This is a genomic window from Pseudomonas sp. NFIX10 (assembly GCF_900111955.1).
GTDB lineage: Bacteria > Pseudomonadota > Gammaproteobacteria > Pseudomonadales > Pseudomonadaceae > Aquipseudomonas > Aquipseudomonas fluorescens_AA.
In genome coordinates this window covers 56,529-110,953 of record NZ_FOKH01000023.1, presented here as the reverse complement: position 1 = coordinate 110,953, position 54,425 = coordinate 56,529, and the positions used below count along the sequence as shown (strand labels likewise).

At 61.5% G+C, this 54,425-nt stretch carries 45 protein-coding genes and 2 pseudogenes (1 of these 47 only partly in view); 32 read left to right on the top strand and 15 right to left on the bottom strand.

The window, feature by feature from the left end; translation table 11 throughout:
* Positions 1-294 (top strand): transposase (locus tag BM321_RS20530; RefSeq protein WP_139230569.1); only part of this gene is annotated, 294 nt, incomplete at its 5' end.
* 88 nt (positions 295-382) lie between these two features.
* Here BM321_RS20530 and BM321_RS20525 read toward each other — a convergent pair.
* From BM321_RS20525 to BM321_RS20495, 7 genes are all read right to left on the bottom strand, one after another.
* Positions 383-1,342, bottom strand: a complete 960-nt coding sequence (locus BM321_RS20525) for a D-isomer specific 2-hydroxyacid dehydrogenase family protein (RefSeq protein ID WP_092444377.1) — start codon at positions 1,340-1,342, stop codon at positions 383-385.
* Positions 1,339-2,526: an acyl-CoA dehydrogenase family protein gene (locus BM321_RS20520; RefSeq protein ID WP_092444375.1), complete on the bottom strand. Its 1,188-nt coding sequence runs from the start codon at positions 2,524-2,526 to the stop codon at positions 1,339-1,341. Before BM321_RS20520 ends, BM321_RS20525 begins: the two co-directional genes overlap by 4 nt.
* Positions 2,527-2,605: 79 nt before the next feature.
* Positions 2,606-3,616, bottom strand: a complete 1,011-nt coding sequence (locus BM321_RS20515; protein WP_092444385.1) for an ABC transporter substrate-binding protein — start codon at positions 3,614-3,616, stop codon at positions 2,606-2,608.
* Between the two features lie 14 nt (positions 3,617-3,630).
* A complete protein-coding gene (locus BM321_RS20510; protein WP_092444373.1) occupies positions 3,631-4,980 on the bottom strand; it encodes an LLM class flavin-dependent oxidoreductase in 1,350 nt (449 codons plus the stop codon).
* Between the two features lie 12 nt (positions 4,981-4,992).
* Positions 4,993-5,946, bottom strand: a complete 954-nt coding sequence (locus BM321_RS20505; protein ID WP_092444371.1) for an ABC transporter substrate-binding protein — start codon at positions 5,944-5,946, stop codon at positions 4,993-4,995.
* Positions 5,947-6,041: 95 nt separating this feature from the next.
* Positions 6,042-7,625 (bottom strand): rhodanese-related sulfurtransferase, encoded by a 1,584-nt coding sequence (locus BM321_RS20500; RefSeq protein WP_092444369.1) that lies wholly within the window; start codon positions 7,623-7,625, stop codon positions 6,042-6,044.
* The gene (locus tag BM321_RS20495) at positions 7,622-8,230 is read right to left on the bottom strand and encodes a cysteine dioxygenase family protein (RefSeq protein WP_092444367.1); all 609 of its coding nucleotides are present in this window, start codon (positions 8,228-8,230) and stop codon (positions 7,622-7,624) included. Before BM321_RS20495 ends, BM321_RS20500 begins: the two co-directional genes overlap by 4 nt.
* A gap of 240 nt (positions 8,231-8,470) precedes the next feature.
* Here BM321_RS20495 and BM321_RS20490 point away from each other — a divergent pair, with 240 nt between their 5' ends.
* Positions 8,471-9,376, top strand: a complete 906-nt coding sequence (locus tag BM321_RS20490; RefSeq protein WP_175459432.1) for a LysR family transcriptional regulator — start codon at positions 8,471-8,473, stop codon at positions 9,374-9,376.
* A gap of 127 nt (positions 9,377-9,503) precedes the next feature.
* On the top strand, positions 9,504-10,298 hold the full coding sequence (locus tag BM321_RS20485; RefSeq protein ID WP_092444363.1) for a class II aldolase/adducin family protein: 795 nt from the start codon (positions 9,504-9,506) through the stop codon (positions 10,296-10,298).
* Between the two features lie 280 nt (positions 10,299-10,578).
* Here the strand turns inward: BM321_RS20485 and BM321_RS20480 are convergent, their stop codons facing one another.
* Complete coding sequence (locus tag BM321_RS20480; RefSeq protein WP_092444361.1) at positions 10,579-11,667, bottom strand: LLM class flavin-dependent oxidoreductase; 1,089 nt, start codon at positions 11,665-11,667, stop codon at positions 10,579-10,581.
* 363 nt (positions 11,668-12,030) lie between these two features.
* Between BM321_RS20480 and BM321_RS20475 the strand changes: the two genes are divergently transcribed.
* Genes BM321_RS20475 through BM321_RS20465 form a run of 3 tightly spaced genes read left to right on the top strand, consistent with a single transcriptional unit; the run spans position 12,031 to position 14,756 of the window.
* Positions 12,031-12,903, top strand: a complete 873-nt coding sequence (locus BM321_RS20475; protein ID WP_092444359.1) for an ABC transporter permease — start codon at positions 12,031-12,033, stop codon at positions 12,901-12,903.
* A gap of 1 nt (position 12,904) precedes the next feature.
* On the top strand, positions 12,905-13,693 hold the full coding sequence (locus BM321_RS20470; protein WP_092444357.1) for an ABC transporter ATP-binding protein: 789 nt from the start codon (positions 12,905-12,907) through the stop codon (positions 13,691-13,693).
* A gap of 37 nt (positions 13,694-13,730) precedes the next feature.
* Positions 13,731-14,756 (top strand): ABC transporter substrate-binding protein, encoded by a 1,026-nt coding sequence (locus BM321_RS20465; RefSeq protein WP_092444355.1) that lies wholly within the window; start codon positions 13,731-13,733, stop codon positions 14,754-14,756.
* Between the two features lie 175 nt (positions 14,757-14,931).
* On the opposite strand, the gene BM321_RS20460 is transcribed toward BM321_RS20465, so the two are convergent.
* Positions 14,932-16,182 (bottom strand): MFS transporter, encoded by a 1,251-nt coding sequence (locus BM321_RS20460; protein WP_092444353.1) that lies wholly within the window; start codon positions 16,180-16,182, stop codon positions 14,932-14,934.
* Positions 16,183-16,629: 447 nt separating this feature from the next.
* Between BM321_RS20460 and BM321_RS20455 the strand changes: the two genes are divergently transcribed.
* Entirely contained in the window at positions 16,630-17,649 is a 1,020-nt protein-coding gene (locus tag BM321_RS20455; RefSeq protein ID WP_092444383.1) for a substrate-binding domain-containing protein, read from the top strand.
* A gap of 290 nt (positions 17,650-17,939) precedes the next feature.
* On the top strand, positions 17,940-19,682 hold the full coding sequence (locus BM321_RS20450; protein WP_092444351.1) for an OPT family oligopeptide transporter: 1,743 nt from the start codon (positions 17,940-17,942) through the stop codon (positions 19,680-19,682).
* Positions 19,683-19,763: 81 nt separating this feature from the next.
* Here the strand turns inward: BM321_RS20450 and BM321_RS20445 are convergent, their stop codons facing one another.
* Positions 19,764-20,921, bottom strand: a complete 1,158-nt coding sequence (locus BM321_RS20445; RefSeq protein WP_092444349.1) for an alpha/beta hydrolase family protein — start codon at positions 20,919-20,921, stop codon at positions 19,764-19,766.
* Between the two features lie 429 nt (positions 20,922-21,350).
* On the opposite strand from BM321_RS20445, the pseudogene BM321_RS31365 reads away from it, so the two are divergent.
* Positions 21,351-22,424 (top strand): annotated as a pseudogene (locus tag BM321_RS31365) (HAMP domain-containing protein); the annotation flags it as partial.
* The gene (locus tag BM321_RS31360) at positions 22,419-23,282 is read left to right on the top strand and encodes a methyl-accepting chemotaxis protein (RefSeq protein ID WP_371856643.1); all 864 of its coding nucleotides are present in this window, start codon (positions 22,419-22,421) and stop codon (positions 23,280-23,282) included. The pseudogene BM321_RS31365 and the gene BM321_RS31360, both read left to right, overlap by 6 nt.
* Before the next feature lie 24 nt (positions 23,283-23,306).
* Here the strand turns inward: BM321_RS31360 and BM321_RS20435 are convergent, their stop codons facing one another.
* Complete coding sequence (locus BM321_RS20435; RefSeq protein WP_092444345.1) at positions 23,307-24,218, bottom strand: LysR family transcriptional regulator; 912 nt, start codon at positions 24,216-24,218, stop codon at positions 23,307-23,309.
* A 325-nt stretch (positions 24,219-24,543) separates the two neighbouring features.
* Between BM321_RS20435 and BM321_RS20430 the strand changes: the two genes are divergently transcribed.
* The 21 genes and pseudogenes from BM321_RS20430 (at position 24,544) to BM321_RS20330 (ending at position 47,793) form a co-directional block, all read left to right on the top strand.
* Positions 24,544-25,482 (top strand): VOC family protein, encoded by a 939-nt coding sequence (locus BM321_RS20430; RefSeq protein ID WP_092444343.1) that lies wholly within the window; start codon positions 24,544-24,546, stop codon positions 25,480-25,482.
* A gap of 15 nt (positions 25,483-25,497) precedes the next feature.
* Positions 25,498-25,860, top strand: a complete 363-nt coding sequence (locus BM321_RS20425) for a Rieske (2Fe-2S) protein (protein WP_092444341.1) — start codon at positions 25,498-25,500, stop codon at positions 25,858-25,860.
* Between the two features lie 178 nt (positions 25,861-26,038).
* Positions 26,039-26,872, top strand: a complete 834-nt coding sequence (locus BM321_RS20420; RefSeq protein ID WP_092444339.1) for an FAD-dependent monooxygenase — start codon at positions 26,039-26,041, stop codon at positions 26,870-26,872.
* A 129-nt stretch (positions 26,873-27,001) separates the two neighbouring features.
* Positions 27,002-28,681: a DUF1302 domain-containing protein gene (locus BM321_RS20415; protein ID WP_092444337.1), complete on the top strand. Its 1,680-nt coding sequence runs from the start codon at positions 27,002-27,004 to the stop codon at positions 28,679-28,681.
* Between the two features lie 12 nt (positions 28,682-28,693).
* Positions 28,694-30,058 (top strand): DUF1329 domain-containing protein, encoded by a 1,365-nt coding sequence (locus BM321_RS20410; protein ID WP_092444335.1) that lies wholly within the window; start codon positions 28,694-28,696, stop codon positions 30,056-30,058.
* Between the two features lie 69 nt (positions 30,059-30,127).
* Positions 30,128-31,231: a YCF48-related protein gene (locus BM321_RS20405; RefSeq protein ID WP_092444333.1), complete on the top strand. Its 1,104-nt coding sequence runs from the start codon at positions 30,128-30,130 to the stop codon at positions 31,229-31,231.
* Between the two features lie 4 nt (positions 31,232-31,235).
* Positions 31,236-33,767, top strand: coding sequence for an efflux RND transporter permease subunit (locus BM321_RS20400; RefSeq protein ID WP_092444331.1), 2,532 nt, complete (start codon positions 31,236-31,238; stop codon positions 33,765-33,767).
* A gap of 126 nt (positions 33,768-33,893) precedes the next feature.
* Positions 33,894-35,093, top strand: coding sequence for an MFS transporter (locus tag BM321_RS20395; protein WP_092444329.1), 1,200 nt, complete (start codon positions 33,894-33,896; stop codon positions 35,091-35,093).
* 48 nt (positions 35,094-35,141) lie between these two features.
* Positions 35,142-36,185, top strand: coding sequence for an aromatic ring-hydroxylating oxygenase subunit alpha (locus tag BM321_RS20390; protein ID WP_092444327.1), 1,044 nt, complete (start codon positions 35,142-35,144; stop codon positions 36,183-36,185).
* A 31-nt stretch (positions 36,186-36,216) separates the two neighbouring features.
* Positions 36,217-36,501: a Rieske 2Fe-2S domain-containing protein gene (locus BM321_RS20385; RefSeq protein WP_256573459.1), complete on the top strand. Its 285-nt coding sequence runs from the start codon at positions 36,217-36,219 to the stop codon at positions 36,499-36,501.
* A pseudogene (locus tag BM321_RS20380) lies at positions 36,501-37,453 on the top strand (2Fe-2S iron-sulfur cluster-binding protein). The gene BM321_RS20385 and the pseudogene BM321_RS20380 overlap by 1 nt, the downstream one beginning before the upstream one ends.
* Positions 37,454-37,515: 62 nt before the next feature.
* Entirely contained in the window at positions 37,516-38,088 is a 573-nt protein-coding gene (locus BM321_RS20375) for a cupin domain-containing protein (protein WP_092444325.1), read from the top strand.
* Positions 38,085-39,077 carry a fumarylacetoacetate hydrolase family protein gene (locus tag BM321_RS20370; RefSeq protein WP_092444323.1) on the top strand — a complete coding sequence of 331 codons (993 nt, stop codon included), beginning with the start codon at positions 38,085-38,087 and terminating at the stop codon, positions 39,075-39,077. The genes BM321_RS20375 and BM321_RS20370 overlap by 4 nt, the downstream gene beginning before the upstream one ends.
* Positions 39,068-40,075, top strand: a complete 1,008-nt coding sequence (locus BM321_RS20365; protein ID WP_092444321.1) for an NAD-dependent epimerase/dehydratase family protein — start codon at positions 39,068-39,070, stop codon at positions 40,073-40,075. Before BM321_RS20370 ends, BM321_RS20365 begins: the two co-directional genes overlap by 10 nt.
* Complete coding sequence (locus BM321_RS20360) at positions 40,062-40,847, top strand: cyclase family protein (protein ID WP_175534951.1); 786 nt, start codon at positions 40,062-40,064, stop codon at positions 40,845-40,847. The genes BM321_RS20365 and BM321_RS20360 overlap by 14 nt, the downstream gene beginning before the upstream one ends.
* Positions 40,844-41,575 (top strand): FadR/GntR family transcriptional regulator, encoded by a 732-nt coding sequence (locus BM321_RS20355; RefSeq protein ID WP_256573457.1) that lies wholly within the window; start codon positions 40,844-40,846, stop codon positions 41,573-41,575. The genes BM321_RS20360 and BM321_RS20355 overlap by 4 nt, the downstream gene beginning before the upstream one ends.
* Positions 41,572-42,522 (top strand): LysR family transcriptional regulator, encoded by a 951-nt coding sequence (locus tag BM321_RS20350; protein ID WP_256573456.1) that lies wholly within the window; start codon positions 41,572-41,574, stop codon positions 42,520-42,522. The genes BM321_RS20355 and BM321_RS20350 overlap by 4 nt, the downstream gene beginning before the upstream one ends.
* 99 nt (positions 42,523-42,621) lie before the next feature.
* Positions 42,622-43,632, top strand: a complete 1,011-nt coding sequence (locus tag BM321_RS20345) for an ornithine cyclodeaminase family protein (protein WP_092444316.1) — start codon at positions 42,622-42,624, stop codon at positions 43,630-43,632.
* Positions 43,633-43,659: 27 nt separating this feature from the next.
* Positions 43,660-44,676, top strand: coding sequence for a dihydrodipicolinate synthase family protein (locus tag BM321_RS20340; RefSeq protein WP_092444314.1), 1,017 nt, complete (start codon positions 43,660-43,662; stop codon positions 44,674-44,676).
* Positions 44,677-44,692: 16 nt separating this feature from the next.
* Complete coding sequence (locus BM321_RS20335; RefSeq protein ID WP_092444312.1) at positions 44,693-46,162, top strand: NAD-dependent succinate-semialdehyde dehydrogenase; 1,470 nt, start codon at positions 44,693-44,695, stop codon at positions 46,160-46,162.
* 497 nt (positions 46,163-46,659) lie between these two features.
* Positions 46,660-47,793, top strand: coding sequence for an FAD-dependent oxidoreductase (locus BM321_RS20330; protein ID WP_092444310.1), 1,134 nt, complete (start codon positions 46,660-46,662; stop codon positions 47,791-47,793).
* Positions 47,794-47,898: 105 nt separating this feature from the next.
* On the opposite strand, the gene BM321_RS20325 is transcribed toward BM321_RS20330, so the two are convergent.
* Positions 47,899-48,633: an EthD domain-containing protein gene (locus tag BM321_RS20325; RefSeq protein WP_092444308.1), complete on the bottom strand. Its 735-nt coding sequence runs from the start codon at positions 48,631-48,633 to the stop codon at positions 47,899-47,901.
* 254 nt (positions 48,634-48,887) lie between these two features.
* Entirely contained in the window at positions 48,888-49,790 is a 903-nt protein-coding gene (locus tag BM321_RS20320; RefSeq protein WP_092444306.1) for a LysR substrate-binding domain-containing protein, read from the bottom strand.
* Positions 49,791-49,947: 157 nt separating this feature from the next.
* Here BM321_RS20320 and BM321_RS20315 point away from each other — a divergent pair, with 157 nt between their 5' ends.
* Positions 49,948-53,016: a D-2-hydroxyglutarate dehydrogenase YdiJ gene (locus BM321_RS20315; protein ID WP_092444304.1), complete on the top strand. Its 3,069-nt coding sequence runs from the start codon at positions 49,948-49,950 to the stop codon at positions 53,014-53,016.
* Between the two features lie 187 nt (positions 53,017-53,203).
* Here BM321_RS20315 and BM321_RS20310 read toward each other — a convergent pair whose 3' ends face one another.
* Both BM321_RS20310 and BM321_RS20305 read right to left on the bottom strand, forming a co-directional pair.
* Complete coding sequence (locus tag BM321_RS20310; protein WP_092444302.1) at positions 53,204-53,692, bottom strand: hypothetical protein; 489 nt, start codon at positions 53,690-53,692, stop codon at positions 53,204-53,206.
* A 136-nt stretch (positions 53,693-53,828) separates the two neighbouring features.
* Positions 53,829-54,425, bottom strand: the 3' portion of a protein-coding gene (locus BM321_RS20305) for a helix-turn-helix transcriptional regulator (RefSeq protein WP_256573454.1). Its footprint extends 249 nt past the window's final position; the window shows 597 of its 846 coding nt (coding positions 250-846); its start codon lies off the right edge, out of view — the gene reads right to left on this strand; its stop codon occupies positions 53,829-53,831.

The window sequence follows — 54,425 nt, the reverse complement described above, 5'->3', positions numbered from 1 at the left end:
AGAAATGCCGATGCCTTCATCGCTTTTCTGGGCCTAGACCTGCGTATATCGGACTCAGGGAAAAAGAAGGGACGCCGCTGCCTGTCTAAGCGAGGTGACCCAGAGGCCCGTCGATTGATGCATAACGCCGCGATGTCGGCGAGGCGCACAGCGGCATGGAAGGGTTTTTATGAGGCACTAAGGGCCCGGGGACTCAGCACAACCGAAGCATTAGTAGCACTGGCCCGCAAGCTTGCCCGAGTGGTATTCGCCCTGCTGAAGAATCAGAGCGAATACTTACCGAAAGGCATTTAGGGGGTAGCCCTGCACCATAGAATCTCCCACATTCGTTTTGGATGACTTCAAAAATCTACCTGTTCCGCCAGATACCTGTGGGAGCGGTTCAGTAGCCGCGCTGTGGGTTCGCCAGATTTTCTGGCGCCAACCCGTTCAGGAAGCGCTCGAGATTGGCCAGGAAGCTATCGGCGATTTCATGGCGGCTGTTGCTGGAGATCGCCGAGGTGTGGGGCGACAGGCGCACCCTGGGGTGGGCGTAGAGCGGATGGCCGTCGGGCAGCGGTTCGGGGTCGGTGACGTCCAGTGAGGCCAGGCCGAGGGGGCCTTCGTCCAGGGCCGCGAGCAACGCCCCATGGTCCAGCAGGCCGCCGCGCGCGATGTTGATCAGGTGCAAGCCCGGCTTGGCGCTGGCGAGCACCGCGCGGTTGACGATGTGCCGCGTTGCATCGGTCAGCGGCGCGGCCAGTACCAGGTGATCGGAGCGCGAAAACAGCTGGTGAATGTCTTGCGCGGCTTCGACGCCTTCCACCTCGAACGGCGTCGAGCTTTGCCGCAACGCCAGCACATGGATGCCCAGGGCACGGGCCTTGGTCGCCAGGCTGCGGCCAATCGCACCGAAGCCGAGAAGGCCCAGTGTGCTGCCCTTGAGCGGCCTCAGGGCGCTGAACTGCCATTGCGAGTCGTGCACCCAGATGTCCGGCAGGCGTTTGGCCGCCGCGAAGATCGACGCCAGGGCGAACTCAGCAATGTTATCGGCGGCGCTGCCCCGGGAGGTACTCACCGGCGGGCCATCGAACAGCCACTTGGGGTAAAAGTCGATGCCGGAAGACACCACCTGGACCCATTTCAGGCCGTAGGGCCAGCCCGGCGGCGGCGTGTCCGGCGCCAGGTAGCCGCGCACGTTGATGGGCCGTGCCAGCAAGACACTGACTTCGGCCGGCAGGTCGCTTGGCACGCCGGCCGGCGCGTCGAGCACTTGCGCGCCGGGGTGCGTCTGTTCGAGGCGTTGGCGGATCACATCGTTGAAGTCTTTATCCAGCTGGCTGGCGATCACGAGCGTGCTCATGCAAGGTCCTTCTTTTGACGTTGGGCAAACGCCGCTTTGCCGACGCCTTGCAGCACGGCGTCGTTTTGCGGGGTGTGGACGCGACTGCACAGCACGTCGCGGTAATGCCGTTGCAACGGGCTGTGCCGCGACAGGCCGGGGTTGCCGGACGCTTCGATGGCCAGTTCGACAGCGCGGATGGCGTTACCGGTCACCAGGTATTTCAATTGCGCGGCATGGGCCGCCGGGGTGCGCCCTTCGGCGGCGGCATCCAGCAGGCTGCGATTGGCGAACAGCAAGGTGTCGATGTGCCCGACGGTTTCCTGGAAGCGTGGCAGGGTCGCCAATGCAGCGCCGAGGTTGGACGGTTTGCGCTGTTCCAGCCAATCCACGAACCAGTCCCGCGCGGCCTGGGCGACGCCGTCGTAGACCGCCGACAGCAACACCGACATCCACAGGAAGCCGTCACCGTCCAGTTCGGGCTGCGGCGCACTCCAGCGACTGACACTGACCGCGTGATCCAGTGGCACCAGCACGTTGTCGAACCGCACTTCATGGCTGCAGGTGGCACGCATGCCCAGGTGGTCCCAGTCGTCGACGATGCTGATCCCGGGTGTGTCCTTGTGGATCAGCCAGGCACCCACCAGCGGATCTTCATCGGTGCTGCGCGCCCAGACGCTGAACCAGGTCAGGCCGTGACTGCCGGTGGAATAGAGCTTGCGCCCGCTGATGCGCCAGCCTTCGGAGGTGCGCCTGGCGATGGTCGCCGGCAGCCCGCCACGGGCCGGGGTGCCCAGGTCGGGCTCGACACGCAAGGCATTGATCAGCGCGCCTTCGCCCACGGCATCCTCGGCCACTCGCAAGCGCAATGCCTCGGGCCAGTTCCGATTATCCTGCAGGCGCGAATGCTGGAGGTACTGCATCACCAGAATCAACGCCGTGGAAGGTTCGCCCTTGGCGACCGCACTGATCGCCTTGCGTGCCTGCACCAGGCTGGCGCCGCCACCGCCCAATGCCTTGGGCACCGTCAGGGCCAACAGACCATGCTCGTGCAGCAACGTGAAATTGTCCCGGGGAAAGGCGCCGCTCTCGTCATAGACGTGGGCCGTGGCTGCCAGTTGCCTGCCGATGCGTTCGAGCAACGTGTCGAAGTCGGCGACATCGACCGATTGCAGCGTGGGTGGGCGTGGAGAAGAAAGACTCATGGTGCGTTCACTCGATCAAAGAGGTAAGGCCCGGATGCGGCCCTTGTGGCGAGGGAACAAGCGCCCCCGTCACAGGCGTTCAAAGCGGCAGCAGGCGGAAGTTCCTGTCCCACAGCGGACCCACGTCGAGTCGTTCGTTCAACACGCCGGCGTTGAAGAACAGGTCGGCGACTTCTTGTTGCGAAGCAATGGCCTGGTCGCTGACTTCGACGACTTTCGACGGCTGGCTGCGGTTGTTGTACATGTCCAGGAACACGGCCTTATCGACGCCCAGCAACTGCGCCGACTTGGCGGCCCAGGGCTCGGGGTTGGTGTTGATCCATTCCAGGGTGCGCGCTTGCCGTTGGATATAGTCCTGGATCGCCTGCCTGCGCAGCGGGTCTTCCAGGGCAGCGGGGCGCGCGGCGACCAGGTAGTTGCCCGACAAGTAGCCCAGGGCGGTTTTCAACACCCGGGCACCGCTGCGGAACTTCGCCAACTGGATGAATACGCCATAGATCACCCAGGCATCGAGCTGGCCGCTCTGAAACGCCGTGAAGCCATCCTGGGGCGTGAGCGCCACCGCCGTGATGTCGTTCATGGTCAGGCCCTGTTCCTTCAAGGCCTTGATCAGGAAGTAGTGGGACGTGGTAGAGCGCACATAGCCGACCCGCTTGCCACGCAGTTGTCCGATCGATTCGAGGGCGGAGTCCTTGGGAATCAAAATCACCTGGTTGTTCACATCGCCTTGCAGCACCGCGATCAGGCGCGGCTGGCGGTGGCTCTGGATGGAAAAGATCGGCGGGATTTCGCTCATGCTGCCCACGTCCAGGCTGCCCGAGGCCAGCGCTTCGACGATCAGGTTGCCACCGGCGAACTCGGCGTATTCGACCTTGTAGGGTGTATTGCCGGTGCCGGCATCGTCGACGAAATAGGAATCCTGGCCCCGGTAGGTGGCGACACCCAACGTCAGGTCAGAAAGCCCTTTGCCTTGGGCGCAGGCACGTGGGGCAAACCCCAGGGCGGATAGCCCCATCGCACCCAGGGCGATGGAACTGGCCGTGAGGAAATCGCGACGATTGAATTGCCCTGGCGTGAGGTTTTTCATCATGGTCGGGCCCTTGCTCATGCTACGGCCTCGCGGGCCGCGTCTGTCGCCACGGGCCGTGCGTATCGGTTGGCGGGCACCGGCAGGCCCAGATTGTCCCGCAAGGTGTTGCCGCTGTATTCGCTGCGAAACAACCCGCGCTGCTGCAGGACCGGTACCACGCGTTCGGTGAAATATTGCAGGCCGTCCGGCAGCAGTGAATTGATGATGAAGCCATCGGCCGCGCCGTTTTCGAACCAGTGTTCAATGGCATCGGCCACCTGTTCGGGGGTGCCGACAAAGTCCCGCCGTGGCTGGGAGAAACGCAGGGCGACTTCGCGCAACGTCAGGCCTTCGTCCCGGGCCAATTGTTTGATCCGGTCCGAGCCGCCTTTCTGGCTATTGGCGCCCAGGTCGCCCAGTTCGGGGAAGGGCGCGTCCAGGGGGTACTGGCTGAAGTCATGGTCATTGAAGGGGCGGCCAAGGGCGACGATGGCATCTTCGATGCTCACCAGTGCCACGGCTTGCTGGTAGCGGTCTTCGACTTCCGCTGCGTCACGCCCGACAATCGGGCGGATGCCGGGCAGGATCGACAGTTCTCGAGCGTCGCGCCCGAAGCCCTGGGCGCGTTTTTTCAGGTCCTGATAATAGGCGCGCGCTTCGTCGAAGCCCTCGGCGCTGACGAAAATGGCGTCGGCATTGCCGGCGGCAAAGTTGCGCCCGTCCTCGGAGGTGCCGGCCTGGAAAATCACCGGCTGACCCTGGCGGGAGCGAGCGATATTGAGCGGGCCTTTCACCGAGAAGAATTCGCCCTTGTGCTCCAGGGCATGCAGCTTGCCAGGGGTGAAAAATTCGCCCGTTTGCTTGTTGTAGGCGAAGGCGTCGTCTTCCCAGGAATCCCACAGGCCCTTGACCACCGCCACATGCTCCTGGGCGATCCGATAACGCACGGCGTGCGGCGGGTGCTCGGCCTTGCCGAAGTTATCGGCGGTGCCACTGAGCCACGACGTCACCACGTTCCAGCCTGCTCGCCCATCGCTGATATGGTCCAGCGAAGCGAACTGGCGCGCCACCTGGTAGGGCTCGGTGTAGCTGACGGTCACCGTCGCCACCAGGCCGATGTTCGACGTCAGTGCCGCCAGCGCCGAAAGGATGGTCAGCGGCTCGAAGCGGTTGAGGTAATGCGGACTGGATTTTTCGTGAATGTGCAGGCTATCGGCGATGAACACGAAATCGAACTTGGCGCCTTCGGCCAGTTGCGTCTGTTGCGTGTAGAAACCGAAATCGGTGCTGGCATTGGGTCGCGCCTGCGGGTGGCGCCATTCGCCCCAGCCGTGGCCGACGCCATGGACCATTGCGCCGAGTTTGAGTTGGCGTTGTGTGCTCATGGTTCTGCTCCTTTAGCGCGAGGCCTGGGCGAGGGGGGCACGCAGAGTGTTGAAGCTCTTGTCGAAACCTTGGGAGACGTCGATGTGGCGGGTCAGCAAGCCTTCTTGCTGGTAGATGTCGGCGGTCGCCTGCAGGCCGCTGATTACGGCGTCATCAATCACCACTGGCTGCATGTGGGTGGCATTGGCCACGCTCAGGTGAACCGCCAGGGGCAGGCCGGTGATCCTGGCCTGGGCGGCGGCGTATTCATCGGGGTGCTCGTTGCTCCAGCGGTAGGCCCGGTCGACGCGGGCGACAAAGTCGTCCAGTTGCTGGCGCTTGTCAGCGATGGCCTGGCTGGTGGCGGCGAGGTAGAGGTGATTGCTCAACAGATTGCTGCCGCTGACCAGGACCCGCGCCTGGCTCTGAGCGGTCACGACCGTGGTGAAGGGATCCCAGGTGGACCAGGCGTCCGCGGTGCCGTTGTCCAGCACCAGCCGGGATTCACTGGGCAGCAGGAACACGAATTGCACGTCCTGGGTGCTCAGGCCCACGCTGCGCAGGGCCTTGATCGCCAGGTAATGCCCGATGGAGCCGCGCGTGGTGACGATGCGCTTGCCCTTGAGGTCGGCGACTTGCTTGATGGGGGAGTCCTTGGGAACCAGGATGGCCGTGGTGTTACGCCCCTCGGCATGAATGATGCTGACCACCTTGAGCGACGCACCCGCGCCCAGGGCGAATACGTAGGGTGCATCGCCCAGGGCGCCGATATCCACGGCGCCGGCATTCAGCGCCTCGCCCAGCGGCGCGGCGGCGGGGAACTCGGAAAACTGGATCTCGTAGGGCACCTCCTTGAGCTCGCCGGAAACCTCCAGCAAGGCCTTGATAGTGGATTTCTGATTGGCGACCCGCAGCGGCTGCAAGTCGGCGGCATGGACGGGGCCAAAGGCGAGGGCGATCAACAGCAGGGGTAGAGTCAGGCGCATCGGAGGCTCCAGGCTGAGTGTTGCGTTCAGCGCCTCCGCCTGGAGAAGGGGTCGGCTGGTGTGGGCAGGGGCCGGTCAACCGACCCCTTGTGGGTTCAGATCACGAAAAAACCATGGGTGCCGTCGCGGGCCAGTTGGTCCACCAGGCCGTATTCCCAATCCAGATAGGCCTGCATGGCCTCCCGTGGGTTGTCGGTGCCCTCGTATGGTCGGCGATAGCGGTCGATGCGCGACGAGGCCAGGCGGGTTTCGCCGTGCTCCAGTGGTCGTTGCTCGGCGATCCATGCTGCCGTGCCGCTGCGCAGCAGAAACACGTCCTTGCCGGTCAGCGCCTCGACTTCGGGGACCGCCAGCCGGGCCAATTGGCTGCTGCCGCACGTCAGCACATAGCGTTGGGCCGGCGGCACCTTGGCCAAGGCTTCGCTCAACCGAGCGCGCAGTACCCACCAGGCGCCGGGGATGTGGCGCTTGACGTAGTTGGCGCTACCGGTGAAATCCAGCACCACGGTGTCACCTTCGGCCAGCCATTGTTCAAGGGTTCCGGGGCTGATTTCCTCGGCTTGCGGCGGTACAGGCACCGGCGCTTTCCATGTGCCCTGTTCGCTGAAGTGCGCCGGCTGCAGGTCATCCAGTACGTGCACCTCCCAACCCAGTTGCGCGAGCCAGGAGGCTGACATATTGGCGCGTACGCCGTCGTCATCCACCAGCACCAGGCGCGCGCCGCGCACACTGGCGAAGTGATCGGTTTCCTGCACCAGTTGCCCGCCGGGGGTGGAGCGCGAGGCGGGCAGGTGGCCGGCTTCGAATTCTTCCGGAGTACGCACATCGAACAGGTAGGTGCTGCGTGTCGGTTCCTGCTGCCAGCGATGCAGGTCGGCGAGGGTAGCGCGCCCGACCAGTGCCTGGTCGGCGACACGGCGGGCATCGCGAGCGGCGACGTCTCGATGTTCTTCGCCGGTGACGGCAAAGCGGCGTGACTGGCCGTGCTCCAGGGTTTGACCGGCCAGGGTCCAGCCGATGGTGCCGTTGCGCAGGGCGGCCACCGGGTTCTCGATGCCCGCGTTGATCAGCGACTGGGTGCCGATGATGCTGCGGGTACGCCCGGCGCAATTGACGATGATGCGGGTCGTCGGGTCTGGCGCGAGTTCGCGAGCACGCAACACCAGTTCCGCCCCCGGCACGCTGATGCCACCGGGAATGCTCATGGTCTGGTATTCGTCGAAACGCCGGGCGTCGAGCACCACCACGTCGGCTTCGCTGTCGAGCAACGACTGGACCTCTTCGGCCGCCAGCGAAGGTGTGTGACGTTGGTTTTCCACCAGCTCACCAAAGGCCTTGCTCGGCACATTGACGTCGATGAACAACTCGCCGCCGGCCTTGCGCCACCCCTCAAGGCCACCCTCGAGCACGCTGACATTGCTGTAGCCCAAGTCCAGCAAACGCTGCACCGCGATGCTCGCCAGACCCTCGCCGTTGTCATAGACCGTCACCGAGGTATCGCGCCTCGGGATGCGCGAATACACCTCCAGCTCAAGCTTGGACAGCGAAATATTGGCGGCGAACAGCGGATGCCCTTCGGCGAAAGGGGCCTCTTCGCGGACATCGATAAGGGCCAGTTCTTCACGGTTCAGCAACGCCTGGCGAATCTCGGCGTAGGAGCGGGTAGGTACGGTGCTCATAGGGCTTGGCTCTCTTTGGACAGGTCCCAGATATTGGGGAGGAAGGCGTTGGAATAACCGGAAATGAACAACTTCTCGCTGCCGTCGGGCTGATACACCGCACGGCGAACGGCGCCGATGTTGGCGCCGTACACGTGAATGCTGATGGACACTTGGTTATCGAAGGCGTTGCTGACTTGGTGGATGTCGCCGATCTTGGGAGACACCGCTTCGACCTGGCCCGGTACCAGCCGTGTGAGCGCGCCCTCGGGCACCAGGGTGCCGTCGGGATGGCGGGCGAAGCCTTGGGAATGCTCGGCGCCACGCAGCATGCCAATCAGCCCCCAGACCCGATGATCGTGGATCGGCGTACGTTGCCCCGGTCCCCAGACAAAACTGACCACGCTGAAACGTTGCCGCGAATCGGCATGCAGCAAGTACTGCTGATAGCGCTCGGGGTCCGCCCGGGCAAAATCCTCGGGCAGCCAATCGTCATGGTTGACCAACTGAGCGAGCAGCTTGCCACCGCGATGCAGCAGGTCGCCTTCGCGAGGATTGCCATCGATCAGCTCCGCCAGGGCGCCGATGAATGCTCTGAGTCTCTCCGGGTGTCGGGCCTGGGTCATGGCGATTCCGTCGTTGTGTTGAATGTCTGTTTTCATGATTTAAGCATAATGATTTTTCTTAATATGCTATTTTTTAATGATTAGGTTATAGCTGAAAAGAATTTAGAACAGTTGTGAATAGATTTAGAGGTTATCGATCGGTGCGCCGGGCTATCCAGGCATGCGCAATGGCACTATGCTTTTTTGCAGTGCATTATGTTTTTCAAACATCTTATTGACTGTTCTCTATGTGCGGGCCAAATGAAAATTGACGATATTGACGCCTTTGTCGAAGTGATTCGTTGCCAGTCCATCAGCCATGCCGCCGAGACCTTGCAACTGACGCAGCCGGCGATCACACGACGCGTGCAGAACTTCGAGCAAGCGTTGGGCGTGGAGTTGTTCGACCGCAACACCAAGCCGCTCAAGCCCACGTTGATCGGTACGCGAGTCTATGAGCAGTGTCGTCTGATCCTGCGGGAGATGGACGCCCTGCGCGAGCTGGTTGCCACCGATGCGCCGCCTACCGGCCTGTTGCGCCTGGGCGTTCCGCAAACGATCGGGGATGTGGTGCTGCTCGATGCGCTCAAGCATTTGCGCGTGGAGTACCCCGAGCTACGTGCCCAGGTGGTCACCGGCTGGGGCAGTCAGTTGGTCGGCAAGATTGAGCGTGGCGAATTGGATGCAGCGGCGGCGTTGTTTCCCGCAGGCAAGATTTTTCCAGACAACATTGTCGGTGAGTCGATCGGCAAGATGGAGCTGGTGGTGGTATGCGCCAATGCGCAGTTGCCCAAGCGTCCCTGCAAACTGGCCGACGTCTACCAGAATGGTTGGATCCTCAATCCGGACGGCTGCGGTTTCCGTGCCGGGTTGCAGCGAACCCTGTCGGACCAGGGCCTGGCTTTGCGGGTCAACCTGGAAACCTTCGGTACCGAATTGCAACTGGGCCTGGTCGCCGATGGCCTGGGCCTCGGCCTGGTGCCGCGTCCGCTGCTGGAACGCAGTGTTCATCGCGAACACCTGGCGGTCATGCCACTGAAGGATTTCAAGCCGGTGATGGACCTATGGCTGATCTACCCACACTTCCTGGGCAACCTGCAAGGGCCGGTGGATGCCTTCGGCAAACGGGTGGCTGGATCGCTGCAGAAGGTCAAGGATGCCGCATGAGTGGAAGTGAGGCCGGTCTATCATAAAAAATAATAATAATTAGCTTAGATTAAAATGTGATTTTTATTATTTTTTGCCTTCCCCTAGGCTTCCTGCAGATCCTTAAGGCCATCCAGGAAGTTTTGCCATGAGCAGCGTCAGTCCGTTATCCAGCGTTTCGAAAAATGTTCGTCAGCGTGTCAGTCCCGAGGAGTGGGAGGTGCGGGTGAAGCTGGCCGCCGCCTATCGGCTGGCGGCCCTGTTCAAGTGGACCGATCACATCTACACGCACTTTTCCGCGCGGGTGCCGGGGCCTGAGGAGCATTTCCTGATCAATGCCTTCGGGCTGTTGTTCGATGAAATTACCGCGTCCAACCTGGTCAAGGTCGACATTGACGGAACCCTCGTCGACGACCCGACCGGCCTAGGCATCAACTACGCCGGGTACGTGATCCACAGCGCTATCCACGGTGCGCGTCCCGACCTGCAAGCAGTCCTGCATACCCATACCCGCGATGGCATCGCGGTATCGGCCCAGCGCGATGGGCTGTTACCGATCTCGCAGCACGCCATCGGTTTTTCCGGGCGGGTGGCTTACCACGGTTACGAAGGTATCGCCCTGGATCTGGATGAGCGTGAACGGTTGGTGGCGGACCTGGGGGACAAGAGTGTGTTGATTCTGCGTAACCACGGTTTGCTGACGGCGGGGATCAGCGTCGAGCACGCATTCCAGCAACTGCACGGGCTGGAGCGCGCCTGCAATATCCAGATCGCGGCACAGGCTGGTGGCAATGCCGATTTGATCTTTCCTCCGACCGAGGTGGTGGCCAAGGTCGAGAAACAGGCCGAAGTGTTAAAAAATGGTGACGGGCCGGGTGTTGCGCGGCATTGGGATGCGCTGATCCGGCAGTTGGAACGGACCGACATCGACTACAAGAACTGAGCCTTCAAGCGGTGTGCCAGGCGGCTCTGTCTTTGCCTGACTCACCGCTTTCGCGAGCAAGCTCGCTCCCACAGTGATGAGTGGACGGGACACGAATCTCTCATCCCACCACAACCAATGTGGGAGCAAGCTCGCTCCCACATGATGAGTGGACAGGACACGAATCTCCCATCCAACCAAAACCTAATGTGGGAGCGAGCTTGCTCGCGAAGACGTCGGCACATTCGCCATGGACGTAAGCAGACCCACCGCTGTCGCAAGCAGGCCCGCTCGTGTTATTTCAAGCCACTTTTTCAGCGGCCTGGCGTTCGCGTTCGGCGACGAGTTGACGGGTCAGCGGGATCAGACGCTTGCCATAATCGATGGCGTCATCAAGTGGGTCAAAACCGCGGATCAGGAACGTGGTGATGCCCAGGTCGTAATAGTCGAGCAGGGCTTCGGCCACTTGTTCCGCGGTGCCGACCAGCGAAGTCGAATTGCCTTGTGCGCCGAGCAGGCCGGCGATCCCGGTCCACAGGCGCTTGTCCAGACGCGAGCCCTGAGCAGCGGCCGCCAGCAAGCGTCGGGACCCTTCGTTCGGTGGTTCGCGACGCACAAAGCCGTTCTGTTCGGCCAGCGCTGTGGCCTGTTGCAGGATGCGCTCGGCACGGTCCCAGGCTTGCGTTTCGGTGTCGGCCAGGATCGGTCGCAACGACAGGCTGAAACGAATGCTGCGCCCGTGCCTGGCCGCCTCGGCGCGCACCTGATTCACCACTTCGCGCACCTGTTCGTAGGTTTCACCCCACAACGCGTAAACGTCTGCATGCTTGCCCGCCACAGCGATGGCGGCCGCCGATGAGCCACCAAAATACAGCGGTATGTGTGGCTGTTGCGGCGACTTCACTTGCGAGTGCGCCCCCTCGACCTGGTAGTACTTGCCCTGATAGTCGAAGGGCTTTTCGCGGGTCCATTCCTGACGCAGCACATCAAGGTATTCATCGGTACGGGCGTAGCGCTCGTCTTTGCCGATGTAGCTTCCATCGGCGCGCAATTCGCGATCATCGCCGCCGGTGATGATGTGCACGGCGGTGCGCCCACCATTGAACACATCGAGGGTGGCGAACTGTCGTGCGGCCAGGGTCGGTGCGACGAATCCCGGTCGATGGGCAATCAGGAACTTCAGCTTTTTCGTCACGCTGGCGGCATGGGAAGCAATCAGCGTGCTGTCCGGACTGTTGGAGTGGAACGCGACCAGGGCGCGGTCGAAACCGGCTTCCTCATGGGCGCGGGCGACGGTCTCCACATATTCAGGCTGCAACACCGGGCCGCTGCGTGGCTGGGTTTCCGAGGATTGGTGGCCGCCGATGTAACCGATGAATTCGATGCTCATGCTGGGTTCCTTGTCTTTGGATAGGCGTGATTTCAAAGCCTCCACCGGGCAGGGGGTCGGTCTGTGACGTCGAAAGTAGGCGCAGCGGGCAAGGCTGTGAAATGCCGTTTTGTTCTAAGTTAATTATTAATTAAATGAATCATATAAAATCTTAAATATCAGCAATGTGCATTTTAAGGTGCGTCAGGGACGCATCCGCCGCAGGACGTGGGGTGCGGGATTTTATTATGCAAATAATTTATCTGGATTATTTTATATCTGATTTTTAATCATATTAGGTTATTCCCAAAAAGAATTTCACTGACGTTTTTTATGCGAATAGCATGAATTCGAAGCCGTATTCTTGATGAGGAAGGAAGCCTGATGACCGAAAAGACCTTCGATACACAGCGCACGAGTAGCTCGTTTTCTGTCAGCAAGGCTGTTGAAAGCCGGGGGGCATGGAAGCTGATTCCCGGCTGGCTACACACCTGGCGAACCCCGGAAGTCCTCCTGCGCCTGCTCAGTCCGGTCGCGTTGCTGCTCTTGTGGGAACTGGCGTCGCAGCTCGGCCTGATCCCTCAACGGATTATCGCCGCACCCTCGCAAATAGGCGGCACCCTCTGGGCGATGATTGTGTCAGGGGAGCTGGGCAAGCATTTGCTGGTGTCGCTGCAGCGCGCGTTGCTGGGGTTGAGCATCGGGGTCAGCGTCGGCGTCATTGCGGCGCTGATCACTGGTTTGTCCAAGCGCGGTGAGGTCATCCTCGACTCGCCGATGCAGATGCTGCGCACCATTCCTTCCCTGGCGCTGGTGCCGTTGTTCATCCTCTGGTTCGGCATCGGCGAGTTCACCAAGATCGCGCTGATCGTCACCGGTACGACCTTCCCGGTGTACCTGAACCTGTTCGCCGGGATTCGCAACATCGACCCCAAACTGATCGAGGCCGCCAACACCCTGGGCCTGAATCGTCGTGAGTTGATCTGGCATGTGATCTTGCCAGGTTCCTTGCCTTCGTTTTTTGTCGGCTTGCGCTATTCCCTGGGGATTTCCTGGCTGGCCCTGGTGTTCGTCGAACAGATCAACACCACCGCCGGCATCGGTTTTCTGGCCAGTGATGCGCGGGATTTCATGCGCACCGACGTGATCGTGATCTGCCTGCTTATCTACAGCGTCCTCGGCTTGTTGATCGACGGCCTGATCCGCACGCTCGAGCGTTTTGCCCTGGCCTGGCGCCCATCTTTTGTGAGGAACTGACATGTCGACTATCGCGGCAAAAAACCTGCAGCCAGAAGCACCGGTACAACTGCGTAATGTGGTGCGCCAATTCGGCCAGCAACGGGTCATCGATGGCTTGGACCTGGACATCGCACCGGGCGAATTCGTCGCGCTGCTCGGGGCCAGCGGTTCGGGCAAGACCACCTTGCTGCGCAGCCTGGCCGGCCTGGACAGTATCGACAGCGGTCAGTTGCGGGTGCCCAAGGCACGGGCCGCGGTGTTTCAGGAGCCGCGGTTGATGCCGTGGAAGCGCGCCTGGAAGAATGTGGTTCTCGGCCTGCACACCCCGGACGCCAAGGCGCGAGCGGTGCAAGCGCTGACGGAGGTCGGCTTGGCCCATCGTCTGGAGGCCTATCCGGCGACGCTCTCCGGCGGGGAAGCGCAACGCGTGGCGCTGGCCCGTGGCCTGGTGCGCGAACCCAAGCTGTTGCTGCTCGACGAACCCTTCGCCGCGCTCGATGCACTGACCCGGATTCGCATGCATCGGCTGATCATCGAGTTGTGGCGCAAGCACACCCCGGCGGTATTGCTGGTCACCCATGACGTGGATGAAGCCATTCTGCTGGCCGATCGGGTGATCGTGTTGGCCAATGGCAAGATCGCCGAGCAATTGTCGATCGATCTGCCGCGGGCCAGGGATACCGGGCAGGAGGGTTTCCAAGCGATCCGTGCGCGCTTGCTGGGGTTGTTGGGGGTTGAGGTGGAGACCGTTGCCGTGGCTGAACGTCCGCTCACGAACAGCACTGTCCGGCGTTTTGCCCATGGTTGACGCTGCTTTCAATTCATTGATACAGGGATGTGCTGTCATGCCGATACACGTTCGCAAATCCACGCTGGTGTTGTTGTCCTGCGTCGCGTTGCTACTCAGCGGCTGCGGTGACACGGTCGAGTCCCAATCGCCATCTGCTGCCAAGTCAGACTTGTCCGGCGTCAAGTTGATTCTGGGCGATCAAGCCAAAGGCTTGCGCACGGTGGTCGAGGCGGCACATGCATTGGAAGGGATCGACTACACAATTGAATGGGCGAACTTCCAGGGGGCCGCGCCCTTGTTCGAAGCCTTGCGCGCTGGTGCCGTCGATTTGGCGCCGGCTGGCGATACGCCGGTGCTCGCCGCCGCGACCGGTGGCACGCCACTGCGCATTGTCGCGGTACGACGTAGTCAATCCAGGGGCATTGCGATCCTGGTTCCAGCTGATTCGCAGATCCGCACCGTTGCCGACTTGAAAGGCCGCAACGTCGTGGTGTCTTCGGCTCGCGGCAGCATTTCCCAATACCTGTTGATTCGGGCACTGGCCAATGCCGGTGTCGAGGACAAGGAGGTCAATGTCGGATTTGTCCTGCCGACCGATGCCTTGTCCGCATTCAACGCCGGCAAGATCGAAGCCTGGGCCACCTTCGGGATTTATCAGGCGTTTGCCGAGCAGCAGGGCGCGCGCGTGCTGATCAGCGGCGAGGGCATCAATACCGGCCTGACCTTTATCACCGCCTCCGATGACGTCCTGGCCGATCCTCTCAAGCGCAAGGCACTTAGCGACGTATTGCAACGCTTTGCCAAGGCCTTCGAATGGGCTCGGCAAAATCCTGACGAGTACGCACGGGTCTTTGCCAAGGTCAACGATATTCCCCTGGAAGTCTCGCAACGACTACGCAGTTGGGGGGATGAGGCGCTGTTGCCGCTCGAACCACAGGATGTTCAGGCGCTGCAGCAAGTCGATGACTTATTCGTGGAAAAAAATATTTTCCCCCATCGTGTCGATGTGCAAAAACTGACGGATGACCAAGTGTTTTCCCTGAAGCCTTTGACATTGACGCAGTCGGAGACGGCACGTTAGTCCGGGTCCCGGCACGTGTTCGTTTTGAATGTGTCGCGTGGCGGGCTGTACAACAAAATGAGTCGATTTGGGCGCAAGGTTGATGCGCTTCGTTCTTAGCGGTTGGCGCAGCGCTGATGGTGAAACGGGCGGTCAGTTTGCCGCCCGATCAACGCATTGACTGGCCAAGTGAAGGTCAGAAAACGCTTTTCTTGAAGGGGCGAGCGGGGACGCCCCGAGAGAACGACAAAATGGCCAGAGCCTGCACGATGACTGCCGCTGTCACGACAGCGGCGATGGCGTGATTCGGATCGGTGAAGGCGGCGCGCAACAGGCCAAAAAAGGCCGGGGCGAAGGCGTAGGTGGCCTGGCTGATCGCAACCATCAGGGCGACCACCCTGGCGGTGTGTTCACGGCTGAACTCGGCCTGTGCTATCAGCGGCGGCAAGGAGGTGGCATTGCCAATGCCCGAACCGATCAGCACCACGGCTATCCAGGCCACTGTCGGGTGAAGGTCCAGGCCCATAAGCATCAGCGTGCCCAGCATCTGGACGGTATAACCGAGGCAAGCCAGCTGTCGGCGATTCATACCCTGGGTCATCAGGCGTGCAGCGACGTATCGCCCGCCTATCGCACTGGCGGTGGCCAGACCCATGGCGAATGAGGCGTCATGCGCCCCCATGCGTCCCACCAGGATCGAGTACAGGTGCGCGATCAAGCCGATCTGGGCGAACAGCCCCAAGGACATGCCGGTTGCCAGGGTGCGGAAACTGGCCGACCTGAGCGTCTGCATGACAGTCCACGGCACGGCGCTGGCGCTGACCGGCACGGGAGCCGGCGGGGCTGCATTGTCGGGATGTTGTCCCAGGCTCCGTGGATTCTTGTTGAAAACCAGGAAGGCGAAAGCGCCTATGACCAGCACAGCGATGACGCTGATCAGCGCCGCCGCCGGGGCAAAGCCGAAACGCTCGATCAGCCACACCCACAGCGGCGAAAAGATTACGCCTCCCAGGCTGGCGCCGTTATAGGCTTTGCCCAAGGCCTTGGGTCTTTCCTTGACGTACCACGGCGCGATGAGGGTGTTGACGGCCGCGGCCCCCAATGTCACCCAGCCGATACCCGAGCAGACGGCACCGGCATACAGCACCCAGGGCTGGTTGGCCTGAGCCCAGAGGTTCACGCCAATGCCCAGGACGATGCTGCCAAGCAAGGTAATGGCGGGGATGCCGAAGCGTGCATAAAGTCGTGGCAGGTTGGCGATGACAATCGTGCCGCTGAGAAAGTGCAAGGTCACGGCGGCCGAGACCTGGGCGATTGGCCAACCCGTGCGCTCAATGACCGCCTGCATATAAATCGGCGGGCCATAGAAGCCGATTCCCCAACCGATCATCGCCAGGATGAACGTGCAGGCCAGTACGGTTTTTCCAAAAAAGCGGGTGTGTGTCATCGCCATCTCCTCCAGGGTGGCTCGCAGACTATGGGCTCGACGGGTTCCTCACTTCGAGGTGCATCGAACAATGGATGTCGAGGACGATTGCTTGTCCAGATCCGGCCGGGCCGGGCGCGCCAAGGGTGGGCCTCCAGCGCTCCAGAACTGATCAGAGGGCCGGGACAGGTAGGATGTTACAAACTTGCTATTTCCCTTTCGGGTCGATGACAGCAGAGCCGACTATCCTTGCGGGCACCGAACGTAAACGCTGCATCCATAAAAAGAGACGCCATGTCACATTATGATCGCGCCATCGGCTCCAGACCCGGCATCTCACGCGGTGATCGAACCTGTTTGACCAGGTCTCGGTTGCTCCGGATAGTTTCAACGACGATGTTCTGTCTTTTCACGGCAACGCCTGGGTATGGCCAGGACCTGCCAGCCGCGACGGACACTACGGTGACGGTGCCTCAAGCGCAGGAAATGGTGGCCAAGGCCACCCTCGGCGCCGTTCCCTGGAGTGGCCCTGAATCCGGCCCGCCCGCCCAGCGTGGCAAGAGCATCGCCATCGTCGCAGAAGATATGCGCAACGGCGGCATTGTCGGCGTCGCCCAGGGCGCTCGCGAGGCCGCCAAGGCCATGGGCTGGACGCTGAGGGTATTCGATGGCGCTGGATCCGCGGCCGGGCGTGCAAAGGCCTTTGCCGATGCCCTGGCGGCGAACCCCGATGGGCTCATTCTGTGTGGCGCCGATGCCCTTGAAAACAAGGCAGCGCTGGCCGTCTTCGCCGACAAGGGCGTGCCGGTGGTGGGCTGGCACGCCGGGGAGCGCCCCGGGCCGATCGTTGGCACGCCGATGGCCATGAACGTCACGACCGACCCGCTGGAAGTGGCTCGCATCACGGCCATGGCGGCGGTGGCGCAATCGAACGGAAAGGCCGGGGTGGTGATCCTGACCGACTCCAGGTACAGCATCGCCATGGCGAAAGCCAAGGCCATGGAGCGTGTCATTCGGGCCTGTCGGGAGTGCTCGTTGCTGGAGGTGCGCGATGTCGCGATCTCCGAAAGTCGCGAGAAGATGCCGGCGATCACCACGGAACTGCTTCAGCGCCATGGCAAGCGTTGGACCCACACACTGGCCATCAACGATATCTATTTCGACTATGCGGTTGCCACCTTGGCCAGCGCCGCGATACCCCGCGACGGCATCAGTCTGTTGTCTGCCGGTGACGGTAGCGCTTCGGCGTTCTTGCGCATACAGGAAAAAAACTACCAGACCGTCACCGTGGCCGAGCCGCTCAATGTGCATGGCTGGCAAGTGATCGATGAATTGAACCGGCTGATGGCAGGCCAGCCGGTGAGTGGCTTCGTGGCACCGGTTCACTTGGTCAATGCCGACAATATCACCTTGGACGGCGGGACGAAGCTGCTGTACGACCCAAGCAATGGTTATCGAGAGATCTATCGATTCCAGTGGAATCCCTGAGCGTTGGACATGGCTTTACGGCAGGGGAGCCTGGGGCTTCCAGGCTGCCAATGCTTTGTCAAAAAATAATCGCGTCGACAGGGTTTCCCTCCGGCATGTGAACCTTGCGCCAATACTGCGTTCAGTTATTGAGTGGCCGCTTTACATGACCCTGTGGGAGCGAGCTTGCTCGCGATAGCGGAGTGTCAGTCTCTATCCCTGTCACTGATCCACCGTCATCGCGAGCAAGCTCGCTCCCACAGGAGGGCAGTCTGATCTGGCGGCTGCGCCAGTGCCGATAAGGACTTCGCATGCACCCAACCTCATCCACTATCCCCTTGAACGCCACAGTCGAACGCGAGCTCAGCCCGCGGGCGGTCAGTACGGGGATCGTCCTCGGTATCCTGCTGACACCTTCCAATGTCTACGCCGGGTTGAAGATCGGTTGGTCGTTCAACATGTCGATCATTGCCTTGCTGATCGGCTATGGCATCTGGCAAGGCCTGGCCAGTCGATCAGTGGGGCGACTGCCCTGGACGCTGCACGAAAGCAACATCAACCAGACGGTGGCTTCTGCCGCGGCGTCGATCATTTCCGGTGGGCTGGTCGCGCCCATCCCGGCCTACACCTTGCTGACCGGCCAGCAGTTGGATGCCATTCCCATGGTGGCCTGGGTCTTTTCGGTGAGTTTCCTGGGGATCTGGATCGCCTGGTACCTGCGACCCTCATTGCTCAATGACAAGGCACTGAAATTTCCCGAAGGCATGGCCACCCTGGAAACGCTGCTGCATATCTACAACCACGGCCACGAAGCCGCGACGCGCTTGAAGGTGCTGCTCAGCGCCGCGCTGCTGTCCGGGCTGGTCAAGGCGGTCGACACCTTCATGTGGGCCATCCCGCGCTGGTCTCCGAGCGCTCAACTGGAGCGCCTGACCTTTACCGCTGATCCTTCGCTGCTGTTGGTGGGGTTCGGCGGGATCATCGGTATTCGCGTGGGCCTGACCCTGCTGCTCGGTGCTGTGCTGGCGTGGGGCGGGTTGGCGCCGTGGCTGTTGGCACAGGGCCTGGTGCCGTTGCCGCACGGCAGCAGCGGCCCGCAGTTCGCGGCGCTGGTGGAGTGGTTGCTCTGGCCGGGGGTGAGCCTGATGGTCTGTTCGACCCTGGCCTCACTGGTGATTCGCTTGTGGGCACTGCACCGGTCCACCAAGGCGGGCGGCGGGGCGATCTGGACGATACCCAAGCCTGGGCCTGCCGCCGGTTTCGCACTGTCGATCATCCTGGTGGTCAGCCTGCAGGTGTTGTTATTCTGTATCAACCCGTGGATGGCCTTGTTGACCATTCCCCTGGCGATCTGCCTGGCGGCGGTGGCCGCCCGGGTGGTCGGTGCCACGGGCATTCCGCCGATCGGGGCCATCGGGCAATTGTCCCAACTGAGTTTCGGCATCGTCGCCCCGGGCCAGGTGCCGATCAACCTGATGAGCGCCAACACCGCCGGTGGTTCGGCCGGGCAGTGCACCGACTTGATGAACGACTTCAAGGTCGGCCGGGCGATTGGCGCCACGCCGCGCAAGCAATTGATCGCCCAGACCCTGGGCATTTTCATCGGTAGCATCGTCGGCGTGCTGGCCTATCTGGCCCTGATCCCGGACCCGCAAACCATGCTGCTCACCGAAGAGTGGCCGGCCCCGGCGGTCGCCACCTGGAAGGCCGTGGCGCAAACCCTGACCCTGGGCCTGGACTCATTGTCAGCGAGCATTCGCTGGGCGATTTTCATCGGCGGTTTGGTGGGTTTGTCGTTGGGGATCCTCGACAGCCTGCTGCCGGTGCATCGGGCGCGCTACCTGCCAAGCACGGCGGCCCTGGGCCTGGCCTTCGTCCTGCCGGCCTCGGTGTCCCTGATGATGGCGCTCGGTGCGGTGCTGACGTGGCTGGTGAGCTGTCGCTGGCCGAGCCTCACGGAACGCTTCGCCATTACCGCGGCGGCGGGGTTGATTGCCGGGGAGAGCATTACCGGGGTGGGGGCGTCGTTGTGGCAGATGCTTGGGGGTGGGTGAGTAGACACCCATCGCCCAATCGTGCCGTCGCCCCGAAGGTTCAAGCCCTGGCCGCGTACCGGAGCCTGGATTTCACCCCTGTCATGCAGTGCGACCGCCGAGCACTTCAGCCACCCAGTCGGCGATGTACTGGCCGGCATTGATACTGTTGTCGAAACTCGAATGCTGCACGCCACCCTCACGTTCGGTGAAGACTTTCAGCTCGCGCTTCGGACTGTTGACCAACTGCTCGTAGGTGCGGTGTGCCCATTTCAGTGGAATCTGCGAATCCTTTTCACCGTGGGTGACCAGGAAAGGCACCTTGATGCGCTCCAGAATACCGTCCAGATGGACATTCTCGGCAATGGCCATGAACTCGTCCGTGTCCTTGGCGCCCCAGACCCAAGCCACGTGCGACCAGTAATGCGGCACCGGGAAGCTGCCTTCTTTCTCCACGCGGCGTTTCTGTACATCGCGCCAGTCGTGGTTGGCGCCCCACACCACACCGCACGCGAAGCGCGGCTCGAAGGCGACCGCGCGCGGACAGTAGTAGCCGCCAAGCGACACACCTTCCAGGCCAATGCGTTTGGCGTCGACATCGTCGCGGGTCTCCAGCCAATCTACCACACGACTGGCCCAGTGCTCGCTGTCAAAACGCGCCGTCAGGTGATGCAGGCGCAGCGCCTCGCCCGTGCCGGGCTGGTCGATGATCAATGACGACACGCCACGTTTGGCCAGCCAGGCGGGCAGGCCGACGCGGTATTTCATTTCTTTGGTGGAATCCAGTCCATTGACCTGCACCAGAATCGGCGCTGGGCCGCTGACGCCTTCGGCACGGACCAGCAGACCGGATATGTGTTTGCCTTCGTAAGGGATTTCAACACGCTCGCAGTTCTCTCGTGCCAGCTCGATGCCGCGTTGGAAGGTGTGCAGAAAGCGTTGGTACAGCTGCGTACGGCCAGGGGCACCATGGGCCTGCAGGCGTTCGCAGCTCAGGTAGTAGGTGGCGGCGCGGTTGTATTTTTCACCGGCAGACAACATTCGGCCCTTGCCTTCGTCTTCTTCTGCCAGGCCGCACAGCTTGTCGGCCATGTTCGCCCAGGTCTCACGAAAGGCTTTGCTGCCGGCGGCGTCCGGTTGCTTGGCGGCCTCTTGCAGCGGCGCGCACATTTCCTCGATTTCGCCGATGCGGGCGCCCATTTCAATGGCCAGGTCGACGGAAAGATTCCACACGTAGTTGGTCGGGAAGTAGCGAAACATGATGGTGATTGTCCTTGTGCAAGCAAAGGCAGGCGGCCAGGTCCGAGCGGAGATCGCCAGCCCTGGCGGTTCGAAGCAGGCTAAGGGGAGGACCATTGTTTGGCCAATCGCGAGTCTGGATGGGAGGTATTGCGAACGGAGATAGAGCGTATGTGCGCCGTCGACCCAGGAGGTTTTCCTCTCCGATCAAGCCGCGAATCCGGATACCTATCATCGTACTTTGCGATTGCTCATAACGCAGAATGCGATTGGTGTCATTGGGGGACGACTCACTAGAGTTGCCGCTGCACCGCGCCGTTGGTTGAAGCCTCGGGCGTACAAAACAACAAGAATAAGGTATTGGCAGATGAGTGAGTCCCATTGCGGCACAACGATCAGCCCGGGCGCCAAGGGCAGGCTGTTTTTCCACGACCGTGCGAGGAGTCGGGCATGCTCGTACTGAATCGCATGCTCGCGAATCTGTCGGTGGGGGCCAAGCTGTCGCTGGGGTTCGGCCTGGTGCTGCTGGTGACTCTGGGGGTAGCGCTCACGGCTTTTCGTTCCCTGGGTGTGCTGCAGCAGCGCGGTGAGCAATCGCGTCAGGAGTCATCGATCCAGGCACTGATCCTGCGTGCGCGTATCGCCGAGAAGGCATTTGCCCTGGATCTCGCTCCGCAGCGCCTGGCCCAGGTCCGCGAGACAATCGGCAAACTGAATCAACAACTTGATGATGATCCGGCCAACAGCGCAGCGCGCGCCAGCGTACGCACGGCCGTCAGCGCCTATCTGGAGCAGTTCCTCGGCTATGCCGATTCGTTGCGCCGGGCTCGCGAAGCGCGATTGCGCATGCAGGCACTGGCGCAGACCGCTGGTGACAGTTTTACCCTGCTGTTTCTCGACCAACTGGATGCGCTTAACACTCGGTTAGGGCAGGGGGCGCCACCGAGCAGCGAGCAGATGGTATTGCTCGAACAGACGGTCGCATTGCGGGACAAGCTCGCCAAGCTGCGTGACAGCGAGCTGTACTACTCGCTCGATGGCGAGGAGCGTTACCGCAGCGACTGGGAAATGAGCATGAGTGACCTGCTCGCCGCCATGCAGGTGCTGGATCTTGGCGAGCAGCAAAGTGAGTCGCTGCAGGAGGCGAGCAGGGCCTTGGGCGACTATCGCATGGCCTTCGTCGAGTTCGTCGACAGCCGCAAGCAAAGCGCGCAAAGCAGTGCGGCGATGAACGCGCAGACCGACCAGGTGAGCAGGTCGCTGGCCGAGGCCGACGAACAGCAAAGGCAGGCGGTGCTGGACGATAACCGCGATGCCGATCGCCACTTGGGGTTGATCACTGTTTTGGCACTGGCATTGGGCATTGGTGCCAGTCTGCTGATTCGCCAGTTGATTGTGCAGCCACTGCGCCAGGCCGTGCAGTTGGTCCAACGCGTGGCTGCGGGGGACTTGAGTGATCCGCCGTCAGACAGTGATCGTCGAGATGAGCTGGGCCAACTGTTGGGCACCGTGGGCAGCATGCTGGGCAGCCTGCGTGGATTGGTCGGGCGCATCGACCTTGGTGTCGGCTCGCTCAACGGCATGGCCGGCAGCCTGGCTGAAGTGACCCTGAGCAACAGTCGCGGTGTCGAACACCAACGCCAGGAAACCGAGTTGGCCGCCACCGCGATGCAACAGATGGCCGCCACGGCGCAGGAGGTCGCCCGCAACGCGGGTGAGGCCAGCGAAGCGGTGGCGCATGCCGATCAACAAGCGCGCGAGGGCGATGAGTTGGTGCGCCAGGCGGGTGGCAAGATCGACCATCTGGCCAGGGAAATGAGTGGCTGCGCGCAAGCCATGCGCAACTTGCTGGTGGAGAGCGGGGCGATTGGCGGCGTGCTTGATGTCATCAAGGCGGTGGCCGAGCAGACCAACCTGCTGGCGCTCAATGCCGCCATCGAGGCCGCGCGGGCGGGCGAGCAGGGTCGTGGCTTCGCGGTGGTTGCCGATGAAGTGCGTGGCCTGGCACGGCGTACTCAGCGTTCGACCACGGAAATCGAAGGGTTGATCGTTCGTTTGAGCGGTGTGGCCCAACAGGCCGCCGAGCGCTTGCAAGGCAGTCATGCGCTAAGCGATGAAACGGTGGTGCTTGCCGCGCAAGCTTCCCAGGCGCTGGCTCGAATCACCCGGGCGGTGTCCCGCATCGAGCAGATGAACCAGCAGATCGCCGCGGCCGCTGAGCAGCAGAGCGTGGTGGCCGAGCAAGTCAGCCAGAGCATGACGCGGGTGCGCGAAGTGGCGGAGGATAGCGCCAGGGAAAGCCTGCAACTGCAAGTTTCAACGACTGACTTGCAGCGGGTTGGCGGCGAGCTCAAGGCGGCCGTCGGGCACTTCCGTACCTGATTCGCCTCCAGGCTACGGCAGCAACTACTGCTCCAGCTCGTTGATGAGCTGACTGATTTTCGCCCGCAGCCAACGATGCATCGGATCCCCCTCCATGGTCCGGTGCCAGAGCATGAACTCTCGCATCACCGGGATTTTCACCGGTGGTTGCAGGATGCGCAGCGGCAGGTAGTTGGCGTAGAGCCTGGCCATGCGCTGGAGCATGGTGGCGACGCGTTGAGTGCCGACGATCAATTGCGGGAGGGTGTTGAAGTCGTGGGTCACCACTTCCATGCGACGGGTGAAACCGTACTGGCTCATCAACCATTCTTCGACGCTCAACTGCCGGTTGCGGCCAAAAATCACGGAGACATGGCCCATCTCGATGTATTGATCGAGGGTGATGCTGTCGCCCACTTGGGTGTTGCCGTCCCACACCACGCAAACGTGCTCTTCTTCGAATAGTAGCTGCGATGGATGGCCTTCGATGAGGTAGTGCTCAGGCACGATCATCATGTCGGCCTCGCCGCGCATCAGCATTTCGTTGGACGTGTCGCCGGGGCCCAGCAGTTCGAAGGTGATGTGCGGGGCTCCCAGGGAGATCTTCTGGATCACCTGGGCAAACAGGACGCTGATCAGATAGTCCGAAGTGATCAGGCGAAAATGACGCTTGCTAGTGGCGGGGTCGAACACCGGTTTGGCGGTGATCGAGGACTGGATCGTCAGCAACACCTGGCGCACGGGTGCCGCCAGTTCGCGGGCGTAGGGCGTGGGCTGCATCTTGCGCCCGACCTGCGTCAGCAGTTCGTCTTCGAAGTAGAGGCGCAGCCTGCCCAGTACGCCGCTGGTGGCGGATTGGGTCATGTGCAGGCGTTCGGCGGCGCGGGTGATGTTCTGCTCTTCCAGTAGCACATCCAGCGCCACCAGGAGATTGAGATCCAGGTGGTTAAAGCGCATGGCGGTCTCGATTCTTGTATTTATTCTGCAAATACCTTCCGGCCTTCCTATCGAGACGTCAAGTCCCGAGCGTGGGTGAATCGAACGATGCCTGTTCGATTTTCCAGACCCTTTGCGCTGCGCAGCCAGGTATCGCATTTGCCGATAGGTCGCATCCCGACAAGCGATTAGTCAGTGGGTTTGTATCCCTTCAGTATCGGCCCACAGTCGGTTGGCGTGACGCTTGATCGACTCCAAGACCAGCCTCGGCAGCGCTGCGCCTGGCACGGTTCCCGTAAGCGGGGTGCCGGCCTGCGCTGAATAATTACAATGGAGTGGTAACTCAATGAACATCATTGGCCTTGATGCCTTGATTTTTGGCGTCGACGACATTCAAGCCTGTACCCATTGCCTGCGTGACTACGGCCTGCGCCCTGTCGATGTCGACAGCGAGGGCGGACGTTTTGAAGCGCTCGACGGTACGGCGGTGATCATCCGTCGTGCTGACGACGCCCGTCTGCCGGCGGCCATCGGGCCAGCCCCCTCGATTCGCGAAACCGTTTATGGCGTGGCAAACGTGGCTGATCTCGAGGCCATTGCCGATGAGTTGGGGCACGACCGCCTGGTGACCCGCGGTGCCGATGGCTCCGTGCACAGCGTGGACGATATGGGTTTTGCCATTGGGTTCCAGATCAGTGTGCGGCGTCCCTACAGCGCACCAGCCGACCTGACCAATGCACCGGGTCATGCCCCCCAGCGACCGGTCAACCAGCCGGGCATCCACCCCGATATGCAAGCCTTGCCGCGGACGCTGTCCCACGTGGTGTACTTCGTGCCGGATGCGGCCAAGGCCGAAGCTTTTTACAAGCGCCTGGGCTTCGTGACCACCGACACCTTTGTCGGTGCCGGTCCGTTCATGCGCCCGGCCGGTTCCGATGACCATCACTGCCTGTTCATGATCCAGACGCCACCGCACATGAAGGGTTGCGAGCACTTCACCTTTCACATGGGCAGCGGCACGGAAGTGCTGTTGGCCGGGCGTCGCTTCGAGCAGCAAGGCTGGACCAGCTTCTGGGGGCCGGGGCGGCACTTCTTTGGCTCCAACTGGTTCTGGTACTTCAACAGTCCGTTGGGCTGCCACATCGAATACGACGCAGACATGGACAAGCACGATGACGCCTGGCAAGCGCGCCAGGCGCCGTTGTCGGCGGATAACTCGCAGCTGTTCCTGTTCACTTCCCGGGAAAAATGGTTCCCGGGCGGCCCGCCGCCCAAGCAGGCCTGAGTGCGGATGTCGTCCATGAGTCACGATGTTCATGTTCTCTGTCGCCTGGATGAATTGGTCGAAGGGCACGCACGCGGGTTCGATCCCCTGGGCACGGGGAAGGACAGTGTGTTCGCCCTGCGCCATGGCGGCGAGGTGCGGGTTTATCGCAACAGGTGCCCGCACCTGGAGGTGCGGCTGGAGTATCGCAAGGATCGTTTTCTCAGCGTCGATGGCCGCCAGATCGTCTGTTACGCCCATGGTGCCCGCTTCCTTCCGGACAGTGGCCTGTGTGTCTACGGGCCGTGCCTGGGGGAAAGCCTGAGTGCGCTGCAGTGGCATGCAGAGGCCGATTGGCTGGTGCTCGAAGCCGGTCAATTGGAGGCGTGGGCACCTTAGCTAACGTATCGCGGTAGCTGATACATCGTATCCCTACATGCGATTGGTCAAACGCCTGCTTTGCCGAGAAAGTGAACACAACGCGGTAGCGAATGCGTGCAGAAACAGCCGGCAGCGCAGCCTGGGATCGCTCCGGCGGAGCGCTTGCGTGAATAACAAGAATAAGAGTGAGACGAGCATGAACGCAGTGAAAAAGGTGCTTATCGTCGGTGGTGGTATCGGTGGTCTATGCGCCGCCATCGCTCTACGTCGCCAGGGCATCGAAGTCGATCTTGTCGAGCTCAAGACGCAGTGGACAGTCTACGGCGTTGGCATCATCCAGCAGAGTAACGTCTTCCGTGAGATGGCCAAGTCAGGTGTTCTGGACGGCTACCTGGATGCCGCCTGCGCGTTCGAGGATGTGACCATCAATACCACCGCCGGTGAACGGCTGGCGCGAATCCCCGGTCAGCGTCTGGCGGGCCCCGAGTATCCAGCCAACGTCGGCATCTCGCGCCTGGCCCTGCATCAAGTCCTCAGCGAAACCGTGGCTGCCCTTGGTGTCTCGGTTCGTCTGGGCCTGAGCGTCGAATCGCTGGAGCAGGTGGGCGAGGGCGTTGATGTGCTATTCACCGATACCCGTCGTGGTCGCTACGACCTGGTCGTAGGCGCCGATGGGCTGTACTCCCACATGCGCGGCTTGCTGTTCGGCGAGCAGTACTCGCCGCGTTTCACCGGCCAGGCGGTGTGGCGCTACAACTTTCCACGCGCCGCCGGAATCGATCATCTGGCCACCTTCCAGGGAGCCGCCGGCATGGCCATTGAGGATGCCGTCGTGCTTGGCGAAGAGTTGGTCGCCGGCGGCAGCGTCGTACAGCTGCCCGAACGCTTTATGGCGCGCCGTTATGAGCGCTGCAAATTCATCAGCGACAGCTCGGTGCTGGCCGGTGACAAGGAAATGGCCTACGACAGCAGCTTCGACCGGATCGGCCTCGTCAGGCGGATGCTCGACGTCACGGCGGCGCCCATCTGAGGCACCGGCAAAAACTGAATGCGCTCTCCCATGGATGCTTCATGCCTGTACAGGCTTGACCCGGTTGGACTGTGGGCGCCGTTTCACCAGAAGAGCTGACATACAACAACAATAAAGAGGGTTATTTCGATGGCTACTCGCAAGATTGCTGCGTCGCGGCGCGTCCCCTTCACCCTGACCCTTGCGGCTAGCCTGGGGTTTGGCGCCTCGGCTGCCCAGGCTTTTCAGATCGATACCGGCAATCCCGATCTCAGCTTGCGCTGGGACAACACGCTGAAGTACAGCGCCGCCTGGCGCCTGAAGGACCCCAGCAGCAAACTCAGCGAGGGCCAGACGGCGTTGAACCAGAATGATGGCGATCACAACTTCGGCAAGGGGCTGATCTCCAATCGCCTGGATATTCTTTCCGAACTGGACATCGGTTTTCACAACTTCGGGGCCCGTCTGAGCGGTGCGGCCTGGTACGACACCGTCTACCAGGACCGTAACGACAACAACGATGCGGCCAGTGCCAACCAGCGTTCGGTGGGCTTCGACGAATTCACCAGCGACACCCGCCAGCTGCACGGCGGTGACGGTGAACTGCTGGATGCCTTTGTCTACTGGAACGGTGAGCTGGCCGACCGTACCTTGTCGGTTCGCGCGGGGCGCCATGGCCTGATCTGGGGCGAGAGCCTGTTCTTCGGCGGCAACGGCATTGCCGGGGCCATGGCGCCGGTGGACGTGGTCAAGGCGCAATCGGTGCCCAACACCCAATTCAAGGAAATCACCCGGCCGGTCAACCAGCTCTCGACCGCCTACCAACTGACCGATGATGTGTCATTGGGTGCCTTCTACCAGTTGGAGTGGGAAGCCACTCGCTTGCCGGGCGCCGGCAGCTACTTCTCCAACGACGATACCATCGGCGACGGCAGTGAACGGCTGATCACTGGCGGGCCGTTTCCGGATTTTCTTGGCGGTAATGCCAACAGCCCGGCCGCGTTTTTCCATGGCAAGGACAAGAAAGCCAGGAGTTCCGGCCAGGGCGGCCTGCAGCTCAAGTACAACACCGGGACGATGGATTATGGCCTGTACGCGCTGCAGTATCACGAGAAAACCCCCAAGTTGTATTTGAAACCGAATGCCACCGGGCCGAACTTCAGTACCGGGCAAGTCGGCGAATATTCCTGGGTCTACCCGGAAGATATCCGTGTCCTGGGCGCCAGTTTCGCGACCTCCGTGTACGAGTACAGCTTTGCCGGCGAGGCATCGATACGCTGGAACATGCCGCTGGTGTCCAACGCCCAGACCGTCCTGCCGGGCGTCGAGGCGGACAACAACGATGACGCCCTCTATGCCGTCGGCCGTACGGCTCACGTCAACCTCAACGTCCTGGCATCGCTGGGGCCTTCCTTCGTCGCCAATGAAGCCAGCCTGTTAGGGGAAGTCGCCTGGAACCGCCTGCTTGCCGTGACCAGGAACCGCGCCGCCCTGGACCCTGACGCCACCGATGACGGCCTGGGATTGAAGTTGGTGTACACGCCCACCTATCGCCAGTTCTTCCCGGGCGTGGACATCAGCGTGCCGCTGGGCATCAGCTATTTCCCCATGGGCAAGTCGGCTGTGATCAGCGGGTTCGGCCCCGACAGAGGAGGGGACATGAACATCGGCGTCTCCGCCACCTACCTGGACCAAGTGACCGTGGGGCTGACCTACACCCACTTCTACGGTCCCGAGGACACCAGCCTCAACGCCGCCAACCAGTTCAATTACAAGCAGTCGCTGAAGGACCGGGATTACCTGGCTTTCTCCGTCAAGACCACGTTCTAAGAGGATTTGCGCATGACCATTCAGTTCACTCTAAAGGCCTTGTGCTTAACCCTGCTGGCCGCCGCCGCGCCGATGACCTTGGCCGCCAGCGCTGAACAAGCGGCCGCGCTGGGCAAGACCCTGACACCCTTCGGTGCCGAGAAAGCCGGCAATGCCGATGGCAGCATCCCGGCCTGGGACGGTGGCTACACCAAGGTCGATCCGAGCTACGTCCCGGGTGGTAAGCGTGGTGATCCGTTTGCCGCGGACAAACCCTTGTACAGCATCACCAGCCAGAACCTGACCAAGTACGCCGACAAGCTCAGTGACGGCACCAAGGAGCTGTTCAAGCGCTTCCCGCAGACCTATCGCATCGACGTCTATCCGACCCGGCGCACGGCGGCCGCGCCGCAGTGGGTCTATGACAACACGCTCAAGAATGCGACCCGCGCCAAACTGGTCAACAGCAGCGCCGGCCTGATCCCCGACGGTGCCTATGGCGGGATCCCGTTTCCGATTCCCCAGAACGGTACCGAAGCCATCTGGAACCACCTGCTGAACTGGCGCGGTACCTCGGTCGCAGCGCATTTTCGCCACTATCTGATGACGGCCGACGGCAACCAGGTGATGACGAGCGACGGCCTGTTGACCCAGGAAATGCCCTACTACTTCGAGGAGGGCGGTCCTGAAAACTACTCGGGTGACTACTGGTTGGTGCGCTTTGTCAATCTTGGCCCGGCGATTCGTGCCGGCGAGCAGATCCTGGGGCGCGAGAACATCAATGGCGATAAATCCCAGGCCCATGTCTATCTGAGCGGCCAGCGTCGGGTGCGCACGCTGCCCAACGCCTGCTGCGATACACCGACGCCGGCCACTGCCGGGGTCATGTCCTTCGACGAGTTGAGCGTATGGGGCGGTCGTACGGATCGGTTCGACTGGAAACTGGTGGGCAAGCAGGAGATGTACGTCCCCTACAACACCAACAAGGCGCAGAACGCGGCGCAGCCGCAGGACCTGCTAGGCAAGCATCATCTGAACCCGGATTACGTGCGCTGGGAGCTACACCGCGTCTGGGTGGTCGAATCGACGCTGGCCGCCGGCAAGCGCCACCAGTTGCCCAAGGGCCGTTACTACCTCGACGAGGACACTTGGCAGGCCCTGCTCGGTGACCGTTGGGATGCCAGCGGTCAACTGGCCAAGACCCTCTGGTCGCTGCCTTCCGTATTGCCCGACCTGCCAGGCCTGGTGCAACTGTCTGCCGGTTTTTATGACCTGACCTCCGGCGCGTGGTTTATCCAGAACCTCTACGCCGGCTTGCCGGAACAGTATCACGTGGTTGATCGCTACAAGGCCTCGGAGTTCTCGCCAGCGGCGATGGCGGGGAGGGGCGTGCGTTAACTGAGCTGAGAGTCAAGGACATGCCTGTCGGCGTGTCCTTGGGGTACGAGTGCTTGTCCGAGGTAGGTTATGAACAGAATCAGTCAGGCGGGCGCTTTGCTCTTGGCCCTGTATTTGCCCTTCGCCGCGAGCGTGTGCTTGGCCGGGCCGGTTGCGGTGGGCGTACCGCTCAATACCCCGGCCATGCGGGTACCGGCTGCGCAGAATGGCGTATTGATCGACCTGGCGCGTGCCGGCACGCGTCTGGTGGCCGTGGGCGAGCGCGGCCTGGTGCTGTTCTCCGACGACAATGGGCAAAGCTGGCATCAGGCTTCGGTACCGGTTTCGGTCAGCCTGACGGCGGTGCGCTTCGTGGATGCGCAAAAGGGCTGGGCTGTCGGCCACGCGGGTGTGGTGCTGGCGACGCTGGATGGTGGTGAACACTGGACGCTGCAGCTCGACGGTGCGCGCGTGGCAAAGCTGGAGCTGGACGCCGCCAGGGCGGACCAGGCCACGGCTGCCGACCTGGATGCCGCCCAGGTACGGGTACAAAATGCCGAGCGTCTTGTCGCCGATGGTCCAGACAAACCGTTCCTGGCGCTGGAATTCGTCGATGCGCGCCGCGGGTTGATCGTCGGTGCCTACGGTTTGACGTTGCAGACCACCGATGGTGGCGCCACCTGGCAGTCGCTGATGGGACATGTCGCCAACCCGAACGGCTTGCACTTGTACGCCATCAGTCGTCAGGGCACGCGTTGGTTCCTGGCTGGCGAGCAGGGTTACCTGGCGCGCTCGGACGACGACGCGGCGTCGTTCAGCCAGTTGGACAGCCCCTACGAAGGCAGTTTCTTCACCTTGCAGAATCGCGCGGATGGCGCGCTGGTGGTCGCAGGTCTCAAGGGCAATGCCTTTATCTCCCACGACGCTGGCGAAAGTTTCCAGCGTCTGTCGGTACCCGTACCCATCTCTTTCAACGACGCCACCCGCCTGGCCGATGGCCGACTGCTGCTGGTCAACCAGGGCGGCACGTTGTTTCGCAACAGCGAGCAGACCGGGGCGGCGCTTCTGCCGCTGGGCAACCCCTTGGGCATGCCTGTTTCAAGTGTGATCGAGGCCGCCGATGGCAGCCTGATCGTTGCCGGTTTCACCGGGCTGCAGCGTCTTGCGCAGCCAGCCACTGCCGCTTCGGAGTGAGGTTATGACGTCCCCTGGTAATTTTTCCCAGTCCCCTGCGAATGCGTTCGAAGACTTCGATCCGCGTTCCGGTTCGGTGCTCGAGCGAGCCCTGTTCAACCATCGCTTGTGGGTGTTGCTGCTGTGCCTGGCGACCACGCTGGTACTGGGTTGGCAATCCAGTCATGTCGAGCTCAATGCCAGTTTCGAAAAAATGATCCCCACCCATCAGCCCTATATCGCTAACTACCTTGAGCACCAAAAGGAACTGAGCGGGCTGGGTAATGCAGTGCGCATCGCGGTGGTCAACAAGCGGGGTGATATCTACGACAGCACCTACCTCAAGACCCTGCAGGCGTTGAGCGACAAGATCTACTTGCTGCCCGGTGTCGACCGTGCATACATGAAATCGCTCTGGACACCGGCCACGCGCTGGGTGGCGGTGACCGAGGCGGGCCTGGAGGGTGGGCCGGTCATTCCGGATAACTACGATGGCGGCGCCGCGAGCCTTGCAGCATTACGGCGCAATGTGCAGCTGTCCAACGAAATCGGCCAGTTGGTGGCGCTCGACCAGACCTCGAGCATCATCCAGGTGCCGCTGTTGCAGCGGACCCCCGATGGCCGGCCATTGGACTATACCCAGCTGTCGCAACAACTGGAGTCGTTGCGCAGTCAATACCAGAGCGACAGCATCGACATTCGCATCACCGGTTTCGCCAAGAAAGTCGGTGACCTGATCGCCGGCCTGCGGCAGATCCTGATCTTCTTCGCCGTGGCGATCCTGATCACCACGGTTGTGCTGTATTGGTACACCCGCTGCATACGCAGCACCTTGCTGGTGGTGTTCTGCTCATTGGTGGCGGTGGTCTGGCAGCTCGGCCTGCTGCCGCTACTGAATTATCAACTGGACCCCTATTCGGTGTTGGTGCCGTTCCTGGTGTTTGCCATTGGCATGAGCCATGGCGCACAGAAGATGAACGGCATCATGCAGGACATCGGGCGCGGCATGCACCGGGTGGTCGCCGCGCGCTTCACTTTCCGCCGCCTGTTCCTTGCCGGTCTCACCGCGCTGCTATGCGATGCGGTCGGCTTCGCGGTTCTGATGATCATCAAGATCCAGGTGATCCAGGACCTGGCGATGATCGCCAGTATCGGCGTGGCCGTGCTGATCTTCACCAACTTGATCTTGCTGCCCATATTGCTTTCCTACGTTGGGGTCAGCGGCCGCGCGGCGCGACTGAGCCTAAAAAGCGAGCACGCCGAACAAGCGGGCCAGCATCGCCATGGGGTCTGGCGTTTCCTGGATCTGTTCACTCAGCGCCGCTGGGCGGCGTTGTGCATCGCCCTGAGCCTGGCGCTGGCGACGCTCGGCTTCGTGGTCAGCCTGCAATTGAAAGTCGGGGATCTGGATGCGGGCGCGCCCGAGCTGCGGGCCGACTCGCGCTACAACCAGGATGATGCATTCCTCACCCGGCATTACGGCGCCAGCAGCGATCTGTTCGCGGTGATGATCAAGACTCCCGCCAGCGCCTGTTCGCGCTATGACATCCTGAACAAGGTCGATGCCCTCGACTGGCAGTTGCGCACCTTGCCGGGTGTCGATTCGACCAACTCCCTGGCGTTGCTCAACCGCCGCATGCTGGTGGGCCTCAGCGAAGGCAACCCGAAGTGGTATGAGCTGCAGAACAACCAGGCGATGCTCAACATTGTCACCGCCGGCGCGCCGCGCGGGCTGTACAACGAAGACTGCAGCCTGCTGACGCTGTACGTCTACCTCTCTGACCACAAGGCGCAAACCCTGAGCCGCCTGGTGAATCACGTCGAGCAATTCGCCGCGGCGAACAATACCGAGGATGTCCAGTTCCTCCTGGCCGCTGGCAATGCCGGGATCGAGGCAGCGACCAACATTGTCGTCAAGCAGGCCAACCGCGAAATGCTGTTCTGGGTCTACGGCGCGGTGATCCTGCTGTGCCTGATCACCTTCCGCTCCTGGCGCGCCACGATTTGTGCGGTGATTCCGCTGATGCTCACGTCGATCCTCTGTGAGGCGCTGATGGTCTGCCTGAACATCGGCGTCAAGGTCGCGACCCTGCCGGTGATCGCCCTCGGCGTGGGCATCGGCGTCGACTACGCGCTGTACGTGATGAGCATCCTGCTCGGTCATATGCGCCAGGGCAAAAGCCTGTCGCAGGCGTATTACCGGGCACTGCTGTCCACCGGCAAGGTGGTGATGCTGACCGGTGTGACCCTGGCGATCGGCGTGGCCACCTGGATGTTTTCGCCGATCAAGTTCCAGGCTGACATGGGCGTGCTGCTGGCTTTCATGTTTGTCTGGAACATGGTCGGCGCGCTGGTTCTGTTGCCGGCCCTGGCTCACTTCCTGTTGCCGAGCAAACGGGTGAGCACCGGGCAAGCCGAGGCTAAGCCCAACCATTCGACGAGCCTGCCGCTGATGCCTGCCGCAGTCGAGGAGGGGGCCTGTGCGAAGCACTCACTGCGCCTGCCGTCGGGACACGATCAAACGACCACGGCGGCTGCTAATTCCGTCGCGTCATAACAACAAGAAAGGACTTACCCATGCCTCGTGTGTATCTGTTCCAGCAGTCTCTATGGCTTGACCTTATCGCCGGCCTGAGCGCCTTCGGCATGGCGTTCTGCGCGATCCAACCTGCGGAGGTGCGTGATGAGCGTTGAACGTCAGGCGCGGCTGCCGCAATCCTTGTTGCTATTGCTCGGCAGTTGTATGCCTGTACTTGGCGCGGTGCTGCTGGCGCCCATCCTGCCGCGTATGCAGGAGCACTTCGCCGACACGCCGGGTGTGGCGGTGCTGGTGCCCATTGCCTTGACGCTACCGGCGTTGATGATTGCGTTGTTGTCCCCCGTGGCCGGGATCATCGCCGACCGACTGGGGCGCAAACCGTTGCTGATCAGTGCGATGGTGCTCTACACCTTCTGTGGCGTGCTGCCGCTCTGGCTGGAGTCGCTGCGGCTCATTGTGATCAGCCGCGCCGGCATCGGTGTGGCCGAGGCGGCGATCATAACCTGCTGCACCACGATGATGGGTGACTACTACAGCGGTGCGCGGCGTGAACGCATGTTCGCCCTGCAGATGGTTGTAACCTCGTTGTCGGCGGCGATTTTCATTGCCGTCGGTGGCGTGCTCGGCGAGCACGGCTGGCGCACCCCTTTTGCCCTGTATGGGTTGGGGCTGGTGTTCCTGCCGCTGATGGCTTGGTTGCTGTGGGAGCCGCGTGGGCAGGTCATCACTGCGACGACGGTGAGCCGGGTATTCCCCTGGCGTCCCCTGGCACCGTTGTATGCCCTGGCATTCCTGGCTGGCTTGAGCTTGTTCATCGTGCCGGTACAAGTGGGCTATCTGCTCAACCTGATGCATGTCGAAGGGGCGCAGCAGATCGGCATGACCATGGGCGCCAGTCAGTTCGGCGTACTGGTTGGCGCCCTGGGTTTCCGATTGCTCCGTGGTGTCCCGGCGCACCGACAGATGCTCCTGGCCTTTGTCGCGGCCGGTATCGGTAGCGGGCTGCTGGCGGTGGCCGGCAGTCATGGGCTGGTGGTGATCGCCGTCCTGATCAACGGCCTGGGCATCGGCCTGATGATGCCCACCCTGCTCACCTGGATCATGGCCCAGATCGACTTCCAGCAGCGTGGCCGCGCCGCCGGCGGCTTCTCGGCGATGTTCTTCGCCGGTGAGTTCGCCAGCCCGCTGGTGGTGCTGGCGATCACGGGTGGGGTGATCAGCGCTTTGCCGGCCGCGCTGGGAATCGTCGCGGGCGTTCAACTGTTGGTGGCCTTGGCCTGCATTCGTTTGCGGGGCAGCGGGTCTGCTTTTCCCACAGCGGTTGCCGCAGACCCTGAGCGCTGACCTGCCCATTCGCCGTTTCATCAAAATAAGAACACTGAGGAGAACATCATGAGTTACTTGCTCGACACCTGGTACATCGCTGGATGGGCAGACGAGCTGGCGCAAGGTGGGATGCTTGGCAGAACCATCGTCGAACAACCCATCGTGTTCTTTCGCGATAGCCAGGGTGTGATCCAGGCACTCGCTGATCGTTGTCCGCACCGTTTTGCCCCGCTGCACATGGGCAAGATTGTCGGCGACAGCGTGCAGTGCCCGTACCACGGCTTGCGTTTCGATGGCAGTGGCCAATGTACGCACAACCCCCATGGCGATGGGACCATCCCCAAGGCTGCCTGTGTTCGCGCGTTCGCGGTCGTCGAGCGCCATGGGGCGATCTGGGTCTGGCCAGGCGATTCGAGCCAGGCCAACGATGGGCTGATCCCTGATTTTTCCTTCCTCGAACAGGCTCCAACCCACGCCAAGGGGCATGGGTATTTACCAACCCGTGCGCACTACGAGTTGCTGTCCGACAACATCATGGACCTGAGCCACGTTGATTTCCTGCACCCCGATACGCTCGGTGGCGGGGCGTTGTCACGCACGCGCGCCACCATCGAGGAGTTGCCCAACGATCGCGTGCGCATCAGTTGGTGGGCGCCCGATGACGTTCCCCCGCCGGCTTTCGGCGCTCACCTTGAAGACCCGAGCCGGGCAGACGTCTGGGCCGAAGTCATCTGGCACGCACCCGGCCTGATGCTGCTGGGCAGTGGCGCCACGCCTCCAGGATGCCCCAGGGAAGAGGGGGCCGTGACATGGAACCTGCACCTGATGACGCCGCAGGACGCGACGAACACCCATTACTTCTTTGCCAATACACGCAGTTTCGAGCAGGACAATGCTCAGTTGAATGCCTTCGTCCAGGACATGTTGATCGGTATTTTCGCCGGTGAAGACAAACCCATGGTCGAGGCTCAACAGCGCCAGATTGGCGAAGTTGATCTGCTCGGCCTCAACCCAGTGTTGCTGCCAGCCGATGCCGGGGCCGTACGTTGCCGACGTGTTCTGCGTCGGTTGATTGAAGCCGAGCGGGCAAGGACACAAGCCAGCCTGTGACCCACCTGTCGTTTTGAAAAGAGGAATTGCGATGAGTTTTCTACGCAACGTCTGGTGTACGGCCGCCTGGGGCGTCGAGGTCAAGGCCGGGGCGCTGTTCCAACGAACCCTGCTCAATGAGCCCGTGGTGTTTTTCCGTGATGCCCAAGGCACCGCTCAGGCCATTGCCGATCATTGCCCACACCGTTTTGCGCCCCAGGCCGATGCGGCGCTGATCCCGGATTTCAGTTGCATGGACGATGACAATTGGTATGTCGGCAAACGCCACGTGCTCGATCGGCTGATTGCCGCTGAATATTCAGTGGGGGCCCAGTGATGATCGATGTCGTTGTGACCCGCAAGCGCCTCGAAGCCGAAGGCATCTACAGCTTTGAACTGGCCCCGGCCGACGATTCCATGCTGCCTGCTTTCAGTGCCGGCTCGCATATCGACGTGCATCTGCCCAATGGCCTGGTGCGCCAGTACTCACTGTGCAATCACCCCCAAGAGCACCATCGCTACCTGCTGGGCGTGTTGCTCGACCCGGAGTCTCGCGGCGGCTCGCAGGCCATGCACGAGCAAGTGCACGAAGGCACCCGGCTGCGGATCAGCGAGCCACGCAACCTGTTCCCGTTGGAGCAGGGGCGGAGTACAGCGTGCTGTTCGCGGGCGGTATCGGCATCACGCCGATCCTCTGCATGGCCGAGCGCCTGGCGCGGATCGGCGCGCCTTTCGAGTTGCACTACTGCGGTCGCTCGGCCCTGCGCATGGCCTTTATCGAGCACATCCGCCATTCGGCGTTTGCCGATTGCGTGCACGTTCATGTGGACGATGGTGAGGAGGCTCAGCGTCTGGACAGTGCTCGGGTCTTGTCCGCGCCGGCGAGTGATCACCACCTGTACGTCTGTGGCCCTACTGGCTTCATGGAGCACGTGCTCGGCACGGCGCGCGAGCAGGGCTGGTCCGAGGCGCAATTGCACCGTGAGTACTTTAGCGCCGCCGCTGTCCCGACGGGTGAGGCGGGCAGCTTCGAGGTGCAACTGGCTAGCACGGGACAGTGTTTCCACGTGCCAGCCGCGCTCAGCGTTGCCCAGGTGCTGCTGGAGGCGGGTATCGATATTCCCTTGTCCTGCGAGCAGGGCATCTGTGGCACCTGCATCACGCGCGTGCTGGAAGGTGAGCCAGAGCATCGCGACATGTTCTTGACCGATGCCGAACGGGCCCGCAACGACCAGTTCACGCCGTGTTGCTCGCGTGCCAGGAGCGCCCGGCTGGTGCTCGATCTTTAAGGTTTTCCATGCATCCATCTTTACCCGCTGTCGTGTTTCACCAATTGATTGAGGAGTCGAACATGCAACAACTTCCTGGTTTCAAACGCGTGGTCACCGGGCACGACGCCCAGGGCCAGGCGGTGGTCGCGCTCAGCGGACCGACACCCAATAGCTTCCCGCTCAAGTCCGTACCTGGCACGGTCTTCCATGAGATCTGGAACAGTGGCGCCAGCCCGGCCGTGCTGGATAACGGTGACGATCCCACTCGTAAGCCACTCCAATTGAGTCCGGCCCCACTGGGCAGTGTGATCCGGGTGGTGGATATTCCGCCCGACAGCATGCAGAACCAAATCAGCGCCGAAGATGCCGCGGCGGCCTTCGCCGAAATTGGCCAGGCCCATGCCGGCACGGGACAGGCGGATTCGAAACACAAGCTGATGCACCGTACCGAAACGCTCGATTACGGCGTGGTCACGGAGGGTGAGGTGTGGTTGGTGCTCGATGGCGAGGAAGTACATCTCAAGCGCGGTGATATCGTCGTGCAGCGAGGCACCAACCACGCCTGGAGCAATCGTACCGAGCAGATGGCACGCATGCTCTTCGTCCTGCTCGATGGCCGCTTTGCGCCCGAGCTGCAAGGAGAGCAGGCATGAAGCTCAGTACTCTCAAGAATCACAGCCGCGACGGTCGCCTGCTGGTGGTGTCCCGCGACCTGGCCTGGGCAGTGGATGCCAGCGATATTGCCGCGACGCTGCAGGATGCCATCGAGCATTGGCCGAGCGTCGAGGCCGCCTTGCGCGCGCGGTATGAGGCCTTGAATGAGGGCACCCAGGCCGGTGCCTTTGCCTTCGATCCAGCGCAGGCCGCTGCACCGTTGCCGCGTGCCTGGCAGTGGTTGGATGCCTCGTCGTTCCTCAGTCACGGGGAGCGGATGCAGAAGGCGTTTGCGCTTGATCCGATCGAAGGCGTTGAACACATCCCGCTGATGTACCAGGGTTGTGGCGATGATTTCCTGGGCCCCCACGACGACATCGCTCTACCGAGTGAGACCCACGGCATCGACTTTGAAGGCGAGTACGCGGTGTTGGTCGATGACGTGCCCATGGGCTGCTCGGCAGAGCAGGCCGCCAGTCATATTCGGCTCATTTTGCAAGTCAACGATGTCAGCCTGCGTACACTCGCCCCCCGTGAAATGAAGACCGGCTTCGGTTTTATCCAAGCCAAATCCTCATCCAGTTTTGCCCCGGTGGCGGTCACCCCCGATGAGTTGGGCGAGGCTTGGCGCGATGGGCGTGTGCACTTGCCGCTGAAGGTGGAATGGAATGGCAAGTGGTTTGGCCATGCCCATGGCGGCGCCATGCATTTCGGTTTTCATCAGTTGATTGCCCACGCGGCATTGACCCGCCGCCTCAGGGCGGGCTGCCTGATCGGTTCCGGCACCGTCTCCAATGCCGACCCCACGGTTGGCGCTGCCTGCATCGCCGAACGTCGTGCCGTGGAGATGATCGAGCAGGGCGCGCCACAGACACCCTTCATGCGCTTCGGTGATCGCGTGCGCATGGAAGTCTTCGACCTGCAAGGGCAGTCGGTTTTCGGGGCGATAGACCAGCGTGTCGTGCGCGGAGGCCTCCCATGCGCGTGATGATTACCGGGGCCAATGGTTTTGTCGGCCGGGCGCTGGTGAAACGATTGCTCCAAACCAATGAACTGCAAGGCCGGTCGATCAGCGCGTTGATACTGCTGGATAAAGAGTTGGCAGGGTTTGCCGACGATAAGCGCCTGCGCCGGCATTGCGGCAGTGTGACCGATGCCGCGTTACTGCGTCGCGCGCTGGCCGATGGCATCGATGTGGTTTTTCATTTGGTCAGCATCCCCGGTGGAGCGGCCGAGCAGCACTATTCACTGGGCTATCAGGTCAACCTGCTGGCAAGCCTGGAGCTGCTTGGCCAGTTGCGCGAGCAGCCTGGTGCGCCGGTGCTGGTGTATGCCAGCAGCGTGGCGGTGTACGGCGGCGACCTGCCGGCGCGCATCGATGAGCGTGCCGTGCCGCGCCCGCAGTTGAGCTATGGTGCGCACAAGGCGATGGTGGAAATGGCCCTCAACGACCTTGCCCGACGAGGCGAGGTGGACGGTCGTGCCGTGCGCCTGCCCGGCATTGTCGCCCGTCCACGTGAACCCAATGGACTGCGTTCGGCGTTCATGAGCGATCTGCTGCACGCCTTCGCCGAAGGCCAGCCGTATTGCTGCCCGGTTTCGCCGCAGGCGCAGGCCTGGTGGATGTCCGTGCGGTGTTGCGTGGATAACCTGTTACGGGCCGCCGAATTGCCCGCCGCCGAACTTGGCGAGTCACGTGTCTGGCAATTGCCGTTGTTGCACCTGTCCATTGCCCAGGTCATCGATGCCCTGGCCGCTGCCTACGGCCAGGAACGCCGCGGGTTGATCAGCTTCGCACCGGATGCCGGGCTGCAAGCGTTGTTCGGCAACTTCCCTGCAATGAAAACCCCTCTGGCCCGTGCCCTTGGCTTTCGCCATGACGGCTCGGCTGCCGCCTTGATACGAAACAGTTTGAACACTGCTGCCCCGGCGCGTCGTGTGCGTGGACGGGTGGCGCTTGGGGTGACTGATCATGCAATCAACTAAACGCCGCCTGGTGGATCTGTCCGTTACCCTGGACAACAACCCCTACACCGACCCACCGCCGTTGTTGCCGAAAATCGACTACATGGACCATCAGCAAGGCTGGCCGGAGATGGCTGCGATGTTCCCCGGCCTGTCCAGGGAGCAACTGCCCGGCGACGAATCCTGGGCGGCTGAGCGCCTGCAGATCACGACACACAGCGGTACGCATATGGACGCCCCTTGGCACTACGCCTCGACCACGGACGGTGGCAAGCCGGCGTTTGGCATCGACGAGTTGCCGTTGGAATGGTGCCTGCAACCCGGCGTGAAGCTGGACTTTCGTCATTTGCCGGATGGCCATGTGGTCAGCGCCGCCGAAGTGCAAGCCGAGCTGGCGCGCATCGACCACGTGCTGCAGCCGTTGGACATTGTCCTGGTCAACACTCGCGCCGGTGCGCTGTTCGGTCAGCCAGGGTATCTGGATGCCGGGGTCGGCATCGGCCGCGAGGCTACGTTGTACATGCTTGAGCGCGGCGTGCGCGTGGTCGGCACCGATGCCTGGAGTTGGGACGCGCCGTTCAAGTACACACGCGAACGCTTCGCCGCCACGGGCGACGCCTCGATCATCTGGGAAGGGCACAAGGCCGGGCGCGACATCGGCTACGGCCAGATGGAGAAACTGGCCAACCTGGAATGCTTGCCGGCCCATGGTTTCCAGGTGTCCTGCTTCCCCTACAAAATCAGGCACGCTTCGGCCGGCTTTGTCCGCGCCGTAGCGATTTTCGAGGTGTGAACGTGCCGGCGGGCGGTGGAAAAAAACGCGGCAGCCTGTCCCGGGGGCTCGAGGCGCTGCTGTCAGGGCTCATTCTTGAGGGACGACTGCGTGGTGGTGAACAGTTGCCCACCGAATCGGTCCTCATGCTTGAGCATGGGGTCAGCAGAACCGTGGTGCGCGAGGCCATGTCGCGTCTGCAGGCTGCTGGAATGGTCGAGACACGCCACGGTATCGGGACGTTTGTGCGCGGTAGCACCCTGTCGCTGGGGGCCTTCATCGACCCGGCGACCCTCGGCATCATCACAGATTCGCTGGCGATCATGGAGTTTCGGATCGGTCTTGAAGTAGAAGCCGCCGGGCTCGCCGCCTTGCGACGCAGCCCGGATCAGTTGGCGGGGTTGCGGGCGCTCCTCGATCAGCTCGGGCAGCCTGCGGTCAGTGTCAATGATCGGGCCGCGTTGGATTTTCAGTTTCATTTGAACATTGCCCAGGCAACAGGCAATCACTACATCGCTAACACACTGCTCAATCTGGGCGCGGTCATCATCCCGCGCAGCCGACTGGACTGCGCGCGCCTGTTTCACGATGAGCCTTCGCACTACGAACAGCGCATGCAAAGCGAGCACGAACAGATTTACCAGGCGATCTTCAATCAGGACGCTGAATGTGCGCGCGCTGCCATGCGCCTGCACCTTCACGACAGTCGCGAGTATCTGCATCAAGCGCGCCAAGAGCTGATGATATGACGAATAACCAGAACTCCCAGGTGCCGGACACGGCCATGCAGCATCCTGCCACGGCGCTCACCATCATCGATCCTCGCTGGACCTTGTTCGTACGTGTCGTGGCGGCTGGCAGCCTCAGCAAAGCGGCCGTACTGCTGGATATGCCACAGTCCATGGTGAGTCGCAATATTGCCGCGCTCGAGTCGCAATGTGGCGAGCGCCTGTTTCATCGTACGGGGCGCGGGGTGGTCCTGACCGAATTTGGGGAGCAGTTGTTGCCGTGTATATCGGGCCTTCTCGCGGACGCTGAAGGGCTTGCCGATGACATTCGCAACTTGCGTGGCAAACCGGTGGGCGAGGTGGTCGTAGGCATGTTGCCCTCCGCGGTGCGTCGGTTTGCGGGAACGCTTTTTTCTGCGGTGCGCGCCCAGATGCCGGGGGTGAGGTTGCACCTGATCGAGGGCGCGAGCGCTCAACTCGAAGAGCAACTGCACGATGGTCGCCTGGATATGGCACTGGTGCTGCGCGAGAGCGAGGCCAGCATCGGGCAAGCCCACTTGCTGGCCAGGCTACCGCTGCATCTGGTGGGGCCCGCCGTCGATCCTCTGCTCGGCAATCGAGATATTGCGCTGAAAAATCTATCGGGGTTGCCATTGGTCGTGCCCGGACGACCGCATTTGCTGAGGGCCAGGCTCGATCATCTGGCCGCCGAGCATGGCGTGGCGTTGTGCGTAGCCGTCGAAGCCGACTCCGTCCAACTCCAGTACGAAGTCGTGGCGGCCGGTGGCGGTTATGCGATTGCTTCTGTACTACCGGGCTCGCTGGATCAACGGCTGATGTCATCGCGTATCGTTGAGCCACTTCTGGAGCGCTTCGTCGTGCTGGTCGAGTCGCCCCGTCGTCCCTTGACCCGTGCCTCCCGTGAAGTGCGCCGGCTGATCTGCAGTCTGGCCATGCCATCGATTTGAGCGATAGCTGCTTTCGATCCCCAGCAGTATTCGGTGGGGTGTGGGCCTCGTAGGGTGTCAGTCAATCACTGATTGATACCCGATTGCGAGGTTAGCGCGATGCATCACCCCCAAGAGTCCCAAGCCATTGCCCCGACGCTTTTTCTCAGCGACGCCGATGTTGCCTCGCTCGCCGACTGGAGTACCGCCGTTGCCGCGCTCGCCGAGGCGTACGCACACCCTGCATCGGATGCCATGGTACCGCCTCGTTCCATGGCCCGGGGCGATGGCATCTGGCTGCGCAGTTTGACCGCTGTACCCCCGGCTGGCGGCCATATGGGCTGCAAGTTGATCGCGGCCTCGATGCGGGCGTGTTGCGCCAGCTACCTGATCGCATTGTTCAACCAGCAAACCATGGCGCTCAGCGCCTTGATCGATGGCAATCGGGTGACGGGGTTGCGCACCGCGGCAACCGCTGCGCTGGCAGTCGATTTGCTGGCGCCCGAGCGCGCGCTGCGGGTAGGTGTGATTGGTGCAGGGTTTGAGGCTCGTGGCGCGCTGGACTGCCTCAAGTCCGTGCGCGATGTGGCCCATGTCCGGGTCTTCAGTCCGACGCCCGCGAGCCGCGAGCGGTTTGCCGAAAGCTTCAGGCCCGGACTGGATATCCAAGCGGTGAACAGCGCGCAAGAGGCCGTACGGGATTGTGACGTGGTGATTTGTGCCGCACGCAGCCGTGACGAGTCTCCGGTACTGCAAGGCGCCTGGCTTTGCCCGGGCGCTACGGTCGTGTCGCTGGGGTCCACCTTGCCTGAGCAACGGGAGGTTGACCCGGTCACGATGGAGCGAGCCGTCTGCATCGTCGCGGATATGCCGCAAGAGGTGCTTCACGATACGGGTGACGCCATTGCCGCGATCAGTGCCGGCGTTTATGTCGCCGACAAGTTGGTCGCGCTGTCGGACCTGGTGGCGGGTCGTGTCAACCCGCGCCAGAACGCCAACGACATTGTCCTCTACAAATCGGTGGGCTCGGCGTTGCAGGATGTCGTCATCGCACAAGCGTTGTACGAGCGCGCCAGGCAACAGAGCCTCGGTATCGAGCTGCCTGCCAGCATTGTCCCTGTCTCGAAATAACCCCCTCACTGTTCAAAGGAAATCACCATGGCCACTTACAAGAAAGCGGATGCCCGTGCCTGGGCCCGGGAATACCTGATGGGCTGCTCGGCGGTCACCATCCCGAGTTTTAGCGCCGACCTGAAGCGTCTCAATGAACGGGGCATACGCCACGACATCGAACAGGCGGCAGGACTGGGCTACAGCAGCACGTTGCTGTGCAGCGAACTGGCGATCTCTGCCCAGGAAAACGCCCAGTTCACGGCCTGGGCCCGTGAGTCGGGGAAAAACCTGATCCTGTTCTTCCATGCGGCTTTTGGCACGCTGGCAGAGAACATCGAAGCGGTGAAGCTCGCCGAGAATGCCGGTGCAGACATCGTCCTGCTCTCCTATCCGCCGCAGTTCTGGCCGACCAGCGAGCAGGAAATTTACGACTACACCAAGTCGTTCTGCGACGCGACGGACCTCGCCGTCATGCTGTTCCCGATTCCGCTCTGGGGCTTTGAGCGCGTGCATCCGGCAGGGATGTCGTTGGAGTTGGTTCGTCGGCTGCTGACCGATTGCCCGAACATCGCGGCCATCAAGTCGGAGCAAGGGTTCCCGCTGCCGGCGGGCATTTGCGAGATGTACTACCACTTTCGTGATCAGGTGGTGATCAGTTGCCCGATCGAAGCTGACGCGATCCCCCTGATGAGCCTGATGAAACTGCAGTTTTCCGGCACCAGCAACACGGCCTGGATGAGCGACTACTACCCGAAAGCTTTCGAACTGGCCCGCACGGGCCGCTTCGAGGAGGCGATGGAGCTGTATTGGAAGGTCAATCCGGCCCGTAGCGCCAACGGCGCCGCCGCGCAAAGCTATGCCGGCGGCACCGGGGTACTCAACCGCACGATGTGGAAATACCAGGATTGGCTCGCCGGCTTCAACGGTGGCCCACTGCGCGCCCCGGCGATGCGCGTGCCGGATCGCCTCATGAAGTCCCTGCGTCAAGGGTTGGTTGCGGCGGGGCTGCCGGTGACTGCGGACCCTGACAGTGCCTTCATGATCGGACGTCACCCGTGCTGATTGAGAGGATTGAAAAGTGAAGCATTTACTTAAGGATCCCACGCTGTGGCGTACCGGTGCCTACATCGCTGGGGAGTGGCTGACCGAGACGCCGCACGGCCAGTACACGCTGCGTAATCCGGTGGATCAATCGGTGTTGGCCGAGTTGCCACGCTGCGGTGAAGCTGAGGTTCGGCGCGCCATCGACGTGGCGCAGGAGGCCTTCGGCCCGTGGCGCCGCCTGACGGCTAAACGCCGTGGCGAGGTGTTGCGCCGTTGGTTCGAGTTGATGGTTGAACATCGTGAGGACATTGCCACGTTGATTACCCTGGAGGAGGGAAAGCCACTGGAGGAGGCGCGGGGTGAAGTCGATTACGCGGCGTCTTTCGTACGCTGGTTTGGCGAGGAAGCCACACGGGTGCGCGGTGATCTGATTCCGGGCGTAAAGGACACACAGCGCATTGTGGTTCTGCGCGAGCCCATCGGGGTTTGCGCGGCGATAACGCCCTGGAATTTCCCCGCTGCCATGATCACGCGCAAGGCCGCTCCAGCGCTCGCGGCCGGTTGCACGATGGTCGTGAAACCGGCCAGCCAGACACCCCTGACCGCCCTGGCGCTGGCTGAGCTCGCCCTGCGTGCGGGTGTGCCGGCCGGTGTTTTCAGTGTGATCACCGGCAATGACACCCGTGACATTGCCGGTGAACTTACGGCCAACCCGCTGGTGCGCAAGCTCACCTTCACCGGGTCCACGGAAGTGGGCCGGTTGCTGCTGGCGCAAGCGGCACAGACGGTCAAGAAATGCTCCATGGAACTGGGCGGCAACGCCCCGTTCATTGTCTTCGACGATGCTGATCTTGATGCAGCGGCTGACGGTATGATGTTGGCCAAGTTTCGCAATAGTGGACAGTCCTGTATCGGCGCGAATCGGGTGCTGGTGCAGTCAGGAGTCTATGACGCATTGACCGAGCGCATCGTCGAGCGCATGGCACGCCTGAAAGTGGGCAATGGCCTGGAGCCGGGTGTACAGGTCGGGCCGTTGATCGATGACGCGGCGGTACGAAAATCCCAGGCGCTTGTCGATGATGCGCTGGTGCAAGGCGCTCGACTGCTGTACGGCGGCAAGCCCCATGCCCTGGGCGGGTGTTTCTTCCAACCCACCTTGTTGGCCGATGTGACTCATGGGATGCGGGTCGCCCGCGAAGAGATCTTCGGCCCGGTCATGCCACTGATGCGTTTCGACAGGGACGACGAAGCCATTGCGATGGCCAACGACAGCGAGTTCGGCTTGGCGGCATATCTGTTCAGCCGCGACGCGGCCCGTATCTGGCGCAACGCCGCCCGCATCGAATCGGGCATGGTAGGCATCAACTGTAGCTTGATTTCAAATGAGGTCGCACCCTTCGGAGGCATCAAGCAGAGCGGTCTTGGGCGAGAGGGATCTCACCTTGGGATCGATGAGTTCCTTGAAGTGAAATACCTCTGCTGGGATGGCTTGGAAAACGTGTGAACCCACGTCTGCGGTTCATATGAACCGCAGTTCGCTTCCTATGCGCGAGGCAAGCGTCCTCGTGTCGGCTCAACCTCACTGCAAACTGACCACCGCCATCGCGAGCAAGCCCGCTCCCACAGGTTTTTGTGTTGTGTCCAGATACCGTGAACACGCGCTGCCCCTGTGGGAGCGAGCTCGCTCGCGATGACGCCGGCACATCGAGCATCACTGCAAACTGACTCTCCGCTATCGCGAGCGGGCTCGCTCCCACAAGCGGACTGCGGGTATTCAGCAATCGAACAAGCCTTCCCTCCGACACCCATCACCTCCTGCGATACCTCTGATTGTGGAAAGCGATTTCAGCGCTGATAGCCGATTCGATAGTCTCGTTGTCGATCCGGCATTTTCAGTCGGAACTTCATGAGTTTGCGGCATTGAGTCGATAGCGCTGCAGAGCCAGTCGGTGTGCCATGCAATGTCAGCCCGATTGAAATAAGAATAATTAGGAGAGCGTGATGATTGCAGCAGTCAGTAAGGTCCTGGTGATCGGAGGCGGGTTTTCCGGTATGACCGCAGCTATCCAGCTCGCCTCTCAGGGCGTCGAAGTGGACCTGGTGGAAATAGACCCTCTGTGGTGTCCCCTGGGGGCGGGTATTACGCTCAGTGGACCCACGTTGCGGGCACTGGACACGGTCGGGATTCTTGAGCGGGTGGCTGGGGAAGGGTATCTGTCGACCAATTTCGATGTGTTTTCACCGGCAGGCGACCTGATCGTGCAGTTGGCGCTTCGACCTCCGGTCAGCGATAAGCCGATACCCTGTGGTGGCGGCATCCTGCGCCCGGTGCTGGCTCGGATCTTTGCCGACAAGACGCGGGAGGTGGGCACTCATGTGCGCCTGGGCATCACGTTCGACCGCATCATCGAGCACGAGAATGGCGTTGAAGTGTCTTTCACCGACGGCACCGCTGGGCGCTATGACCTGGTCATCGCTGCCGATGGCGTGCACTCGCGGATGCGCAAGGAGTTTTTCCCGGAGGCGCCCTCGCCAAAGCCCATTCACCAGAGTGTCTGGCGCGCGGTGCTGAAGCGTCCGCCGCAAATCGTACGCCCCACGCATTGGCTGGGCCGCACCAAGGTTGGCGTCAACCCGATTTCCGAAACGCATATGTACATGTTCCTTTTGGAAAACCGCGAATTTTCCGAGTGGATCGATCCGGCCAGTTGGTCAGGTGAAATGGCACGCCTGCTGGGTGAGTTCCCCGCGCCGATCCTGCAAGGGCTGGTGCCGCAACTGTACGAGGCGGGCGCCAATATCGACTATCGTCCGCTGGCCAATTTACTGGTGCCGTTGCCATGGCATAAAGGTCGCATCGTGCTGATTGGAGACACGGTGCATGCCACCACGCCACATCTGGCTTCCGGGGCTGGCATTGGCATCGAGAGCGCCATCGTGCTGGCCGAAGAACTGCTCGCCGATAGCGATCTACAGGCTGCTCTGACGCGGTTCGAAGCGCGGCGATGGGCGCGCTGCCAACTGGTGGTGGAGAACTCTGCGCGTCTGTGCGAGATAGAAAAGAGTGGGGGTGACAAGGAAGAGCATGCCCAGATCATGCGCGAGTCCACTGCGACGTTGGCCGACCCTATCTGAGTTATCGGGACTCTTCGACTGGATGCACCCTGCAAAAGAAGGTGTAGAGAGCGATCTTGAATCGCCTCAGCATCCAGTTCGAAGAGGGGGTGAGGTCATCAATCTCTACTGGCACAAATCCAGGATGACGACTTCATTGACATAGACGAAAAAAGATTCAGACGACAGCACGACGCCCTCGTCAGAAAGCCGTTGGAACAGTGATCGCTGATACTGACGAAAAACAGAAAGATCGGCTTCATGTTCAAACCACAGGCTGGAAGTGCCTTCGTATACCGTTATGTCCGGCCCGAAATAAGACGTCACTCGGTCACCCTCGGGCAGGTATCTGGAGCGAACGTGCCTGCGCAGCACTTTCTGGAAATCCGGGTATTGATTGGCAACAGCGTTGTGAGCTGAATCCCAAGCGGTGAAGAAGGTATCCAGTTGCACCGTTGGATTTTTTTTCAGGAAAACGATCGCTTTCCATGTGTGGGGGGCTGAACCGGTATTGGAAATCTCTACTTCATCCATCAACTGAGCGGCCTGTTTGGACAGGTCGGCGAAATTTTTTGCATCGGGTCCGACGGTTTGTTGGGTATAGGGATCGCTGAAGGTGTGGATCAAGCCTGACATATCGTCAAAAAATAATTCCGTGACGGAGTCTCGGTGAAATGTTTGTGTGTAGGCGCTATCGGAGTCCACCCCGAACGCCGAGTCGATGACATGGTTCTGCACGTATCGTTTGACACCTAGAGGTTTGACCCGGGCGATTTCTCCATGCTGGTGTTCTATATAGCTCAAGAACTCGGCATGAGTCATGCCGGGTTTCCGGCGTACGGCAGCTAGCATTTTAATCATGAGGGCACTCGCGTCTGGTTGGGGTTGAACACATCGAATACGGTTTTTGGCGGGCTGCACTCACCGTAATTTTTTAGAAATAAAAGATAAGACCAAGATCGCCCTCGAAACCAATCAGTGTTTCTGCTGGCAGGTATCGCGCAAAAACATGCTTGACGAGGGCCCACAGACCACGAGGCTGTTTCCGGTCAGCCACATCGTCTGCGCAGTGCAGAGCTCACGTTCCCTCGGTCCGGCGAAGGACCTCCCAGGCCTCAGTTGTCAGGAAAGGGCAACGACACAAGCCAGGCGCTGAAGGCCTTCAACGCCGGCAGGTGTTGGTATCGGCTCGCATAGACAAGGTAATAGCGGCGTCCACTTTCCATCGGTTCAAACAGCGCAACCAGGTCGCCGCTCTTCAGTTCATCCTGGACCAGGATTTGTGGAACCAGCCCAATCCCGATCCCCGCCGACACGGCTTGGATCAGGTGGGCCGTGAGTTCGAAGCTCGGGCCGGATCGCATGTTGCGGTGGTCGACGTTGTGCTTGTCGAACCAGTCCGACCAGGCCCCCGGCCTTGATACGACGTTCAACAAGGCATGCTCGGCAACGTTCGCCGGCGACATTGCCCGGTACTCGGGCAGTGCGGTCGGGCTGGCGATCACCACCAGCTTTTCCGTGAGCAATTGATGTGCAATGTAGCCAGGCCACTCCCCCGAGCCTGCGCAGATGATCGCGTTCATGTCGTGGGTGGAGGATTGAACGTCCTCGCGGATGATCCTCGAATGTATGTGCACCAGCAGGTCCGGGTGCCTGGCATAGAATTCATGCATCCGCGGCAGCAGCCATTTGGAACCCAGGGTTGGCAGCACGGCCAGGTTCAATGGGCCGCTGTCGTTCTTGTAGGCGATGGCCTGCAACGTTGCGCTTCGAATACGCCCCAATGCAGCCGCCAGCTCGTGCTGATACAGCGCGCCGGCGGCGGTCAATTCAATCTTTCGCCCTTCACGGCGGAAGAGTTCGATTTCAAGCTGCGCCTCCAAGGTCTGCACCTGTCGGCTGACGGCGCTTTGCGTCAGTGCCAACTCTTCCGCGGCCTTGGTGAAGCTGCAATGGCGTGCGGCGGCCTCAAAGGCAACCAGCAGCGACATCGAGGGCGTCAGTCGTCTAGGGTTCATTCATAAAGCTCATGCAAAAACAGCAGGAATTACGTTTGCTCCGACCGTATGGGAAGGCAAGAATCATTAAAGCCTTATGCAGCTGCTCGATACGTCCTGTACTGAGCATACGTAATGTGAATGCATAGATTAGCTTTTCAGCCTGTAGGAATACATCATGATTGCCCGGTTATCGCCTCCTGAACCCCAGAAAGCGACCTATGACGCTTTTCTGAATGCGCTCCAAGTGGCGGGGTTCCAAGGCGAGATTGCCCGCGACCATGGCGACCGGACGGTATTGGCCACCGACAATTCCATATACCAGCGCCTGCCCCAAGCGGCGGTATTTCCCCTGGATGAACAGGACGTGATGATCCTGTCGCGCCTGGCCGCCGAACCCGCGCACCGTGCGGTCGTGCTCACGCCACGCGGTGGAGGCACCGGCACCAACGGGCAATCGCTCACCGATGGTGTGGTGGTCGACCTTTCCCGCCATCTGAACCACATCCTGGAAATCAACGTCGAGGAGCGCTGGGCCAGGGTACAGAGCGGTGTGGTCAAGGATCAGTTGAACGCAGCGCTCAAGCCCTACGGTTTGTTCTTTGCCCCTGAACTCTCGACGTCGAACCGCGCAACCATTGGCGGCATGATCAACACGGACGCGAGTGGCCAGGGCAGCTGCACCTACGGCAAGACGCGCGATCACGTGCTCGAGCTTTCGACGGTGTTGCTGGGCGGTGATCGTCTCACCAGTTCAGCCGTCGACGCCGCGCTGTTGCCGGTGCTGGTCGAACGCCAGGATCGGGTGGGGAAGGTCTACCAGTGCGCGGTGGACATCGCCGATACCCAAGCCGAGCTGATCAGGGACACCTTTCCGACACTCAACCGTTGCCTGACCGGCTATGACTTGGCCCATCTGCGCGAGCCCGATGGGCGCTTCAATCTGAACAGCGTTCTTTGCGGCTCCGAAGGGTCCCTGGGCTTCATCGTCGAGGCCAAACTGAACGTCCTGCCTATCCCAAAATACTCCATCCTGGTGAACGTGCGTTACGCCGGGTTCATGGATGCCTTGCGTGATGCAAAGGCGTTGATGGCAATGAAGCCGCTGTCGATCGAGACCGTGGACTCGAAAGTGCTGATGCTGGCGATGAAGGACATTGTCTGGCACGGCGTCGCCGAGTATTTCCCTGAAGACCCTGATACGCCGACGCTCGGGATCAATCTCATCGAGTTCAGCGGGGATGACGAAGCGGCGGTTGAGCAGCAGGTTCATGAGTTCGTTCGGCACCTGCAGCGCGATGCTTCCGTGGTCCGCTTGGGCCACACACTGGCCATCGGCGCCGATGCGCTCAAGCGTGTCTATTCGATGCGCAAGCGGGCCGTGGGGTTGTTGGGCAACGTCAAGGGCGAGGCCAGGCCCCAGCCGTTTGTCGAAGACACCGCTGTTCCACCCGAACACCTGGCGGACTTCATCCAGGCGTTCCGTGCGCTGCTCGATGGCCATGACCTGCAGTACGGCATGTTCGGTCACGTCGACGCCGGTGTCTTGCATGTGCGGCCGATCCTCGACATGAAGGACCCGGCCCAGGCCGCCTTGATCCGGCCGATTTCCGATGCGGTCGCGGCCTTGACGCAACAGTACGGCGGACTGTTGTGGGGCGAACATGGCAAGGGCCTGAGGTCGCAATACGTGCCCGATTACTTCGGTGATCTGTACCCCGCGCTGCAAGCGCTGAAGGCGGCTTTCGATCCATTCAACCAACTCAACCCAGGCAAGATCGCCACCCCGAACACGCTGCCCGGCGCTCGATTGACCCGCGTCGATGAAGTGGACATGCGCGGTGCCCTGGATCGCACCATCGATGAACGTGTCTGGCAAAGCTATGACACGGCGGTTCATTGCAATGGCAATGGCGCGTGCTACAACTTCGACCCTGATGACGCCATGTGCCCATCCTGGAAGGCGACGCGCAATCGCATTCACTCGCCCAAGGGGCGGGCCTCGCTGGTCCGGGAATGGCTGAGGTTGCAGGGCGAGCAGGGTGTCGATGTACTGGCGGCCAGCGAACGGGTTCGAGGGGCTGGCGGGGCGCCGGGCCTTGCACGTCGGGCCGTGAATAGCCTGGCCCGGAAGATGGGGCAGCGGGATTTTTCCCATGAGGTCTACGAGGCCATGAGCGGTTGCCTGGCCTGCAAATCCTGCGCGGGCCAATGCCCTGTGAAAGTGAATGTGCCGGAGTTCCGCTCGCGTTTCCTTGAGCTTTATCACAGTCGCTACCTGCGTCCTCTCAAGGACTACCTGATTGGCTCATTGGAATACACGGTTCCGTATCTCGCCAAGATGCCGCGGCTGTACAACTTCGTGATGAGTGCCCGGCCGATCCGCTGGGGGCTTGAACGAGTCGCCGGGATGGTCGATAGCCCGCTGCTCAGCCTGGTGGATTTTGCCGCCGTGTGCCGGCGCTGGAACGTAGAGGTGGCAACTCCGCAACGCCTGGAGGCGCTTAGTGCTGAGCAGCGTGAGAAAAGTGTCATCCTCGTTCAGGACGCTTTTACCCGGTTTTTTGAAACGCCATTGCTCGTTGATTGGGTGGAGCTGATCTCGAGGCTGGGCTACCGAGTCTTCCTGGCCCCGTACGCGCCCAACGGCAAACCGCTTCAGGTGCAGGGTTTCCTGAAAGCGTTCGAGAAGGCCGCCAGCTTCAACGGCCAGACCTTGCTCAGCCTCCAGCGGTATCGAGTGCCGTTGGTGGGGCTCGATCCGGCGATGACCCTGGTCTATCGACAGGAGTATGCCAAGACACTGGATACCGGCAACGCTCCCCAGGTGTTGCTCGCGCAGGAGTGGCTGATGGATGCCCTGCCAGAAGATGCAGCAGTGGAGGAGGGAGAGCCTTACCACTTCCTGCCCCATTGCACGGAAAAGACCAATGAGCCGGGCAGCATCGGGCAATGGCAGAAGATTTTCCAGCGCATGGGCCTGACGCTTCACGTACAAGCCAGCGGCTGTTGCGGAATGTCGGGCACCTACGGGCATGAAACGCGAAACGCTGGAACGTCCGACACGATCTACAGGCAGTCCTGGAAACCGCTCCTGCAGAAACTCAATCGGTCGGGCAGGGTGGTTGCCGATGGGTACTCTTGCCGCAGCCAGGTGAAGCGGCAAGAGGGTGTGACGGTGCTTCATCCCCTGCAGGTTCTGTTGGCGCGGGTGAAAGAGATAGGCACAGATCCCCTGTGGGAGTGAGCTTGCTCGCGAAGGCGGTGGGTCAGGCAATGAAGTGTCGGCAAGGTGGGCCTCATCGCGAGCAAGCTCGCTCCCACATGGGGCTGGGTTAGGCCCGAGCCTTTCAACAGGCATAGATCTTCCCAATGGGGGCTGGGTATGGCCCGGCCTTGCGACTGGATGAAGGCTTTGTCGAGGTCGCCTGGTCTCAGGACGCGTTCTGCTGATAGGTGCAACCCACGTAGAGATCGCTGTCCTTGTTTTCGGTGGAGAGCACGCGCAGGGTCGCGCCGTTGTCGAGGTTGCGCTGGTAATCCACGTAGCCGTCGGTATCCAGCGTCTTTTCCAGTTTCAGGGTGCTGGCGAGCTTCTCTGCGTCGGCCTTCGGGCTGCTGCTTTTGGCCTGGAGAAAGAAGCTGAAGCGGTCGGTCATCACCAGGGTGGTCGACGACACGCCGTGCACCGTCAGCGCTGGGGTGGCTTGCCAGGCGGCACCGCCCCACGGGCTGTGCGCTTCATCCTTGGGGAGCGTCAGTTGCTCGGCGTCAACCAGGTTGTTGAACTCGCCCACCTGCTGCGCACTGGCCTGGCACTGCGCCAGAGCCTTGAACAGATCGCTGTGGCTCGGGCCAGCGGCCGAAACAGCGAAGGTGGACAGGCACCCGGCCAGGGCGACGAGACCAAGAGAGATTTTCATGCCTACATCCTTGTTCAGTTGAATAACAGGTGATGAATACCCGAAGTCAATGGCTGCAAGCATCGGGTATTGCTGCCTGGCTGCACGGGCCTGCGCTGCAGGTTGGAAGCCTGCCATTGCTGACTTGAATAGGCCATCAGGTTATCCCTGAGGGTGGACTGTCGTAGAAACCACTTTTTTGCTCATTTCTGGCACCGGTAGTCGGCGAGATAACGGTCGGCATGACCAACCCACAGGCCACCGCAGCACTGACGGCCTGTTGGCGGCTTACCGAGCCCAGCTTGCGTCGCGCATTGAGCAGGTGGAAGTCGATGGTGCGTTCGGAGCAGGTCAGGATGTGGCTGATTTCCCAGGTGGTCTTGCCTTCGCTGGCCCAGTACAGGCAGTCCATTTCCTTGGGCGTCAGGTCCTGGCGCGGTTGGGCAGGCCGTTGCAGTTGATGTCGTATCCCGGCGAGCAGGTAGGGAATGAGCATGAACAGTTGATAGACGGCAGGGTTGGAGACCCCTTTCTGTTCGGTGATCTGTGTGTCGTCGAAGGCCACGCTCAAGGTTCCCCTGAGCATTTCGTAGCGCAGTGGGATGCTCACGCCGCTGCGCAGGCCGTGTAGCTCGCGTTGCTCCCAGAAATGCCGGGAGCGTCCCCGGGCGCGCCGTCGTTCGCTGTCCCAGAAAAGCGGCACCAACTCGCGTCGACAGTGCCTGAGTATCGGGTCGATCTCGATCAACCCATC

Coding starts and splice junctions, on each gene's coding strand:
- BM321_RS20525 (WP_092444377.1), bottom strand. CDS start 1,342: ATGAGCACGCTCGTGATCGCCAGCCAGCTGGATAAAGACTTCAACGAT.
- BM321_RS20520 (WP_092444375.1), bottom strand. CDS start 2,526: ATGAGTCTTTCTTCTCCACGCCCACCCACGCTGCAATCGGTCGATGTC.
- BM321_RS20515 (WP_092444385.1), bottom strand. CDS start 3,616: ATGATGAAAAACCTCACGCCAGGGCAATTCAATCGTCGCGATTTCCTC.
- BM321_RS20510 (WP_092444373.1), bottom strand. CDS start 4,980: ATGAGCACACAACGCCAACTCAAACTCGGCGCAATGGTCCATGGCGTC.
- BM321_RS20505 (WP_092444371.1), bottom strand. CDS start 5,946: ATGCGCCTGACTCTACCCCTGCTGTTGATCGCCCTCGCCTTTGGCCCC.
- BM321_RS20500 (WP_092444369.1), bottom strand. CDS start 7,625: ATGAGCACCGTACCTACCCGCTCCTACGCCGAGATTCGCCAGGCGTTG.
- BM321_RS20495 (WP_092444367.1), bottom strand. CDS start 8,230: ATGACCCAGGCCCGACACCCGGAGAGACTCAGAGCATTCATCGGCGCC.
- BM321_RS20490 (WP_175459432.1), top strand. CDS start 8,471: ATGAAAATTGACGATATTGACGCCTTTGTCGAAGTGATTCGTTGCCAG.
- BM321_RS20485 (WP_092444363.1), top strand. CDS start 9,504: ATGAGCAGCGTCAGTCCGTTATCCAGCGTTTCGAAAAATGTTCGTCAG.
- BM321_RS20480 (WP_092444361.1), bottom strand. CDS start 11,667: ATGAGCATCGAATTCATCGGTTACATCGGCGGCCACCAATCCTCGGAA.
- BM321_RS20475 (WP_092444359.1), top strand. CDS start 12,031: ATGACCGAAAAGACCTTCGATACACAGCGCACGAGTAGCTCGTTTTCT.
- BM321_RS20470 (WP_092444357.1), top strand. CDS start 12,905: ATGTCGACTATCGCGGCAAAAAACCTGCAGCCAGAAGCACCGGTACAA.
- BM321_RS20465 (WP_092444355.1), top strand. CDS start 13,731: ATGCCGATACACGTTCGCAAATCCACGCTGGTGTTGTTGTCCTGCGTC.
- BM321_RS20460 (WP_092444353.1), bottom strand. CDS start 16,182: ATGACACACACCCGCTTTTTTGGAAAAACCGTACTGGCCTGCACGTTC.
- BM321_RS20450 (WP_092444351.1), top strand. CDS start 17,940: ATGCACCCAACCTCATCCACTATCCCCTTGAACGCCACAGTCGAACGC.
- BM321_RS20445 (WP_092444349.1), bottom strand. CDS start 20,921: ATGTTTCGCTACTTCCCGACCAACTACGTGTGGAATCTTTCCGTCGAC.
- BM321_RS31360 (WP_371856643.1), top strand. CDS start 22,419: ATGCTGGGCAGCCTGCGTGGATTGGTCGGGCGCATCGACCTTGGTGTC.
- BM321_RS20435 (WP_092444345.1), bottom strand. CDS start 24,218: ATGCGCTTTAACCACCTGGATCTCAATCTCCTGGTGGCGCTGGATGTG.
- BM321_RS20430 (WP_092444343.1), top strand. CDS start 24,544: ATGAACATCATTGGCCTTGATGCCTTGATTTTTGGCGTCGACGACATT.
- BM321_RS20425 (WP_092444341.1), top strand. CDS start 25,498: ATGAGTCACGATGTTCATGTTCTCTGTCGCCTGGATGAATTGGTCGAA.
- BM321_RS20420 (WP_092444339.1), top strand. CDS start 26,039: ATGAACGCAGTGAAAAAGGTGCTTATCGTCGGTGGTGGTATCGGTGGT.
- BM321_RS20415 (WP_092444337.1), top strand. CDS start 27,002: ATGGCTACTCGCAAGATTGCTGCGTCGCGGCGCGTCCCCTTCACCCTG.
- BM321_RS20410 (WP_092444335.1), top strand. CDS start 28,694: ATGACCATTCAGTTCACTCTAAAGGCCTTGTGCTTAACCCTGCTGGCC.
- BM321_RS20405 (WP_092444333.1), top strand. CDS start 30,128: ATGAACAGAATCAGTCAGGCGGGCGCTTTGCTCTTGGCCCTGTATTTG.
- BM321_RS20400 (WP_092444331.1), top strand. CDS start 31,236: ATGACGTCCCCTGGTAATTTTTCCCAGTCCCCTGCGAATGCGTTCGAA.
- BM321_RS20395 (WP_092444329.1), top strand. CDS start 33,894: ATGAGCGTTGAACGTCAGGCGCGGCTGCCGCAATCCTTGTTGCTATTG.
- BM321_RS20390 (WP_092444327.1), top strand. CDS start 35,142: ATGAGTTACTTGCTCGACACCTGGTACATCGCTGGATGGGCAGACGAG.
- BM321_RS20385 (WP_256573459.1), top strand. CDS start 36,217: ATGAGTTTTCTACGCAACGTCTGGTGTACGGCCGCCTGGGGCGTCGAG.
- BM321_RS20375 (WP_092444325.1), top strand. CDS start 37,516: ATGCAACAACTTCCTGGTTTCAAACGCGTGGTCACCGGGCACGACGCC.
- BM321_RS20370 (WP_092444323.1), top strand. CDS start 38,085: ATGAAGCTCAGTACTCTCAAGAATCACAGCCGCGACGGTCGCCTGCTG.
- BM321_RS20365 (WP_092444321.1), top strand. CDS start 39,068: ATGCGCGTGATGATTACCGGGGCCAATGGTTTTGTCGGCCGGGCGCTG.
- BM321_RS20360 (WP_175534951.1), top strand. CDS start 40,062: ATGCAATCAACTAAACGCCGCCTGGTGGATCTGTCCGTTACCCTGGAC.
- BM321_RS20350 (WP_256573456.1), top strand. CDS start 41,572: ATGACGAATAACCAGAACTCCCAGGTGCCGGACACGGCCATGCAGCAT.
- BM321_RS20345 (WP_092444316.1), top strand. CDS start 42,622: ATGCATCACCCCCAAGAGTCCCAAGCCATTGCCCCGACGCTTTTTCTC.
- BM321_RS20340 (WP_092444314.1), top strand. CDS start 43,660: ATGGCCACTTACAAGAAAGCGGATGCCCGTGCCTGGGCCCGGGAATAC.
- BM321_RS20330 (WP_092444310.1), top strand. CDS start 46,660: ATGATTGCAGCAGTCAGTAAGGTCCTGGTGATCGGAGGCGGGTTTTCC.
- BM321_RS20325 (WP_092444308.1), bottom strand. CDS start 48,633: ATGATTAAAATGCTAGCTGCCGTACGCCGGAAACCCGGCATGACTCAT.
- BM321_RS20320 (WP_092444306.1), bottom strand. CDS start 49,790: ATGAACCCTAGACGACTGACGCCCTCGATGTCGCTGCTGGTTGCCTTT.
- BM321_RS20315 (WP_092444304.1), top strand. CDS start 49,948: ATGATTGCCCGGTTATCGCCTCCTGAACCCCAGAAAGCGACCTATGAC.
- BM321_RS20310 (WP_092444302.1), bottom strand. CDS start 53,692: ATGAAAATCTCTCTTGGTCTCGTCGCCCTGGCCGGGTGCCTGTCCACC.